General features: G+C 73.0%; 49 protein-coding genes (2 of these 49 cut by a window edge). 34 read left to right on the top strand and 15 right to left on the bottom strand.

All coding sequences use genetic code 11. The features are described from left to right. Nucleotides 1-1,013, bottom strand: the 5' portion of a protein-coding gene (locus DOO78_RS12110; RefSeq protein ID WP_128080044.1) for a DUF4384 domain-containing protein. The gene continues 517 nt to the left of window position 1, outside the view; 1,013 of the gene's 1,530 nt are visible here — the first part of the coding sequence; the start codon lies at nt 1,011-1,013; the stop codon falls past the left edge of the window. 337 nt (nt 1,014-1,350) lie between these two features. On the opposite strand from DOO78_RS12110, the gene DOO78_RS12105 reads away from it, so the two are divergent. The 9 genes from DOO78_RS12105 to DOO78_RS12065 all read left to right on the top strand — a co-directional run bounded on the left by DOO78_RS12105 (nt 1,351) and on the right by DOO78_RS12065 (nt 11,521). Then, complete coding sequence (locus tag DOO78_RS12105; protein ID WP_111470020.1) at nt 1,351-1,968, top strand: hypothetical protein; 618 nt, start codon at nt 1,351-1,353, stop codon at nt 1,966-1,968. 68 nt (nt 1,969-2,036) lie between these two features. Next, nucleotides 2,037-2,471, top strand: a complete 435-nt coding sequence (locus DOO78_RS12100) for a hypothetical protein (RefSeq protein ID WP_111470019.1) — start codon at nt 2,037-2,039, stop codon at nt 2,469-2,471. Between the two features lie 291 nt (nt 2,472-2,762). After that, nucleotides 2,763-3,110 (top strand): hypothetical protein, encoded by a 348-nt coding sequence (locus DOO78_RS12095; protein WP_111470018.1) that lies wholly within the window; start codon nt 2,763-2,765, stop codon nt 3,108-3,110. Between the two features lie 83 nt (nt 3,111-3,193). Beyond that, complete coding sequence (locus DOO78_RS12090) at nt 3,194-3,766, top strand: hypothetical protein (RefSeq protein WP_111470017.1); 573 nt, start codon at nt 3,194-3,196, stop codon at nt 3,764-3,766. Between the two features lie 505 nt (nt 3,767-4,271). Next, nucleotides 4,272-4,514, top strand: coding sequence for a hypothetical protein (locus DOO78_RS12085; protein WP_111470016.1), 243 nt, complete (start codon nt 4,272-4,274; stop codon nt 4,512-4,514). 61 nt (nt 4,515-4,575) lie between these two features. Further along, on the top strand, nt 4,576-7,266 hold the full coding sequence (locus tag DOO78_RS12080) for a histidine kinase dimerization/phosphoacceptor domain -containing protein (protein ID WP_111470127.1): 2,691 nt from the start codon (nt 4,576-4,578) through the stop codon (nt 7,264-7,266). A gap of 79 nt (nt 7,267-7,345) precedes the next feature. After that, on the top strand, nt 7,346-9,619 hold the full coding sequence (locus tag DOO78_RS12075; RefSeq protein ID WP_111470014.1) for an ATP-binding protein: 2,274 nt from the start codon (nt 7,346-7,348) through the stop codon (nt 9,617-9,619). 1 nt (nt 9,620) lies between these two features. Continuing rightward, nucleotides 9,621-10,091, top strand: coding sequence for a response regulator (locus DOO78_RS12070; protein ID WP_111470013.1), 471 nt, complete (start codon nt 9,621-9,623; stop codon nt 10,089-10,091). 8 nt (nt 10,092-10,099) lie between these two features. Then, nucleotides 10,100-11,521 carry an HWE histidine kinase domain-containing protein gene (locus DOO78_RS12065; RefSeq protein WP_165838858.1) on the top strand — a complete coding sequence of 474 codons (1,422 nt, stop codon included), beginning with the start codon at nt 10,100-10,102 and terminating at the stop codon, nt 11,519-11,521. A gap of 16 nt (nt 11,522-11,537) precedes the next feature. Here DOO78_RS12065 and DOO78_RS12060 read toward each other — a convergent pair whose 3' ends face one another. Genes DOO78_RS12060 through DOO78_RS12050 form a run of 3 tightly spaced genes read right to left on the bottom strand, consistent with a single transcriptional unit; the run spans nt 11,538 to nt 16,222 of the window. Beyond that, on the bottom strand, nt 11,538-11,819 hold the full coding sequence (locus DOO78_RS12060; RefSeq protein WP_111470011.1) for a hypothetical protein: 282 nt from the start codon (nt 11,817-11,819) through the stop codon (nt 11,538-11,540). Between the two features lie 3 nt (nt 11,820-11,822). Beyond that, on the bottom strand, nt 11,823-15,008 hold the full coding sequence (locus DOO78_RS12055; protein ID WP_279387801.1) for an efflux RND transporter permease subunit: 3,186 nt from the start codon (nt 15,006-15,008) through the stop codon (nt 11,823-11,825). After that, complete coding sequence (locus DOO78_RS12050; protein ID WP_111470010.1) at nt 15,005-16,222, bottom strand: efflux RND transporter periplasmic adaptor subunit; 1,218 nt, start codon at nt 16,220-16,222, stop codon at nt 15,005-15,007. The genes DOO78_RS12055 and DOO78_RS12050 overlap by 4 nt, the downstream gene beginning before the upstream one ends. A 191-nt stretch (nt 16,223-16,413) precedes the next feature. On the opposite strand from DOO78_RS12050, the gene DOO78_RS12045 reads away from it, so the two are divergent. The 10 genes from DOO78_RS12045 (at nt 16,414) to DOO78_RS12005 (ending at nt 25,068) form a co-directional block, all read left to right on the top strand. Then, entirely contained in the window at nt 16,414-16,758 is a 345-nt protein-coding gene (locus DOO78_RS12045; RefSeq protein WP_111470009.1) for an SWIB/MDM2 domain-containing protein, read from the top strand. A gap of 257 nt (nt 16,759-17,015) precedes the next feature. Beyond that, nucleotides 17,016-17,957 carry an HpcH/HpaI aldolase/citrate lyase family protein gene (locus tag DOO78_RS12040; protein ID WP_111470125.1) on the top strand — a complete coding sequence of 314 codons (942 nt, stop codon included), beginning with the start codon at nt 17,016-17,018 and terminating at the stop codon, nt 17,955-17,957. Next, the gene (locus tag DOO78_RS12035) at nt 17,954-19,171 is read left to right on the top strand and encodes a CaiB/BaiF CoA transferase family protein (protein WP_111470008.1); all 1,218 of its coding nucleotides are present in this window, start codon (nt 17,954-17,956) and stop codon (nt 19,169-19,171) included. Before DOO78_RS12040 ends, DOO78_RS12035 begins: the two co-directional genes overlap by 4 nt. A 40-nt stretch (nt 19,172-19,211) precedes the next feature. Further along, nucleotides 19,212-20,021, top strand: a complete 810-nt coding sequence (locus DOO78_RS27480; protein ID WP_165838857.1) for an alpha/beta hydrolase — start codon at nt 19,212-19,214, stop codon at nt 20,019-20,021. Between the two features lie 45 nt (nt 20,022-20,066). Next, a complete protein-coding gene (locus DOO78_RS27475) occupies nt 20,067-21,248 on the top strand; it encodes an ABC transporter substrate-binding protein (RefSeq protein ID WP_165838856.1) in 1,182 nt (393 codons plus the stop codon). Between the two features lie 10 nt (nt 21,249-21,258). Continuing rightward, nucleotides 21,259-22,182, top strand: a complete 924-nt coding sequence (locus DOO78_RS12025) for a branched-chain amino acid ABC transporter permease (protein ID WP_111470007.1) — start codon at nt 21,259-21,261, stop codon at nt 22,180-22,182. 3 nt (nt 22,183-22,185) lie between these two features. Then, nucleotides 22,186-23,136 (top strand): branched-chain amino acid ABC transporter permease, encoded by a 951-nt coding sequence (locus DOO78_RS12020; RefSeq protein WP_243634518.1) that lies wholly within the window; start codon nt 22,186-22,188, stop codon nt 23,134-23,136. Beyond that, nucleotides 23,129-23,884: an ABC transporter ATP-binding protein gene (locus DOO78_RS12015; protein WP_111470006.1), complete on the top strand. Its 756-nt coding sequence runs from the start codon at nt 23,129-23,131 to the stop codon at nt 23,882-23,884. Before DOO78_RS12020 ends, DOO78_RS12015 begins: the two co-directional genes overlap by 8 nt. Then, a complete protein-coding gene (locus tag DOO78_RS12010; RefSeq protein WP_111470005.1) occupies nt 23,884-24,600 on the top strand; it encodes an ABC transporter ATP-binding protein in 717 nt (238 codons plus the stop codon). Before DOO78_RS12015 ends, DOO78_RS12010 begins: the two co-directional genes overlap by 1 nt. A gap of 15 nt (nt 24,601-24,615) precedes the next feature. Then, nucleotides 24,616-25,068, top strand: coding sequence for a cupin domain-containing protein (locus DOO78_RS12005; protein ID WP_111470004.1), 453 nt, complete (start codon nt 24,616-24,618; stop codon nt 25,066-25,068). A 10-nt stretch (nt 25,069-25,078) separates the two neighbouring features. On the opposite strand, the gene DOO78_RS12000 is transcribed toward DOO78_RS12005, so the two are convergent. Together DOO78_RS12000 and DOO78_RS11995 are read right to left on the bottom strand one after the other, a co-directional pair. Further along, nucleotides 25,079-26,299, bottom strand: a complete 1,221-nt coding sequence (locus DOO78_RS12000) for a flavin-dependent oxidoreductase (protein ID WP_111470003.1) — start codon at nt 26,297-26,299, stop codon at nt 25,079-25,081. 65 nt (nt 26,300-26,364) lie between these two features. After that, a complete protein-coding gene (locus tag DOO78_RS11995) occupies nt 26,365-28,683 on the bottom strand; it encodes a bifunctional salicylyl-CoA 5-hydroxylase/oxidoreductase (protein WP_111470002.1) in 2,319 nt (772 codons plus the stop codon). Between the two features lie 116 nt (nt 28,684-28,799). Between DOO78_RS11995 and DOO78_RS11990 the strand changes: the two genes are divergently transcribed. From DOO78_RS11990 to DOO78_RS11970, 5 genes are read left to right on the top strand one after another with little or no spacing between them, the layout of a single operon-like run. Further along, nucleotides 28,800-29,570, top strand: a complete 771-nt coding sequence (locus tag DOO78_RS11990) for an SDR family NAD(P)-dependent oxidoreductase (RefSeq protein ID WP_111470001.1) — start codon at nt 28,800-28,802, stop codon at nt 29,568-29,570. Further along, entirely contained in the window at nt 29,570-30,082 is a 513-nt protein-coding gene (locus DOO78_RS11985; RefSeq protein ID WP_111470000.1) for a MarR family winged helix-turn-helix transcriptional regulator, read from the top strand. The genes DOO78_RS11990 and DOO78_RS11985 overlap by 1 nt, the downstream gene beginning before the upstream one ends. After that, nucleotides 30,079-30,888 carry an enoyl-CoA hydratase family protein gene (locus DOO78_RS11980; RefSeq protein ID WP_111469999.1) on the top strand — a complete coding sequence of 270 codons (810 nt, stop codon included), beginning with the start codon at nt 30,079-30,081 and terminating at the stop codon, nt 30,886-30,888. Before DOO78_RS11985 ends, DOO78_RS11980 begins: the two co-directional genes overlap by 4 nt. A 57-nt stretch (nt 30,889-30,945) precedes the next feature. After that, nucleotides 30,946-32,601 carry an AMP-binding protein gene (locus DOO78_RS11975; RefSeq protein WP_111469998.1) on the top strand — a complete coding sequence of 552 codons (1,656 nt, stop codon included), beginning with the start codon at nt 30,946-30,948 and terminating at the stop codon, nt 32,599-32,601. Next, nucleotides 32,598-32,993 carry a RidA family protein gene (locus tag DOO78_RS11970; protein ID WP_111469997.1) on the top strand — a complete coding sequence of 132 codons (396 nt, stop codon included), beginning with the start codon at nt 32,598-32,600 and terminating at the stop codon, nt 32,991-32,993. The genes DOO78_RS11975 and DOO78_RS11970 overlap by 4 nt, the downstream gene beginning before the upstream one ends. Before the next feature lie 6 nt (nt 32,994-32,999). Here the strand turns inward: DOO78_RS11970 and DOO78_RS11965 are convergent, their stop codons facing one another. After that, a complete protein-coding gene (locus DOO78_RS11965; RefSeq protein ID WP_111469996.1) occupies nt 33,000-33,827 on the bottom strand; it encodes a tryptophan 2,3-dioxygenase in 828 nt (275 codons plus the stop codon). A gap of 57 nt (nt 33,828-33,884) precedes the next feature. Between DOO78_RS11965 and DOO78_RS11960 the strand changes: the two genes are divergently transcribed. Beyond that, nucleotides 33,885-35,030 (top strand): aminotransferase class V-fold PLP-dependent enzyme, encoded by a 1,146-nt coding sequence (locus DOO78_RS11960; protein WP_111469994.1) that lies wholly within the window; start codon nt 33,885-33,887, stop codon nt 35,028-35,030. 63 nt (nt 35,031-35,093) lie between these two features. Next, nucleotides 35,094-35,993: an LLM class F420-dependent oxidoreductase gene (locus DOO78_RS11955; RefSeq protein WP_111469993.1), complete on the top strand. Its 900-nt coding sequence runs from the start codon at nt 35,094-35,096 to the stop codon at nt 35,991-35,993. 142 nt (nt 35,994-36,135) lie between these two features. Here the strand turns inward: DOO78_RS11955 and DOO78_RS11950 are convergent, their stop codons facing one another. From DOO78_RS11950 to DOO78_RS11940, 3 genes are read right to left on the bottom strand one after another with little or no spacing between them, the layout of a single operon-like run. After that, the gene (locus DOO78_RS11950; RefSeq protein WP_165838855.1) at nt 36,136-37,110 is read right to left on the bottom strand and encodes a Bug family tripartite tricarboxylate transporter substrate binding protein; all 975 of its coding nucleotides are present in this window, start codon (nt 37,108-37,110) and stop codon (nt 36,136-36,138) included. Nucleotides 37,111-37,161: 51 nt separating this feature from the next. Further along, nucleotides 37,162-38,331, bottom strand: a complete 1,170-nt coding sequence (locus DOO78_RS11945) for a serine hydrolase domain-containing protein (protein WP_111469991.1) — start codon at nt 38,329-38,331, stop codon at nt 37,162-37,164. A 10-nt stretch (nt 38,332-38,341) separates the two neighbouring features. Then, on the bottom strand, nt 38,342-39,979 hold the full coding sequence (locus DOO78_RS11940; RefSeq protein ID WP_111469990.1) for a flavin-containing monooxygenase: 1,638 nt from the start codon (nt 39,977-39,979) through the stop codon (nt 38,342-38,344). 279 nt (nt 39,980-40,258) lie between these two features. Here DOO78_RS11940 and DOO78_RS11935 point away from each other — a divergent pair, with 279 nt between their 5' ends. The 4 genes from DOO78_RS11935 (at nt 40,259) to DOO78_RS11920 (ending at nt 44,772) form a co-directional block, all read left to right on the top strand. Next, nucleotides 40,259-41,494 (top strand): MFS transporter, encoded by a 1,236-nt coding sequence (locus DOO78_RS11935; protein ID WP_165838854.1) that lies wholly within the window; start codon nt 40,259-40,261, stop codon nt 41,492-41,494. 233 nt (nt 41,495-41,727) lie between these two features. After that, nucleotides 41,728-42,684, top strand: a complete 957-nt coding sequence (locus DOO78_RS11930) for a D-2-hydroxyacid dehydrogenase (RefSeq protein ID WP_111469988.1) — start codon at nt 41,728-41,730, stop codon at nt 42,682-42,684. Further along, nucleotides 42,684-43,076, top strand: a complete 393-nt coding sequence (locus tag DOO78_RS11925) for a hypothetical protein (protein WP_111469987.1) — start codon at nt 42,684-42,686, stop codon at nt 43,074-43,076. Before DOO78_RS11930 ends, DOO78_RS11925 begins: the two co-directional genes overlap by 1 nt. 76 nt (nt 43,077-43,152) lie before the next feature. After that, nucleotides 43,153-44,772 (top strand): GMC family oxidoreductase, encoded by a 1,620-nt coding sequence (locus DOO78_RS11920; protein ID WP_111469986.1) that lies wholly within the window; start codon nt 43,153-43,155, stop codon nt 44,770-44,772. A 13-nt stretch (nt 44,773-44,785) separates the two neighbouring features. On the opposite strand, the gene DOO78_RS11915 is transcribed toward DOO78_RS11920, so the two are convergent. Then, nucleotides 44,786-47,077: an FdhF/YdeP family oxidoreductase gene (locus tag DOO78_RS11915; RefSeq protein ID WP_111469985.1), complete on the bottom strand. Its 2,292-nt coding sequence runs from the start codon at nt 47,075-47,077 to the stop codon at nt 44,786-44,788. A 43-nt stretch (nt 47,078-47,120) separates the two neighbouring features. After that, nucleotides 47,121-48,206: a catalase family protein gene (locus tag DOO78_RS11910; protein WP_111470123.1), complete on the bottom strand. Its 1,086-nt coding sequence runs from the start codon at nt 48,204-48,206 to the stop codon at nt 47,121-47,123. A 184-nt stretch (nt 48,207-48,390) separates the two neighbouring features. Here DOO78_RS11910 and DOO78_RS11905 point away from each other — a divergent pair, with 184 nt between their 5' ends. Continuing rightward, a complete protein-coding gene (locus DOO78_RS11905) occupies nt 48,391-49,185 on the top strand; it encodes an SDR family NAD(P)-dependent oxidoreductase (protein ID WP_111469984.1) in 795 nt (264 codons plus the stop codon). Between the two features lie 104 nt (nt 49,186-49,289). Next, nucleotides 49,290-49,673 carry a RidA family protein gene (locus DOO78_RS11900; RefSeq protein WP_111469983.1) on the top strand — a complete coding sequence of 128 codons (384 nt, stop codon included), beginning with the start codon at nt 49,290-49,292 and terminating at the stop codon, nt 49,671-49,673. A gap of 33 nt (nt 49,674-49,706) precedes the next feature. On the opposite strand, the gene folE is transcribed toward DOO78_RS11900, so the two are convergent. Further along, nucleotides 49,707-50,345 carry a GTP cyclohydrolase I FolE gene (gene folE / locus DOO78_RS11895; RefSeq protein ID WP_111470122.1) on the bottom strand — a complete coding sequence of 213 codons (639 nt, stop codon included), beginning with the start codon at nt 50,343-50,345 and terminating at the stop codon, nt 49,707-49,709. A gap of 350 nt (nt 50,346-50,695) precedes the next feature. Next, the gene (locus DOO78_RS11890) at nt 50,696-51,931 is read right to left on the bottom strand and encodes a multidrug effflux MFS transporter (protein ID WP_111469982.1); all 1,236 of its coding nucleotides are present in this window, start codon (nt 51,929-51,931) and stop codon (nt 50,696-50,698) included. A gap of 288 nt (nt 51,932-52,219) precedes the next feature. Here DOO78_RS11890 and DOO78_RS11885 point away from each other — a divergent pair, with 288 nt between their 5' ends. Continuing rightward, a complete protein-coding gene (locus DOO78_RS11885) occupies nt 52,220-54,367 on the top strand; it encodes a methyl-accepting chemotaxis protein (RefSeq protein ID WP_128080043.1) in 2,148 nt (715 codons plus the stop codon). A 91-nt stretch (nt 54,368-54,458) separates the two neighbouring features. Beyond that, a complete protein-coding gene (locus tag DOO78_RS11880) occupies nt 54,459-54,875 on the top strand; it encodes a hypothetical protein (RefSeq protein ID WP_128080042.1) in 417 nt (138 codons plus the stop codon). Nucleotides 54,876-55,015: 140 nt separating this feature from the next. Here DOO78_RS11880 and DOO78_RS11875 read toward each other — a convergent pair whose 3' ends face one another. Beyond that, a protein-coding gene (locus DOO78_RS11875; protein WP_111469979.1) for a penicillin acylase family protein crosses the window boundary here: on the bottom strand, nt 55,016-55,866 show its final stretch. 1,468 nt of this gene lie beyond the right edge of the window; 851 of the gene's 2,319 nt are visible here — the last part of the coding sequence; the start codon falls outside the window, past its right edge; it ends in the stop codon at nt 55,016-55,018.

The raw sequence follows: 55,866 nt of genomic DNA, 5'->3' as shown, positions 1-55,866 counted from the left end.
GCCCGGCCGGGATCGCTGGCGAGCAGCCGGTAGTACAACTCGAAATCCATCCGCCCGCTCGGCACCAGGTCGTTGTCCGCCTGGTAGCGGGCGATCGCCGGCGAGAGGTCGCCGCCCCCCGGGGCGTAGCCGGCGCGGACCAGCGCCGCCTCGACGAAGCGCTGGCGCTCGGCCGGCCCCATCAGGTCGAACCACTGTCGCGCCTCGGTGCGGAAGGCCGGGTTGGTCGGCTCGATCGCCAGGCATTCCCAGTAGGGCACGCGGGCGAGCTTGCCGAGCACCTCGATGGCGGAGAGCTCGACCAGGTTGCGCACCGCCTGGGCGAAGCCCTCGGACTTGTCGAGCGAGACGCTGAAGGAGAGGCCCGCCTTGCCGATCAGGCCGCCGACATCGGCGCCGCGGCCGGAGCGCACCACGGCGATGGAGTTGTTGGCCGAGATGCCGGGCAGGATCTGCCGCGTCGTCAGCTTGGCGACGTTGAGGTCCATCGAGATGACGGAGACCACCTGGTCGCTGGAGACGCCGAGATCGAGCCGGGCGAGGGAGAGGCCGGCGCTCTTCGAGGAGGCGAGGACGTTGCTGTCGAGCTGGGTGATGGCGCCGCGCACATAGTAGCTGGGGGCGACGAAATCCTGGTTCAGCCCGACCAGCTCGGAGAGGATCTGCACGTCGAGCTGGGTGATGTCGTAATCGACGAAGCGGAAGGCGCCGCTCTTCGCCGACATGCGCGAGACCGCGCTGATGAACATCTCCTTGGTGCCGGCCGCGATCAGCCCGGTCGCGTCCGGGATGCCGGCGGTGGTGATGTAGATGTCGCGCTTGCCCTGCGCGGCGAAGAGATCGTCCATGCAGCGCAGCGATTCGGTGAAGCTGCCGATGTTGCGCACCGCGGCCGTGCGCGGCTGCTGCGCGTCGAAGCCGGTCTCCGGGCGCGGATGGCAGGCGCCGAGCAGCGCGGCCAGGGCCAAGCCTCGCCATCGTCTGCCCATCGGGTTGCGTCGTATCCGCGCCATGGCTCGCTCCTGCTCCTCCCGGCGGCCAGCCGCGTCGCCTCCGGAACCGATAGCAGAAAGGACCAGGGGAGGGGTGCCGCGCTGTGCACTGCGTCGCAGCCTGAACGCAATTCTCGTTGAGCGGAATGGCCACATGGAACACGCCGCGGAACGTGGCGCGGGGTTGAGCAGCACGGGCCGAAAAGCGCCTGGATGGCTTGGAACGGAAAGAGGGGTTGGGTGTGGTGTGTTTCACAGAGGTTGGTTGGGTTGGTTTGTAGGGTCTGGGTGTCGAGAGCGACCGCTGGTTCCTGGAGGGGCTGGCGCCCTGGAGAGAGACGAGAGAAGGAGTTTTGAGATGCGCAAGATGATCCTCCCTGCTGCCCTGGCGCTGCTGTCGGGTCTTGGTGCGTTTGCCGGTTCGGCGCAGGCCGAGGGGCTGCAGAGCGGCGGGGTGAGCATCACCCGGGGCGGCGGCAACACGAATGCGGCGGTGGGGCGGGACAGCTTCGCCGGGCAGAGCGCGACGACGATCGGTGGCATGGCGCGTGCTGGCGGCCGGGTGATGACGCAGGGCGGCGGCAACGGCAACCTGGCGCTCGGGCGTGGCAGCGCGGCGCTGCAGGACAGCACCACGGTGGGCGGCACGGCGATCGGGCGGGGTGCCTCGAGCTACGTGCTGGGCGGCAACAACGCCAACCTGGCCCGTGGCCAGAACAGCCTGGCCGGGCAGTCGGTGACGACGCTGGGCGGCACGGCGGTCGGGCGCGGGGCGCAGAGCTCGGTGCTGGGCGGGCAGAACCTGAACGCCGCCTATGGCCGCAACAGCACCGCGCAGCAGCAGGTGCTGACCATGGGCGGCAGCGCGATCGGCCGCGGCAGCCTCGACAAGGTCTATGGCGGCAGCAACCGCAACGCCGCCATCGGCAAGGGATCCTTCGCAGACCAGCAGGTCGTCACCATCGGCGGACAGTGAGCCGCGCCGGTCCCGGCCCTGACCCCAGGCGCCGGGACCGTGAAAGGCACAGCCAGGAGATTCGCACCATGATGCGTGTCACGCTTGCCGCCGCGGCGCTCGCCCTCTGCGCCGTGCTGCCCGCCCGGGCGCAGGACTACGGCGGCGTCCGGCTGCGGGGCCAGGATGCGGTGCTCGACCGGGTCGAGAGCTTCGACCGGAGCGGCTGCCGCCTGTCCCAGACCAGCGTCACCGTCGGGGTGAACCGCGCCGTCGGTGCGGGATCGCAGGCCCGGCAGCAGCTCGGCACCGATGCCAGCGGCGGCTGCAAGCCGCTGGTCAGCACCCAGGCGACGGTCGGGGTCAACCTCTCCGTCGGCTCCCGCGCCCGCGCCGAGCAGTCGATCGAGACCGCCGGCACGCGCGGGGTGCTGGCCACCACCACCCTGGCCCGCGGCGTCAACCTCGCTGCCGGCCGCAACAGCCAGGCCGGGCAGCGGATCCTCGCCCAGACGGGACGCTGAGGCGGGGGCCGTCCGGCGGCGCCGGGCTTCCCTGGGGCGGGTCCGCCGGGCGGGGAGTTATCTCCCTTTGGGGGTATCCTCCCCGGCCCGTGCGGCCCGCTCCGGGCGAGGCGCCCATCGCAGGTGGCGCGCCGCGAGGATTGCGGCAGGCGGCCACGCGCCGGCGGATGCCGCCGGAGCAGATCCCGTCCGGGCGGAAACGCGCGGCGGTCAGGATGCCCGGAAACCAAGGGACTGGTGCATGGTCACGCGGCACGGCCGGCCTGACCATGGTCCAGCGAGGAGCCCATCATGCATCGCGCCCTCCGCCTTGCCTCCCTCCTGCTGCTCGGTGCCGGCCCGCTCTGCCAGCCGGCGATGGCCGAGACCCTGCAATGCCACTCGGTCAACGGGAATGTCACCTGTTCCGGCTCCGGCGGCACGAGCTGCCAGACCGTCGATGGCCGCACCGTCTGCGTCTCGGGCAAGGGCGATGTCGTCCAGGAATTCGGCAACCGGGCGCCGGATCAGGCCGGGCAGCCCGCGGCCCGCCGCCTCTGGCTGGAGCGGCAGGGCGCGGCCGGGCGGCTGCAGCTCGATCGCGAGGCCGGCAAGCTGCGGCTGCGCACCGAGCGGCTGGATCTCGATCTCGAGGACTGAATGCGCCCGCCTGTGGCCCGCGCCACAGCGGCGGCCGTGTCGCCAGGGCAGCCTGCCGGCAGTGCCGAGAAAGGAGTCTCCCGATGCGTCCCGTCATCCCCGCGCTGGCGCTGCTCGCCGCCTTTGCCGCCGCAACGCCGGGTCTGGCGCAGGACAGCGGCGGCCTCAGCCTCTCGCCGCAGGCCCTTGCCGCCGGCGGTCCCCGGGGCCTGGCGCGGCCGCTGCCCTTCACCTTCCCCGGCATCACCGCGAGTGACCTGCAGGTGACGCCGACGCCAGCCGAGCGGCGGCAGCGCCACCAGGAGATGATCGCCAAGCTGCGCGGCGACGGGGGCTATCTTGAGGGCTTCGGCTTCGGCCAGGCGCGCGCCGCCAGCCGCCAGCCGCCGCCCCCTCCGGCGCCGGACCCGGTCTTCACCCAGATCATCCTCGACCAGCGGACCCGGGTGGTGAACCGCTTCGAGGCGCCGGTCGCGGTGACCAATGGCAGCAACAACCTCGTGCAGCTCCAGGGCGCCGGGGCGGCGGGCGGCCCGACCGCGCAGCAGCAGGTGGCGACCATCGGCGGGCGCTCGATGCGCAATGGCGGCGGGGCGGTGAACGTCGTCGACGGAGATGGCAATATCGTCCAGAGCAGCCCTGGCCGCGGCCGGTGACGCAGGGAGAGTGGTGACGGGGTTTCGACCGGCACGGGACGCCGCGAGGTTGTAGTCCGCCGCCCGGTTCTCGTGGCGGCAAACTTTACCCGAGCGGCAGCGTTAACCCTTCGAATCGCGCCCTGGTCGGGCGTGCATGCGTTGGCGGAGGGCTGCCGCATGGCCATATCCACTGCGCCTTGCGGGCTGATCCGGCATCACGGCCGCGCAATGCCCGTCATCATGGGACCTCATGTCGGAAGCAGATCGCGTTTTCTCCGGTTGGGATGCACAGGCAGGTCCGGAGCCGTCCAGCGAACGGCGCCACACCCGCGGCAGGGCGCCACGGCGCGGCACCGGCGCCGGGCAGGACAGGATCGTCGAGGTCGTCCATCTCCGCCGATCCGGCCGGGAGCCGGCGCCCGAGCCTGCGGGCCCGGCAACGGGCAGGCTCCGGGCCGAGAGCTGGCCCGATGGCTTCCGCGCCCGGTCGGCGCCACCGCCACCGGCCTCCGTTCCGCCAGCCGTGCCGCCGCCGGCCCCGGAGCAGCCCACCATCCATGCCCGGCTCGCCTGGACGCCATCCGCGCCGCCCGCCCCACCGGCGCGGCGCGGCAGCCGCCGGGAGGGCATCGGGGAGGAGAGGGGGCAGGATTTCGCCGATCCCTTCGAGGCGACGGACGAGGGCGCGAACTGCCTGCGGTGCGGCTACCGGGTCGAGCCGGCACGGGAGGCGCTCGGGCTGACGACCTGCCGCGCATGTGGCTGAGGGCTCCGCGCCGCCGCGGCGGCGCGCCCGGCTGCCCGACCGCAACCCGGCCGCCCCGCGCATGAGGCCCGCCGGCGGGCAGGACCCCGTGCCGAAGGCCGGGCCCGATCCGACGCTGGCGGCGGTCCTGGCAGGTCTCGATTCCTTGAGCCCGGCGGAGCTCGATGCGCTGCCCTTCGGGGTGATCCAGCTCGACGGCGCCGGCCGGGTCCTGGTCTGCAACGCGGTGGAAAGCCGTCTGTCGGGTCGCCCCGTCGCGGCGATGCTCGGGCGCGACTTCTTCCGCGAGATCGCCTCGTGCACCGACCTGCCGGGATATCGTGGCCGCTTCCTGGAGGGCGTCCGGTCCGGACGGCTGGACGAGCAATTCCGCTTCACCTTCGGCTTCGAGCCGCAGCCGCTGCACGTCCAGGTGCATCTGCGCCGGGCGAGCCAGCCCGACCGCTACTGGATCGTGCATCGCCCGCTCGGCCTCCTCCCGCCGAGCCGGCAGCGGCTGGCCGCCGATGCGGCGCTCGATGCCGTTGGCCGGCGCGCCCGGGCCGAGCCGGTCGATCCCGATATCTGCGCGCGGGAGCCGATCCATCTGGTCGGCGCCGTGCAGCCGCATGCCGCGATGCTGGCCTGCGATCCGGCGACGGACGCGCTGGTGGTGCGCGCCTGCAGCGACAGCCTGGAGGATCTGCTCGAGGGCGTCGGCCCCGATCAGGCCATCGGGCAAGCGCTTGCCGCGCTGCTGCCGGCCGAGGTGGTGGCCGGGATCCGCCAGGCGCTCGAGACCGGCGCGCTCCAGGATCCGGCGCGCCCGCTGCGCTGCCGGCTGCACCTCGGTGGGCGCGAGGTGGCCTGCCTGGCGACGGCGCATCTGCATGACGGGCGGCTGGTGATCGAGCTGGAGCGTCTGCCGGAGCGGCCGCTCGATTTCCACGAGGCCAGCGCCATGCAGGCCCAGGCGGCGATCGTCCGGCTGCGGGAGGCGCATGGCTTGCTGCAGGCCGCGGCCGCCGCCGCGCGCGAGTTGCGGGCCATGACCGGGTTCGAGCGGGTGCTGGTCTACCGCTTCGATCCGGACTGGAACGGCGAGGCGATCGCCGAGGACAAGGCCGCCGACTGGGACCATTCCCTGCAGGGGCTGCGCTTCCCGGCCTCTGACATCCCGGCGCAGGCGCGCGCGCTCTATGCCCGCGGCCCGGCCCGCTTCGTCGTCGACCGCGACGCCGTGCCCTCGACGGTGCGGGCGGAGACGAGGCCGGCGAACGAGACGATCGACCTCAGCTTCGCCCAGGCCCGGGCCCTGTCGCCGATCCATCTCGAATACCAGCGCAACCTCGGCGTGAACGGCTCCATGTCGCTCTCGATCCTCGTCGATGGGCGGCTCTGGGGCCTCGTCATCGGGCATCACCGGCGGCCGCACTACATCACACCGGAGACGCGGGCGCTGGCTGGCCTGGTCGCCGATGCCTTCGCGCTCCGCATCCAGGAGCTCGAGAGCCGTGCGGCCTGGCGCGAGCAGGAGGCCTCGCTCGAGCTGCGCAACGCCCTGGTCAAGCGCATGGCGGCCTCGGACGATTTCGTCGCGGCGCTGACCGACGGCGCGGCCGCGGGCGAGGTCAGCCTGGTCGATCTCTTCGGGGCCACCGGGGCCGCGGTGGTGGCGGAGGGGCGCGCGGCGATCCTCGGCCAGACGCCGCCCGTCGGGATGCTGCTCGCCCTGATGGAGCATCTCCGCCGGACGCTGCCCGCCGGCCAGCGCGTCTTCGTCACCGATCAGCTGGCGGCGCAGTTTCCCCCCGTCGCGCCCTGGCGGGCCATGGCGAGCGGCCTGCTGGCGGTCTTCCTCGGCCCGGAGGCGGGGCGCGACAACCTGTTGCTCTGGTTCCGGCCGGAACTGGTCTCGACCGTGGTCTGGGGCGGGGACCCGCGCAAGCCGGTGCTGACCGATGGCGCGACGCAGACGGTGCTGCCGCGGCGCTCCTTCGAGCGCTGGGTCGAGGAGCGCCGCGGCCGATCCGCGCCCTGGTCATCCTGGCAGGTCGACATGGCCGACACCTTCGCGGCCGGCATCACCGGCGTGGTGCTGCGCCAGGGCCGTCGCATCGCCGAGCTGACCGCCAAGCAGGAGGTGCTGGCCCGGGCGCTGGAGCAGAAGGAGGTGCTGGCCCGGGAGGTGGACCACCGGGTCAAGAACTCCCTGCAGATCGTGGCCAGTGTCATGCGGCTGCAAGCCAGGCGGGTGAACGACCCGCAGGCGGCCGCGGCCTTCAACGACACCTATGCCCGCGTGATGAGCGTGGCGCGCGTGCATGACAGCCTGCAGCAATCCGAGGATATCGAGAATGTCGATTTCGGCGAGACGCTGCGCCGGCTCTGCGACGACCTCGCGGTGGGCGTGGCGGGGGCGGAGCAGCGCCTCGACGTCACGGCCGAGTCGGGGGTGATGGTGCCGAGCCGCACCGCGGTCGCCCTGTCGCTCGTGGCGGCCGAGCTGGTCACGAACGCCCTGAAATACGCCTATGCGCCGGAGGAGCCCGGCCGGGTCGAGGTGCGCGTGCGGTCCCGCGCGGTCGGCGGCGTGGAGCTCCGCGTCTGCGATTTCGGCCGCGGCCTGCCGATCGACTGGGACAGCCGCGTGCGCACCGATGGCGGCGGCCTCGGGATGCGCCTGGTCCGGGCGATGCTCGAGCGCGTCGGCGCGGCGATGGAGGTGACGACGCTCGGCACGCCGGGCACCTGCTTCACGGTCGCGGCGTGACGGGACCCGCCAGCGGCCGGGCCGGGGCCGCGCCTCGCCACGGCGCCGCACCAGGCCCGGCCCTTCGGACGGGCCCGGCATGACGCCGCTCGACGAGGCGGCGCAGCCTGCCGACCCGACCATCGGCTGCGAGCGCGAGCCGATCCATCATCCCGGCAGCATCCAGCCGCATGGCCATCTCCTCGCATTCGAGGGCAAGGCGCTGCGGCTCAGCCATGCCAGCGCCGGCGCGGCCGCGATACTCGCGGCCGGGCTGCCCACCGCCTTCGGTCAGCCGGCCGCCAGGATCCTCCATGGCCCGACCCTTGGCGCACTGGTGGACGGGCTGCGGGGCCTGCCGGAACTCGGCCAGGTGCAACTCGGACGATGCCAGGACGCCGCGGGCCAGGCCTATCAGGCGATCGGGCACCGGTCGCCGGACGGGCATGTGATCCTCGAACTCGAGACCGAGGTCGAGGCGGTGGGGCCGCAGGGCGAGGCGACGCTGGAGGTCCTCTATCCGGGCATACGCGACGCCTTCACCCGGCTCGGCCGCGCGGCGACCCTCGAGGAGCTGGCCGGCATGGCCGCCGCCACGGTGCGCCGCATCACCGGCTTCGACCGCGTCCTGATCTATCGCTTCGAGGAGAATTGGGACGGCGTCGTGCTCGCCGAGGACGGCAGCGGGCGTTTGCCCGCCTATCTGGGACTGCGCTTTCCCGCCTCCGACATCCCGGCCCAGGCCCGACGGCTCTACGAGGCCAACCCGCAGCGCCTGATCGCCGACGTGGATTATACCCCTGTGTCGATCCACCCCGCGCGCGAGGGGCCGCCGCTCGACCTGACCCAGGCCGGGCTGCGCAGCGTTTCGCCCGTGCACCGCGAATACATGCGCAACATGGGCACGCCGGCGTCGATGTCGGTCTCCGTGCTGCGGGGCGACGGCCGCCTCTGGGGCCTCATTTCCTGCCATCACGCCGAGCCCCGGCAGCCCACCGTCGCGGCCCGGAATATCTGCGACCTGATCGGGCAGATCTTCGCCGTGCGCGTCGCCGCGCGCGAGGAGACGGCGCATGCCGAGGCCCGGGCCCGGCTGCGGGAGCTGGAGGGGCGGCTGCTGGCGCGCATGGCCACGGCGACGCATATCGCCGAGGGGCTGCTCGCCGATCCGGACGACCTGCTTGGCCTGGCCTCGGCCAGCGGCGCCGCCGTCCTCGCCGATCAGGGCTGCACCCTGGTGGGCCGGACGCCGACCGAGGCGGAGGTGCGACGGATCGGGGCCTGGATCGCGGGGCGCGGGCAGGAGGAGGTCTTCGCCACCGCGGCCCTGGGCACCATGCTGCCGGGCGCCGAGGCCTTCGCCGACACCGCCAGCGGCGTGCTGGCGGTGTCGATCTCCCGGCTGCATCCGAGCTTCGTGCTGTGGTTCCGGCCCGAGGTGGTCAGCACGGTCCAGTGGGGCGGCGATCCCCGCAAGCCGCAGCAGCCCCAGCCCCAGCCGGAGCGGCTGCACCCGCGCCGGTCCTTCGCCGCCTGGGTGGAGACCGTGCGCGGCCGCTCGGCGGCCTGGACGCGATCGGAGATCGAGGCGGCGCGCGATCTCCGCGGCGCCATTCTCGGCGTGGTGCTGCGGGCCGCCGAGGAGCGGGCGGCGCTCGCCGGGCGGCTGGAGCAGGTGAACCGCGAGCTGGCGGCCTTCTCCTACTCGGTCTCGCACGACCTGCGCGCCCCCTTCCGCCATATCGTCGGCTTCACCGAGCTGCTGCGCGAACAGGAGGGCGACCGGCTCGGCGACCGTGGCCGGCGCTATCTGGGGACGATCTCGCAAGCCGCGGAGACCGCGGGCCATCTAGTGGATGCGCTGCTCGCCTTCTCGCAGATGGGGCGCTCCGCCCTGATGCCGCTGGAGTTCGACAGCGCGCTACTGGTGCGGGAGGTGATCCAGTCCCTCGAGCTCGAGCAGGCCGGCCGAACGGTCGAGTGGCGGATCGGTCCGCTGCCGAGCATCCGGGCGGATCCGGCCATGCTGCGGCAGGTTTTCCACAATCTCCTGTCGAATGCGCTCAAATACACGCGGGGGCGGGATCCCGCGGTGATCGGGCTCGGTTGCAGAATCGAGAGGGAAGAATACATCTACAGCGTGTGCGACAACGGGGCCGGCTTCGACATGGCCTATGCGCACAAGCTGTTCGGCGTCTTCCAGAGGCTCCATCGCCCGGAGGAATTCGAGGGCGTCGGCATCGGCCTGGCCAATGTGCGGCGCATCGTCGAACGCCATGGTGGCCGCGTCTGGGCGGAGGGCCGGCTCGGCGAAGGGGCTGTCTTTCACTTCAGCTTGCCGGCGCGCGGCGCGCCGTCGAAGGAGACGACGTGACATGTCGCAGTTGCGGCCGATCCTGCTGGTGGAAGACAGTCCGAACGATATCGAGTTGACCCTCCTGGCGCTCGAGCGCTCCCGCTTGGCCAATCCGGTGGTCGTCGCCCGCGACGGGGTGGAGGCGCTCGACATCCTGCAGCGCCGCGGCAACCTTCCGAGCGAGGGCGAGGTGCAACTCCCCGCCGTGGTGCTGCTCGATATCAAGCTGCCTCGCGTGGACGGGCTGGAGGTGCTGGAGCAGATCCGGGGCGATGCCCGGATCCGGCACGTGCCGGTGGTGATGCTGACCTCCTCGCGCGAGGAGCAGGACTTGGTGCGCAGCTACGGCCTCGGCGTCAACGCCTTCGTGGTCAAGCCCGTCGGCCACCGCGAATTCTTCGAGGCGATCCGCGATATCGGCGCCTTCTGGGCGGTGCTGAACGAGTTGCCCCTGGGGCATCCCGGCGCGGAGGCCGGCCTGGGCGCATGATGCTGCCGATGGGCGCCGAGCCGGTGGCGGACCAGCGGCTCCGCATCCTGCATCTCGAGGACAGCGCGATCGATGCCGCGCTGGTCGCCGAGCATCTCAGCCGCTCGGACCTGGCCTGCGAGATCCGGCTGGTGTCGGCGCGCGCGTCCTATGCCGAGGCGCTCGCGGCGGACAGCTACGACGTCATCCTCGCCGATTACGCCGTGCCCGGCTTCGATGGGCTCGCGGCGCTCGACATGGCGCGCACGCTCGCGCCCGGCACCCCCTTCATCTTCGTCTCCGGCACCCTGGGCGAGGAGGCGGCGGTCGAGGCCGTCCGGCGTGGCGCCACCGATTACGTGGTCAAGCATCGCCTGGGCCGCCTGGCGATCGTGGTGCAGCGGGCGATGGCCGAGGCGCTTGCGCATGCCGGCCAGCGCGCGGCGCAGGCGGCGCTCCGCGAGAGCGAGGCCCGGCTGCGGCTGGCGCTCGATGCCGGCCGCCTCGGCGCCTGGGAGCTCGACCTCCGCAGCGACCGCCTGAACGCCTCGCCGACCTGCCGGGCGGATTTCGGCCAATCGCCGGACGCGGCCCTGACCGCGGCCGATCTGCGCAGCGCCGTCCACCCCGAGGACCGCGAGCGGATGCGGGAGGTGATGGCCAGCGCGATCGCGCAGAGCGCGGATTACGATGTCGAGTACCGGGTGGTCCAGCCTGGCGGCGAGGTCCGCTGGGTGCAGGTGCGCGGCCGGCCGACCTATGCCACCGATGGCACGCCGCTCGGCATGGCCGGCGTCTCCCTCGACGTGACCGAGCGGAAGCTGGCCGAGGAGAGGCTGGTGCTGCTGATGCGCGAGGTGAACCACCGGGCGAAGAATGCGCTCGCCGTGGTGCAGTCGGCGCTGCGCCTGACCCGGGCGGCGGACCTGCCGAGCTATGCCCAGATGGTCGAGGGCCGGGTGGCGGCGCTCGCGCGCGTGCAGACGCTGCTGGCCGCGGATGCCTGGACCGGCGCCGACCTGCGCACCCTGCTGGAAGGCGAGCTGGCCCCTTTCCTCGGCGATGGGCGCCGCGCGGCGATGTCGGGGCCGGAGGTGTCGCTGCCGGCCACCGTCACCCAGCCGCTGGCCATGGCGATGCATGAGCTGGCGACCAATGCCGTGAAATACGGCGCCCTGTCCACGACGGAAGGGAGCGTCGCCGTCGCCTGGGCGGTCGAGCAGCCGGAGGAGGGCTGCGCGCGGCTGCGGCTGCGCTGGACGGAAGTCGGTGGCCCGGCGGTGGCCGGCACCCCGGCGCGGCGCGGCTTCGGCGGCCGGGTCCTCGACGGCACGGTGCGCATGCAACTCGGCGGCCGGGTCTCGCTCGACTGGCAGCCGACCGGCCTGGTCTGCGAGCTGGACGTGCCCCTGGCCGCGTCCGGCGACGAGCGGATGGGGCGGGTGGTCTGACCAGGAGGGCGGGCGATCAGCCCCCGGCCTCGGCGGGCGGCTCCTCCTCCGACATCTCGACCAGCTCCTGCGTGCTGAGCAGCAGCAGGCGGCGTGGGTCGAGGATCTGCGGCGCCTGGTGCTGCAGGCTCTCCCAGCGGGCTTCCACCGCATCCAACGCCGCGTCCAGCGTGTCGAAGCGCTCCTCCTCCGGTGCCGGACGTCCGGCGCGCCAGCGCAGATAGACGGGCCCCACCACGGTCATCGCTCCTGCCTCCCCTGTGCGGATCGGCGGCCCATAGAGCAGATCCCGCGCCATGGCTCAATCCGCCTGGCCGAGCGTGGCCGCGGCGGCGCGCGGCCTGGCGCGCCGTTCGGTCAGCCGATGCAGCGCGATGTAGACGACCGGCGTGGTGAAGAGGGTCAGGGCCTGGCTGACCAGCAGCCCGCCGATCATGGCGCAGCCGAGCGGCTGGCGCAGCTCCGCCCCGGTCCCGAGGCCAAGCGCGAGGGGCACCGCCCCGAGCACCGCCGCCATGGTCGTCATCATGATGGGCCGGAAGCGCTTCAGGCAGGCCTCGCGGATCGCCTGCACCGCCTCGGCGCCGCCCTGCCGCTCGGCCTGCAGCGCGAAATCCACGAGGATGATGCCGTTCTTCTTCACGATGCCGATGAGCAGGATGATCCCGATCAGCCCCATCACGTCGAGGCCGAAGCCGAGGAGCCAGAGCGTGACGAGGGCGCCGAGCCCGGCCGAGGGGAGGGTCGAGAGGATGGTCAGCGGGTGGATGGTGCTCTCGTAGAGCATGCCGAGGATGATGTAGACCGCGACCACCGCCGCCGCGATCAGATAGGGCTGGTTCGCCAGCGCCGCGCCGAAGGCCTGGGCATTGCCCTGGAAGATGCCCTGTACCGAGCCGGGCGCGCCCAGCTCGGCGCGCGCCTGCTCGATGGCCGCCGTCGCCTCGCCGAGGGACAGGCCGGGCGCGAGGTTGAAGGAGAGCGTGACTGCCGGAAACTGGTTCAGGTGGCTGATCGAGAGATAGGCGGTGCCGGAGGTGTCGACGGTGACCAGGGCCGCGAGCGGCACCCGGCTGCCGGTGGTCGGCGATTGCAGCCAGATCCGCCGCAGCGCCGCCTCGGGATCGGCCTGCAAGGCCGGATCGACCTCCATCACCACATGGTAGTAGCTGAGCTGGGTGAACCACTGGGCGATCACCCGCTGGCCGAAGGCATCGGCCAGGGTGTCGTCGATCAGCCGTGGTTGGACGCCGAAGCGCGCCGCCTGCTCGCGGTTGATGACAAGACGCGCGGTGGGACCGCCGGGCTGCTGGTCGGTCGCCACATCGGTCAATTGCGGCAGGCTGCGCAACCGCTCCAGCATCCGGCCGGCCCAGCTGTTCAGCTCGTCGAGATCGGCGTCGCGCAGCACGTACTGGTACTGCGTGCGGGAGCCGCGGGCGGAGAGGTTGATGTCCTGCGCCGCCTGCAGATAGAGCGTGACGCCGGGCACCGCCTGCAGCCTGCGGCGCAGCCGGGCGATCACCTCGCCGGCGCTCGCATCCCGCTCGGCCTGCGGCTTCAGGTCGATGAAGAAGCGGCCGGTATTCGAGGTCTGGGTGCCGCCCGTCGCGCCCGCGGTGGCGAGGACGTTCGCCACCGCCGGATCCTCGCGGATCAGCCGCATCAGCGCCTGCTGCTTCTCCGACATGGCGGCGAAGGAGGTATCGGGCGCCGCCTCCGCCGTGCCCACGACGAAGCCGGTATCCTGCTGCGGGAAGAAACCCTTCGGGATGAGGATGTAGAGCGCGGCCGTCGCGGCGAGGGTGGCGCCGAAGACCAGCAGCGTCAGGCGCTGGTGGCCGAGGACGCGGTCGAGCGCCGCTTCATAGGCCCGCTCCACCGCGGTGAAGCCGCGCTCGAGCCCATGGTCGATTCGCCGCACCAGGCCAGGCCGCGCCTGCTCCGCCTCGGCGTCCCGCCGGCGCAGCAGCCGTGCCGCCAGGGTGGGGACCAGGGTGAGGGAGACGAAGACCGAGAGCAGGATCGTGCCGGTGACGACCAGCGCGAATTCGCGAAACAGCCGCCCGATCACCGAGCCCATGAAGAGCAGCGGGATGAACACCGCGACGAGGGAGAGGCTGATGGCGAGGACGGTGAAGCCGATCTCGCCCGAGCCGCGCAGGGCGGCCTCCGCCGGCGCCTCGCCCTCCTCGATGCGGCGATAGATGTTCTCCAGCACCACGATGCCGTCATCGACCACGAAGCCGACCGCGATCACCAGCGCCATCAGGGAAAGGTTGTCGAGGCTGAAGCCGGCGGCATACATGCCCGCGACGGCGCCGACGACCGCGACCAGCACCACCAGCGCCGGGGGCACCGTCGCGCGCCAGTCGCGGAGGAAGACGAAGACCACGAGGACGACCAGGAGGAAGGTGAGGGCCAGCGTCGCCTCGACATCCGAGACCGAGGCTCGGATGGTGGTCGTCCGATCGCTGACCACCTGCACGTCGACCGCGGGCGGCACCGCGGCCCGCAGCGCCGGCAGTGCCTCGCGGATGCGCCCGACCACCTCCACCACATTGGCGCCGGGCTGCTTGAACACCACCAGCGCCACGCCGCGGCGGCCATTCTGCCAGGCGCCGATCAGCCGGTTCTCCGGCGCCTCCACCGCCTCCCCGATATCGCCGAGCCGGACCGGCGCGCCGTTGCGATAGGCGACGACCACGTCTTCCCATCGCTTCGCACCGAGCACCTGGTCGTTGGCCAGCACCGCGAAGGCCTGCCGGGGCCCGTCGAAGCTGCCCTTGGGCCGGTCGACCGTGGCGTTGTTCACCACGGCGCGCACGTCCTCGAGCCCGAGGCCCAGGGCCGCCACCCGTTCGGGATCGAGCCGGATGCGCATGGAGGGTTTCTGCTCGCCGGTGACGTTCACCTGGCCGACGCCGGAGATCTGCGAGAGCTGCTGGGCGATGCGGGTATCGGCATAGTCGTCCACCCGGTCGATCGGGTAGACCTCCGACTGCACCGCGATGATGACGATGGGCGGATCGGCCGGGTTGAGCTTGCGGTAGAGCGGTGGCTGCGGCAGGTCGGTCGGCAACTGGCCGCCCGCCTGGTTGATCGCCGTCTGGATGTCCTGTGCCGCGGCATCGATGCTGCGGGAGAGGACGAATTGCACGGCGATGCTGGTATTCCCGAGCGCGCTGGTCGAGACGATCTGGCTGACGCCGGGGATCTGCGCGAACTGCCGCTCCAGCGGCGTGGCGACGGCGCTCGCCATGGTCTCCGGGCTGGCGCCCGGATAGGTGACCGTCACCTGGATGGTCGGGAATTCCACCTGCGGCAGGGGCGCGACCGGCAGCAGCGGGTAGCAGACGGCGCCGAGCAACAGGATCGCCAGCATCAGCAGGGCGGTGGCGACGGGCCGCCGGACGAAGGGGGCGGAGATGCCGGCCGGGATGGGCCCCGCGCCCGGGCCCGGATCGGCCTCCGGCGCCTGCCTCACGCGGCCGGGCTCGCCGGCTGCGCGGGGGCCGGCGCCACGCGCGCGCCGGGGCGCAGGCGGTGGATCCCGTCCGTCACCACCTGCTCGCCGGCCGCGATGCCGGATTCGATGAGCGCCAGCCCCTCGGCGATCGGCCCCAGGCGAAGCTGGCGCAGGGCGACGGTCCGGTCCGGCTGCAGCACATAGGCGAAGGGCCCGTCGCGGCCGCGCTGCACCGCCGCCGCGGGCACCGTCACCGCGCCGCGCCGCGTCTCGAGCAACAGCCGCGCCCCGACGAGTTGGCCCGGCCAGAGGGCGTCGTCCGCGTTGGGAAAGGCGGCCTTGAGCTGGATCGTGCCGCTGGCCGGGTCGATGCGGTTGTCGGCCAGCAGCAGGCTGCCCTCGGCCAGCACCCGGCCGTCCTGGGCCAGGGCCTGTACGGGAAGACCCCCAGGGGGCGGCTCCCCCGGCGCGGTCCCGTCCCCGGGCTTCACCTGCGCCAGCGCCCTGTCGCCAAGGGCCTCGCGCTGCCGCCGCAGCACCGCCGCCAGGTCGTCCTGCGGCAGGGTGAGGAGGAGGGCGATCGGATGGATCTGGGCGATGACGACGAGGCCGGTGGTGTCGCCCGCATGCACGATGTTGCCCGGATCGACCAGCCGCACGCCGAGCCGGCCGGAGAGCGGCGCCGTGATGCGGGTGTAATCGAGCTGGGTGCGGGCACTGTCGAGATTCGCCGCATCCGCCTGCACCGTCGCCTCGAGTTGCGCCACCTGCGCCCGCTGGGTGTCGAGCTGCTGCTTCGAGGCGCCCTCGCTGCGCGACAAGGTCTGGTAGCGCTGCAGGTCGAGCCGGGCATTCGCAAGTTGCGCCTCGTCGCGCGCCTGCTGCGCCGCCGCCTGGTCGAGCGCCGCCCGGTAGGGGCGTGGGTCGATCTGCGCCAGGAGGTCGCCCTGCCGCACATCCTGCCCCTCGGTGAAGGCCACGCGCTCGAGCTGCCCGTCCACGCGGCTGCGGATGGTGACGGTCTGGAAGGCCTGGACATTGCCGAGGCCGCCCCGCCAGATCGGCAGATCGCGCTGCTCGGCCGTGGCGAGCGTGACGGCGACGGGGGCCTCGGCCGCGGCCTGTGGCTGCGCGTCCGCGCCGCGCCCGGTCAGCAGGCGCCAGGCCCCGAAGCCGGCGGCGATCAGGCCAAGGACAAGGAGGGCGCCGGCGCGGGCGCGTCCGCTCTGCATGATGTCTTGAGGTCCCGCGGAGGGAACGCCGGCGATGCCGGCCGGTTAGCCCCACCGTCTCTTCCTTGCACATTTGTCACGCGGCACGATCCTGCCGGAACCGGACGTGAACCGAAGCCGCATCGGCCGCGTTCGTGCCGCGATGGGCGGGTAGGCCGCCCTGACATCGGACGAGCAAGCTGGAGGACAAGATGGCGGGCAGCCAGCCGAAGGCTCCGAAGAAGGCGGGCTCGAAGGCCGCAGCCAAGACCGGAGCCGAAAACAAGACCGGAGCCGAAAAAGCGCCGCGCAAGACGCCGAGCGCCCTGCAACAGCCCCTGACCCCCTCTCCCGAACTGGCTGCCGTGGTCGGCGAGGGACCACTGCCGCGGGCCGAGGTCGTCAGCAAGGTCTGGACCTACATCAAGGCCCACAACCTGCAAAACCCCGACGACCGCCGGGAGATCCTGGCCGATGACACCCTGCGCAAGGTGTTCGGCAAGGACAAGGTGACGATGTTCGAAATGAACAAGCACATTGCCCAGCACCTGAAGTAGAAGCAGGCCGCCGGAGGGCCCGGCGCGAGGGGGCGTTCGGGCGTTTCCCCTCGGCGCCGGGGCGCGGCAACGGCTTCGGCGTCTGGTTTCTGCAGGCATCTTCAGCCGGTCAGGGTGGTCCGTCCTGAGGCCCGGGACTCGTCTGGCCTTGCCGGAGCGCGCGGCAGGGGCTTCGATCCCTCCTGACCGCCGCAAGGCGGCAGGGGAGGATGACGCATGATGGATCGGCGCCGGCCTGGCCGGCAGCGAGGGCCGGCATGATCCTGGCCACCCGCCCCCAGCGCAGCGAGCTCTCGGTCCCCGCGAGCTCCGGGCGCTTCTTCGCCAAGGCCGCGGCGAGCGCGGCGGACGCCGTGGTGATCGACCTCGAGGACGGGGTGGCGGCGGAACGGAAGGACGCCGCCCGCGCCGAGGCCATCGCCGCGATCAACGGCCTGGATTGGGGCGGGCGGATCCTCTCGGTGCGCGTCAACGGCATCGGCACGCCCTGGTGCCACCGCGACATCGTGGAGGTGGCGAGCGCCTGCCCGCGCCTCGACCGCATCGTGCTGCCCAAGGCGGAGGATGCCTTCGACATCCGCTTCCTCGCCGCCCTGCTCGATGGCATCGAGGCGGCGCGCGGCCCCGGCCGGCGCATCGGCATCGCCGCGCTGGTCGAGACGCCGCGCGGTATCGGCCATGCCGAGGCCATCGCCGCCGCGCATCCGCGCCTGGAGACGATGATCTTCGGCCTCGGCGACTACATGGCGGCGATGCGGACGCCGGATGCCACGGTCGGGCGCCCCAACCCGGACTACGCCATGCCCGGTGCCGCGCCGGGCGCGCCGCCGGTGGTGCTCGACCAATGGCATTACGCGCTGGCCCGCCTCGCCAATGCCTGCCGCGCCGAGGGGCTGCTGCCGATCGACGCGGTCTATGCGGATTATCGCGACCTGGCCGGCCTGCGCGCCGCCGCGCTGCGCGGCCGCGCCCTTGGCTATGCCGGCAAATGGGCGATCCATCCGGACCAGGTCGCGGTGATCAACGAGGTGCATGGGCCCGATGCCGCACGCGTCGAATGGGCGCGGCGGGCGCTGGCGCTGCTGGCGCAGGCCGAGGCGTCGGGCGCCGGCGCGGCCGGGGAGGGGGGTGTGATGCTGGATGCGGTGCATGCGCGCATGGCGCGCGAGATCCTGCAGCAGGCGGGCGAGACGGCATGAGCGCCGGGGAGGCGGCCGCGCCGCTGCCGCTGGCCGGCGTCACGGTGCTCGACATCGCCACCTTCCTCGCCGCGCCCTTCGCCGGCACCATCCTCGCCGATTTCGGGGCGACGGTCGTGAAGATCGAGCATCCGCGGCTCGGCGACCCGATGCGCGCCTTCGGCACCCCGACGGAATGCGGCGACACCCTCGCCTGGCTGAGCGAGGCGCGGAACAAGCAATGCATGACGCTCGACCTGCGGCATCCGGACGGGGCGGCGCTGTTCCGCCGGCTGGTCGCGCAGGTCGATGTGGTGCTGGAGAATTTCCGCCCCGGCACGCTGGAGAGATGGGGCCTTGCGCCGGACAGCCTGCGGGAGATCAACCCGCGCCTCGTCGTGCTGAGGGTCAGCGCCTATGGCCAGACCGGGCCGAAGCGCGGATTGCCCGGCTTCGCCCGGGTGGCGCATGGCTTCGGCGGGCTGAGCTACCTGGCGGGCGAGCCGGACGGCAAGCCGGTGGTGCCCGGCTCGACCTCCCTCGCCGACTACCTCTCCGGCCTCTGGGGCGCGCTCGGGGTCATGCTGGCGCTGCGCGTGGCCGAGCGCAGCGGCCGGGGCCAGGATGTCGATATCGGCCTCTACGAAGCCGTCTTCCGCCTGCTCGACGAGACCGCCCCCGCCTATGCCCGGCATGGCGTGGTGCGCGAGAGGATGGGGGCGGATGTGCCGACCGTGGTGCCGCATGGCCATTGGCAGACCGCGGAGGGCCGCTGGGTCGCCATCGCCTGCACCAGCGACAAGATTTTTGCGAGATTGGCCGAGGCGATGGGCAAGCCGGACCTCGCCGGGCCGGAGCGCTTCGCCACCACGGCGCAGCGCATCGCCGCCCGCGGCGAGGTGAACGGCCTGGTCGCCGACTGGGCGGCGGGGCTGAGCATGGAGGAACTCGGCGCCGCCTGCGACGCGGCCGGCGTGCCCTGGGGGCCGATCAACAGCATCGCCGATATCTTCGCCGATCCGCATGTCGCCGCCCGCGGCAACCTGCTGCGGCTGCTCGATCCGCGTGTCGGGGAGCTGGTGCTGCCGGCGCCGGTGCCGCGCCTGACCGCGACGCCCGCCACACTGCGCCATGCCGGCCGGGCCCGGGGCGCGGATACCGAGGCAGTGCTGCGGGACCGACTCGGTCTCGCGGCCGAGGCGATCGCCGCCCTGCGCCGGGACGGTGCGATCTGAACGGCTTGCCGGCACGGCGCCCCGGCGCTGCAATGGCGCGATGGACGCACAGGTGGAATACGACAACCGGGCGCGGGTGCCGGAGCATCCGGCGATCATCGCGGGCTGGCAGCGCGACGCCGTCGCCTTCCGCGCGCAATGGCCGGAGGCCGAGCTCGGCCTGTCCTATGGCCCGGGGGAGCGGGAGCGGCTCGACCTCTTCCGCCCCGGCCCCGGCGAGGACTGGCCCATCGCCCTCTTCATCCATGGTGGCTACTGGCAGTCGCTGGACCGCGGCTTCTTCTCGCATCTGGCGCGAGGGGTGCTGACGCAGGGCGTGGCGCTCGCCATTCCCTCCTACGACCTCTGCCCGCAGGTGACGCTTTCCACCATCCTCGAGCAGATGCGCGCGGCGGCGCTGCTGCTGCATCGCCGCAGCGGGCGGCGCCTGCTGGCGAGCGGCCATTCCGCCGGCGGCCATCTGACGGCGATGCTGATGGCGACGGACTGGCGCGCGCGCGATCCCCGGCTGCCGCCCGATCTCGTTCCCGCCGGAGTGCCGATCTCGGGCGTCTTCGAGCTGGAGCCGCTGCTGCCGACGACGATCGCCGCCGCGCTGCGCCTGACGCCGGAGGAGGCGCGCCGGCTCTCGCCGCGCTTCCTGCCGCCCCCTGGCGGCGCGTTGCATGCCGTGGTCGGCGGCGCGGAGAGCGGCGAGTTCCGCCGGCAGACGCGCGACTTCGCCGCCGCCTGGGGCGGGACCTCGGAGGAATTGCCGGCGCGCGATCATTTCACCGTCATCGCGCCGCTCGCCGAGCCGGAAAGCGGCCTCTCGCGCCGCCTGGGCGCCATGGCCCTTGCGGTCCGGTGACACTTGAAGCCTAAACTAATCGTCACGCGGACGGAGGGGATGGGCATGGCGATCGGCAGGCGCGCAGTGCTGGGCGTTGCGGCGGCGGGACCCCTGGCGCTGCCGGCGATCCGCGCCCGGGCCCAGGCCGCGGGCGTGAAGATCGGCCTCGTCGCGGTGCAGACCGGGCCGCAGGCGGCGCTCGGCACGCAGCTTCGGGACGGCTTCCTGCAGGGGCTGAAGCACACCGGGGGCAAGCTCGGCGGCCTGCCGGCCGAGGTGGTGATGATCGATGACGAGCTGCGGCCGGAGGTCGCCGTCACCAAGGTGCGGGCGGCGCTGGAGCGCGACAAGGTCGATATCGTCGCCGGCGTCGTCTTCTCCAACATCCTGGCCGCCATCATGCGGCCGGTGACCGAGACGAACACCTTCCTCATCTCGACCAATGCCGGGCCCTCGACCTTCGCCGGGCGCGGCTGCAACCCGTATTTCTTCACCACCTCCTACAACAACGACCAGGTCCATTCCGTCATGGGCCAAGCGGCGACCGACAGCAAATACGGCCGCGTCTTCGTCATGACGCCGAACTACCAGGCCGGGCGCGACGCCGCGGCGGGCTTCAAGAGCCGCTTCAAGGGCGAGGTGGTGGACGAGGTCTATGTGCCGCTCAACCAGCTCGATTTCTCCGCCGAGCTGGCGAAGATCGCGGCGTCGAAGCCGGATGCCATCTTCACCTTCATGCCGGGCGGGCTCGGGGTGAACCTGGTGCGGCAGTACCGCCAGGCCGGTCTCGCCAGCATCCCCTTCCTCTCGACCTTCACGGTGGACGAGGCGACTCTGCCGGCGCAGGGCGAGGCGGCGGTCGGCTTCTATTCCGCCGCGCCCTGGGCGCCGAACATGGACAATGCCGCCAACCGTCGCTTCGTCGCGGATTTCGAGGCCGCCTACGGCTACGTGCCCGGCAGCTATGCGGCGCAGAGCTACGATGCGGTCCTGCTGCTCGACAGCGCCATCCGCAAGACCGGCGGCAGTCTCGCCGACAAGGATGGCCTGCGCGCGGCGATTCGCGCCGCCGAGTTCCAATCGGTCCGCGGCAACTTCAAATTCGGCGCCAACCACTACCCGGTGCAGGATTTCTGGCTCTGCCAGGTGGCGAAGCGGCCGGATGGCAAGTTCCAGACCGAGACGGTGCGCAAGGTGCTGGAGAACGACACCGATCCCTGGGCCGCCGAGTGCCGCATGCGCTGACGGCCGCGGCATGACGGCGCAGCTTCTGCTGGTGCAGGCGCTGAACGGCCTGCAATTCGGCATCCTCCTCTTCCTCGTCGCGGCCGGCCTCACCCTGGTCTTCGGGGTGATGGATGTCATCAACCTCGCGCATGGCGTGCAGTACATGCTGGGCGCCTATCTCGGCGCCAGCCTCGCCGCGGCGACGGGCAGCTTCTGGCTCGGCCTGCTGCTCGCCCTGCCGGCGACGCTCGCCTGTGGCCTGCTGCTGGAACTCCTCGTCTTCCGGCATCTCTACGACCGCGACCACCTGGCGCAGGTGCTGGCCACCTTCGGCGTCATCCTCACCCTGAACGAGGCGGTGACGCTGCTCTGGGGCAGCGCACCGCTGCAGGTCGCAACCCCGGCGCTGCTGGAGGGCGGCGTCACGCTGATGCCGGGGCTGCAATACCCGCTCTACCGCCTGGCGATCCTCGCCGCCGGCCTCGCCACGGCCGGGCTGCTCTGGCTGCTGGTCGAGCATACAAGGGCCGGCGCGCTGCTGCGGGCCGGCGCCAGCAACCGGCCGATGCTGGCGGCGCTCGGCGTCGATACCGGGCGGCTCTTCCTGCTGGTCTTCGGCCTCGGCGCCATGCTGGCCGGCTTCGCCGGGGCGATGGCGGCGCCCATCCTCTCGGTCGAGCCGGGCATGGGCGATTCGGTGCTGATCCTCGCCTTCGTCGTCATCGTCATCGGCGGCATCGGCAGCGTGCGCGGGGCTTTCCTTGCGGCGCTGCTGGTCGGGCTGGTGGAGGTGCTGGGCCGCTCGCTGCTGCCGGACCTGATGCGGCTGGTCCTCGCGCCCTCGCCGGCGCGGCAGGCCGGGGCCTCGATCGGCTCCATGCTGGTCTACATCGCCATGGCGCTGATCCTCGCGGTGCGGCCGCGCGGTCTGTTCCCGGCCCGGGCGGGTTGAGGCGTGCCGGCATCGCGGCGCGCCGCCACCCTGCCGCTCCTGCTCTTCGCCCTGCTGGCGGCCGCGCCCTTCCTAGGCCTCGGCGAGGGCTGGATGATGACCCTGCTGGCGCGCGGCATGATCCTCGGCCTCGCCGCCCTCTCGCTCTGGCTGGTGGTGGGCGGTGCCGGGCTGGTCAGCCTCGGCCATGCCGCCATGCTCGGCATCGGCGCCTATGCGGTGGTGGCGCTGGACGAGGCGCGGATCACCGAGGCCTTGGTGGTCGCGCCGGCGGCGATCGGCGCCGCGGCGCTCTTCGCGCTGCTCACCGGCGCGGTCGCGCTGCGCACCGCCGGCGTGCCCTTCATCATGATCACCCTCGCCTTCGGGCAGATGGCTTTCTTCACCGCCGCCTCCCTCGCCTTCTATGGCGGCGATGACGGCTACACGCTCTACGCCCGCAGCACCCTGGCCGGCGGGCGCTGGCTGGAGAACCGGCTGGGCTTCCATTACCTCTGCCTCGCCCTGCTGGCCGGCGCCTTCCTGTTCTGCCACCTGCTGCTGGCCTCGCGCTTCGGGCGGGTGCTGCGGGCGGCGCGGGAGAACCCGCTGCGCGTGCAGGCGGTGGGCTTCTCCCCCTATCCCTACCGTCTCCTCGCCTATGGCATCGCCGGCGGCATGGCCGGGCTCGCCGGCTTCCTGCTGGCCAATGCGACCGAGTTCGTCGCCCCCTCCTTCCTCGCCTGGCAGCGCTCGGGCGAGCTGCTGTTCATGGTCATCCTCGGCGGCCTCGGCAGCCCCTTCGGGGCGGTGCTCGGCGCGCTCGCCCTGCTGCTGCTGGAGGAAGGGCTCGGGCATCTGACACCGCATTGGCGGCTGCTGCTCGGCCCGCTGCTGGTGCTCGCCGTACTGTTCCTGCGCGGCGGGCTGGTCGGCCTGCCGGCGCAGCTTGCCGGGACGCGCCGCCATGGTTGAGCCGGTGCTGCGCCTCGATGGGCTGCGCAAGCGCTTCGGTGGGCTGACGGTGACCGATGCCGTCTCGCTCGCCGTCGCGCCGGGCGAGATCCACGCCGTCATCGGCCCGAACGGCGCCGGCAAGACGACGCTGATCCACCAGGTAAGCGGCACGCTGCGGCCGGATGCCGGCCGCGTGCTCTTCGCCGGCCAGGATGTCACCGGGCTGCCGCTGGCGCGCCGGGCGCGGCTCGGCCTGGCGCGCAGCTTCCAGATCACCTCCGTGCTGCCCGGCTTCTCGGCCCTCGAGAATGTCGCGCTCGCGGTGCAGGGGCGCAGCGGCTCCTCCTTCCGCTTCCTCCGGCCGGCGGCGGCCGAGGCAATGCTCAACGAGGCCGCCATGGCGGCGCTGGCGCAGACCGGCCTCGCCGGTCGCGCCGCGGTGCCGGCCGCGGCGCTCTCGCATGGCGAGCGGCGGCAGCTCGAGCTCGCCATCGCCCTGGCCATGCAACCACGGCTGCTGCTGCTCGACGAGCCGCTCGCCGGCACCGGGCCGGAGGAGGCCGAGCGCCTCGTCGCCCTGCTGCAGGGGTTGCGCGGGCGCTACGCCATCCTGCTGGTGGAGCACGACATGGCCGCCGTCTTCGCCCTCGCCGACCGCGTCTCGGTGCTGGTGCAAGGGCGGCTGCTGGCGAGCGGCGCGCCGGCGGCGATCCGGGCCGATCCGGCGGTCCGCGTCGCCTATCTCGGCGAGGACGAGGCGGCTTGATGCTGCGGGTCGAGGATCTCCGCGCCGGCTATGGCAGCAGCCAGGTGCTGGCGGGAATCGGCTTCGCCATCGGCGCCGGCGAGGTGGTCACGCTGCTCGGCCGCAACGGCATGGGCAAGACGACGACGGTGCGCGCCATCATGGGATTGCTGCCGGCCTGCGGCGGGCAGTTGCGGGGCGGGCGCGTGCTGTTCGCGGGGCAGGATCTCGCCGGCCAGCCGCCGCATCGCGTGGCGCGGCAGGGCATCGGCCTGGTGCCGGAGGGGCGGCAGGTCTTCCCGACGCTGAGCGTCGAGGAGAACCTGACCGCGACGGCCGCCAACCGCGCCGGCGGCGCGCCGCGCTGGACCCTGCCGGAGGTCTATCGCCTCTTCCCCCGGCTGGCGGAGCGGCGGCGCAACCTCGGCGCGCAGCTCTCGGGCGGCGAGCAGCAGATGCTGGCGATCGGCCGGGCGCTGATGACCAATCCACGCCTCCTCGTCCTCGACGAGGCGACGGAGGGGCTGGCGCCGCTGATCCGGGCCGAGATCTGGGCGGTGCTGGCGCGGCTGCGGCAGGAGGGCCAGGCGATCCTGCTGATCGACAAGACGCTCTCGGCCGTCATGCGCCTGGCCGACCGGCATGTGGTGATCGAGAAGGGGCGTGTCGCCTGGAGCGGCAGCACCGAGGCCCTGGCGGCGGCCCCGGAGCTGCGCGAGACTTACCTGCATGTCTGAGGAAGGGGCAGCACCATGACAGCGGAGATCCCGGGCATCACCCGCGCCGGCACCGGCTTCGACGGCGCCGAGGGCACGGTCTGGAACATCCTCGGCCAGACCTACTACCCGAAGCAATCGACCGGCGACAGCTTCGCCTTCGAGGCGGTGAGCCCGCCCGGCACCTTCGTGCCGCCGCACATCCATCCCACGCAGGACGAATACATCCTGATGCTGGAAGGGACCTGGAAGCTGATCCTCGACGGGCAGACGCACCACGCCTCGGCCGGCGACCTGGTGCGCATGCCGCGCGGCATCATGCATGGCTATTTCAACGAGAGCGGGGCGCCGGCCCGCGCCTTCTTCTGGGTGACCCCGGCCCGCAAGCTGCACGACCTGTTCCGGTCGCTGCACGACCTCACCGATGTGGAGGAGGTGGTGCGGCTCTCCAAGGCGCATGAGGTGGACTTCCTCCCCCCACCGGGGTGAGGAGGAGGCGTCACCGCGACAGGGCGAAGCCGGCGAGCTGGGCATAACCGCGGACGATGGCCGCGACATCCTCGGGCGGGATCACCTCCTCGATCCGCCCGAAGCCCTCCGGCGCCAGCTCGCCGAAGACGTCGATCACCCGTTCCGGCCCGCCCTGGCGGTTGCTGGCGCAGATCGCCGCGGTCTTCGGCAGCCGCTCGGCTTCGTAGGCCTTCAGCGCCTGCGCCGCGGGCTGCGCCGCCAGCGCATCGGCCAGCGCCCGCGCATCCAGCACCGCCTGCGAGGCGCCGTTGGAGCCGACCGGGTACATCGCATGCGCCGCGTCGCCGAGCAGCGTCACCCGCCCCTCGCTCCACCAGGGCAGCGGGTCGCGGTCGCACATCGGATATTCCAGCCGCTGCGGCGAGGCGCGGACCAGCGCCTCCACATCGAGGAAGGGCAACTTCAGCCGCTGCGCCAGCGGCAGCACATCCTCGAGCCGGCCGGGCCGCGACCAGTCCTCGCGCTGCGGCGGCGGCCTCTCGCCCGTCGCCAGGCGGGAATAGACGACCCAGTTGGTCAGCCGGCGCTCCGGCGTGCTGCCGGGGCCGACGGGATAGAAGACGAGCTTGGTCTTCAGGTCGCCGGCGATGAACATGACGTCGCCGGTCTCATAGGCGGGCCAGTCCAGCGCCCCGCGCCACATCATCACGCCCTGCCAGCGGATGCCGGCATCGGCCGGGTGCAGCATCGCCCGCAGCGCCGAATGGATGCCGTCGGCACCGACCAGCACCTCGCCGCGCAGCACCTCATGGCCCGTCCCCGTGGCGAAGCGTGCGGTGACGCCCGTGGCATCCTGCTCGACCGCGGCGAGGCGGTGCCCGGTGCGCAGCGCCCCCGCCGGCAGCCGCGCCTCGGCGGCGCGCCAGAGCATGCCGTGCAGCCGACCGCGATGGGTGGAGAATTGCGGCAGCGCATGCCCGGCATGCAGGCCGCGGGGCTCCTGCCACAGGATCTGGCCGAGATGGTTCAGGTAGCGCAGCTCGCGCGTGCGGATGGCGATGCGGTCGAGCTCCGGCAGCAGGCCGAGCGCCTCCCACTCCGCGACGCAATGCGGCAGGGTGTTGATGCCCACGCCGAGCTCCCGCACCTCCGGCGCCGCCTCCAGCACCGTGCAGGCGATGCCGCGCTGCTGCAGCATCAGGGCGAGGGTAAGGCCGCCGATCCCGCCGCCGACGATCAGGACATGCATGCGCATCCTCCCCAGACCGGGTGCCCGCCGGGACCCACGGACGCCCGGCAGCCCCGATCCTGCCCCTATTCGGCGGCGCGCGGGAGAGGGGGGAGCGGGGCATGGCGGCGCGGCCGCGCCTTCAGCCGCAGCTCGCGCAGCTCCTCCTGCTCCTTCGCGGCGTTGCGCAGCAGCGCATCCTTGCCCCAGCGATACTGCACCGGGCAGGCGATGTCGGCGACGCCGTACTGCGCCGCGGCGCGCAGCGTGAAGGCCGGGTCGGTCAGGTGCGGCCGGGCCAGCGCCACCAGATCGGCGCGGCCGGCGGCGAGGATGGTGTTCACCTGGTCGGCGCTGGTGATGTTGCCGACGCACATCGTGGCGATGCCCGCCTCCTGCCGGATCATGTCGGACCAGGGCACCTGGAACATGCGGCCATAGACCGGCGCGGCATCCTGCACGGTCTGGCCGGTCGAGACATCGATCAGGTCGCAGCCGGCAGCGGCGAAGGCGCGGGCGATGGCGAGCGTATCGGCATCCGAGATGCCGCCATCCGCCCAGTCGGTCGCGGAAAGGCGCACCGACATGGGCCGTTCCGCCGGCCAGGCATCGCGGAGGGCACGGAAGACCTCGAGGGGGAAGCGCAGCCGGTTCTCCACCGGCCCGCCATACGCGTCCCGGCGGCGATTGGTCAGCGGCGAGAGGAAGCTCGCCAGCAGGTAGCCATGGGCGCAGTGCAGCTCCAGCATGTCGAAGCCGGCGCGGGCGCCGCGCCTGGCGGCGGCGACGAAATCCGCGATGACCGCATCCATGTCGGCGCGGCTCATCTCGCGCGGCACCTGGCTGTCCGGGTAGTAGGGCAGGGGGCTGGCGGAGAGCAAAGGCCAGGCGCCCTCGGGCAGTGGCCGGTCCATGCCCTCCCACATCAACCGCGTCGCGCCCTTGCGGCCGGCATGGCCGAGCTGCAGCGCCATCCGCGCCGGCCCCTGCGCATGCACCAGCCACAGGATGCGCGCCCAGGCCACCTCCTGCGCATCCGTCCAGAGGCCGGCACAGCCCGGGGTGATGCGGGCGGTGGGCGAGACGCAGGTCATCTCGGTGAAGATCAGCCCGGCGCCGCCGGCGGCGCGGGCGCCGTAATGCATCAGGTGGAAATCGCCCGGCAGGCCCTCCTCGGCCGAATACAGGCACATGGGCGAGACGACGACACGGTTGGCGAGCTCCAGGCCGCGCAGCCGCAAGGGCTGGAACATTGGCGGCTTCGCCGGGTCGCCGCCCGCTTCCGCCGCATAGGCCGCCCTGGTCTCGGCGACGAAATCCGGGGCGCGCAGCGCCAAGTTGTCCCAGGTGATCGCCTTGCTGCGGGTCATCAGGCCGAAGGCGAAGCGCACCGGCGGCATGCGCCAAAAGCGCCGGACATGCTCGAACCAGACGAGGGAGACATCGGCGGCGTGCTGCGTCTTCTCCACCTCCTCGCGCCGCTCCGCCTCGAAGCGGGCGAGGCTCTCTGCCACGCCGCCCCCGTCGCGGAAGGCGTGGTGCAGCGCGATCGCATCCTCCATGGCGAGCTTGGTGCCGCTGCCGATGGAGAAATGCGCGCTGGCCTTGGCGTCGCCGAGCAGCACGAGGTTGCCGCGTACCCAGCGGGTGCAGCGGATCTGCGGGAATTGCCGCCAGTGCGAGCGGTTGGTCAGCAGGCGGTGGCCCTGCAATTCCTCGGCGAAGACCCCTTCCAGAAAGCGGGCGCTCGCCGCCTCGTCCATGGCATCGAGCCCGGCCCGGGCGAAGGTCTCGGGGTCCGTCTCCAGCACCCAGGTGCTGGCGCCCGGGGCGTACTGGTAGCAATGGGCGATGAAGATGCCCTCCGGCCGCTCCTTGAAGAAGAAGGTGAAGGCGTCGAAGGGGCGGGTCGAGCCCATCCAGGCGAAGCGGTTGGGACGAAGGCTGGTCTCCGGCCGGAAGTCACCGGCGAAGCGTCCGCGGATCGGGCTGTTGATGCCATCCGCCGCGACGACGAGGTCGGCCTCGGGGAAGTCCTCCGGCTGCGCCTCCATCCCGAAGCGGAGCTCGACGCCAAGGCCGCGGGCGCGGTCCTGCAGCAGCCGCAGCAGCGTGGTGCGGGCGCAGCCGCAGAAGCCGTTGCCGCCGATCCGGTGCACCGCGCCGCGGGCATGGATCTCGATATCGTCCCAATAGGCGAAGCTCTCGGTGATGGCGCGGTAGCTCGGCGGATCGGCGGCGGCGAAGGCATCGAGCGTCGCATCGCTGAACACCACGCCGAAGCCGAAGCTGTCATCGGGCTGGTTCCGCTCGATGACGGTGATGCGCGCGTCCGGGTGGTCGCGCTGCATGAGGATGGCGAAATAGAGTCCGGCGGGTCCGCCGCCGATGATGGCAATGCGCATCGCGCCGCCTCCTGCCTGCTAAATAGTTTAGGTTTCAAGCATTCGTGCGGCAACCGGAATCCGGCATTGCGGAGGGCGCGCGGAATGCTTTAGGCTTCAAGCATCGAGGAGGGGGCATGGACGCCTTGCCGCATGCCGGGGCTGCATCGCCAGGGGGATCGCCTCTCGCCGGCCGGCGCGCGCTCGTCACCGGCGGCGGCAGCGGCATCGGCCTCGCCTGCGCCCGGGCGCTGACCGAGGCCGGCGCCGCGGTGACGCTGCTCGGCCGGCGCGAGGCGGCGCTGCGGGAGGCGGTGGACAAGGGCGCGGCGCGGCAGGCCATCGCCGCCGACATCACCGGCCTGCTGCCGGACCTGCCGCCCTGCGACATCCTGCTGCACGCCGCCGGCGCCGCCGAGAGCGCGCCCTTCCTGAAGAGCGACGATGCGCTCTGGCAGCGCATGCTCTCGGTCAACCTGCTCGGCGCCGCCGCCGTCATGCGCGCCGTCCTGCCTGGCATGCTGGAAGCCGGCGAGGGACGCATCATCGCCATCGCCTCCACCGCGGCGCTGAAGGGCTATCCCTATGTCGCGGCCTATGCTGCGGCGAAGCACGGGCTGCTCGGCCTGGTGCGGGCGCTGGCGCTGGAAGTCGCGGGGCGCGGCGTGACGGTGAATGCGCTCTGCCCCAGCTTCACCGAGACGCCGCTGCTGGAGGGGAGCATCGCCACCATCACCCGCCGGACCGGCCGCGATGCGGCGGCGGCGCGTGCCAGCCTCGCCCGGCACAATCCGCAGGGGCGGCTGGTGCGGCCGGAGGAGGTGGCGGCGGCCGCGCTCTTCCTCTGCCTGCCCGGCGCCGCGGCGGTGAACGGCGCCGCCATCCCGATCGCCGGGGGCGAGGTCTGATGCCCGACGACCTCACCCGGCATGTCGATGCCGAGACGGCGCTGGCCGGCGCCCCGCCCGGCCACAAGGACGAGCTTCGGCTCTGGCTGCGGCTGCTGACCTGCACGACGCTGGTCGAGGCGGAGATCCGCCGCCGGTTGCGGCGCGAGTTCGACACCACCCTGCCGCGCTTCGACCTGCTGGCGCAGCTCGAGCGGGCGCCGGCCGGGCTGACGCTCGGCGAGGTCTCGCGCCGGATGATGGTCAGCAACGGCAATGTCACCGGCCTTGCCGCGCGGCTGGAGGAGGAAGGGCTGATCGAGCGGCGGGTGAGCCCGACCGACCGCCGCGCCCAGACCCTGCGCCTGACCGCGCGCGGCCGCCGCGAATTCGCCCGGCAGTCGCGGGCGCATGAGGGCTGGATCGCCGAGCTGATGGCCGGCCTCGCGCCGGCGGAGCGCGCCGCGCTGCACGCCCTGCTCGGCCGCGCCAAGGCGAGCGTGCGGGCCGGGTTGGAGGGAGGGGAGGCATGAGCATCGCCGGTCACCGCGCCGAGCATTTCCGGCTCAGCGTCGAGGGCGCGGTCGCGGCCATCACCCTGGATCGGCCGGAGCGCAAGAACCCGCTGACCTTCGAGAGCTATGCCGAGCTCGCCGGGCTGTTCCGCGGGGCGGCGCAGGACGAGGCGGTGCGGGTCTTCACCATCGCCGGGGCGGGCGGGAATTTCTGCTCGGGCGGCGACGTGCATGAGATCATCGGCCCGCTGCTCGAGCGGGATACCAAGGGGTTGATGCAGTTCACCGCCATGACCGGCGAACTGGTCAAGGCGATGCGCGCCTGTCCGCAGCCGATCATCGCCGCGGTGGATGGCGTCGCGGCCGGGGCGGGCGCCATCATCGCCATGGCGGCGGATCTGCGGCTGGCGACGCCGCGGGCGAGGACCGCCTTCCTCTTCAACCGCGTCGGCCTCGCCGGCTGCGACATGGGGGCCTGCGCCATCCTGCCGCGGATCATTGGCCAGGGCCGGGCGAGCGAGCTGCTCTATCTCGGCCGGGCGATGAGCGCCGAGGAGGGGCTGGCCTGGGGCTTCTTCAACGCGCTGCACGCGCCAGACGCGCTGGCCGGCGCCGCGGCGGCGCTGGCGCGGGAGCTGGCCGAGGGCCCCGGCTTCGCCCATGCCATGACCAAGCGGATGCTGCAGATGGAATGGGCGATGTCGGTCGAGCAGGCGATCGAGGCCGAGGCGGTGGCCCAGGCGCTCTGCATGACGACGGGGGATTTCCGCCGCGCCTATGAGGGGTTCGTGGCCAGGCGGCGGCCGGAATTCAAGGGCGATTAGGAACGCCCTGCGGGGGAGGGGAAGCAGGTCACGCGGCGCAACCGGCTGGAGGCGGCGATGGATGGCATGGGCTTCGATACCGGGGTGCCGAGCGCGCATCTCGACAGCTTCGCGCGCGACAACCTGCCGCCGCGCGAGCAATGGCCGGCGCTGCGCTTCACCTTGCCGCAGCTTCGCTACCCGGCGCGGCTGAACTGCGCGACCGAGCTGCTGGACCGCAACCTGGCCGCGCGCGGCGAGCATCCGGCCGTGGTCACGCCCGCCGAGACGCTCACCTATCGCCAGCTCGCCGAGCGGGTGAACCGCATCGCGCATGTGCTGGTGCACCGGCAGGGCCTGGTGCCCGGCAACCGCGTGCTGCTGCGCGGCGCCAACACCGCCTGGATGGTCGCCGCCTATTTCGCCGTGCTGAAGGCGGGCGGCGTGGTGGTCGCCACCATGCCGCTGCTGCGGGCGAAGGAGATCGGCCAGATGCTGCGCAAGGCGCGCATCAGCCACGCCCTCTGCGATGCCCGGCTGCTGGAGGAGCTGCAACGGGCGGCGGCGGAGGCGCCGGATCTGCGCCACCTCACCTGCTGGGGGGATGGCGCGCTGGAATCCCTCTGCGCCGCGGCGCCGGAGGAATTCCCGGCCTGCGACACCGCGGCCGAGGATGTCTGCCTGATCGGCTTCACCTCCGGCACCACCGGCGAGCCGAAGGGCACCATGCATTTTCACCGCGACATGCTCGCGGTCTGCGACAGCTACGGGCAGGAGGTGCTGCGGCCGCGGCCGGAGGGCATCTTCATCGGCTCGCCGCCGCTCGCCTTCACCTTCGGCCTCGGCGGGCTGGTGCTGTTTCCCTTCCGCGTCGGCGCCACCACGGTGCTGCTGGAGCGGGCGGGGCCGGAGGAGCTGTTGCCGGCCATCGCCCGCTATCGCGCCACGGTCTGCTTCACCGCGCCCACCGCCTGGCGCGCCATGGCGCCGGCCGCGGCGGCGCATGACCTTCGTTCGCTGCGGCGCTGCGTCTCGGCCGGGGAGGCGCTGCCGAAGCCGGTCTTCGAGGCCTGGCAGCGCGCGACGGGCCTCTCGATCATGGAGGGCATCGGCGCGACGGAGATGCTGCACATCTTCATCGGCGCCCCGGAGGAGGCGCTGCGGCCCGGCGCCACCGGCCTGCCGGTGCCGGGCTACGAGGCCAAGGTGATCGGCCCGGAGGGCGAGGAAGTGCCGCGCGGCACGCCCGGCCGGCTGGCGGTGCGCGGCCCGACCGGCTGTCGCTACCTCGCCGATCCGCGGCAGGCGCAGTATGTCGAGCGCGGCTGGAACATCACCGGCGATACCTACATCCAGGACGAGGACGGCTATTTCTGGTACCAGGCGCGCAGCGACGACATGATCGTCTCGGCCGGCTACAACATCGCCGGGCCGGAGGTGGAGGCGGCGCTGCTCGCGCATCCGGCGGTGCGGGAATGCGGCGTGGTCGGCGCGCCGGATGCCGAGCGCGGGATGATCGTGAAGGCCTATGTGGTGCTGCAGCCGGGCCTGGCCGGCGATGCCGCCCTCGTCCGCGCCTTGCAGGAGCATGTGAAAGCGGTGATCGCGCCCTACAAATATCCCCGTGCCGTGGAGTTCGTCGCCGCCCTGCCGCGCACCGGCACCGGCAAGCTGCAACGCTTCGCCCTGCGCGCCCAGGCAACGGGGATTGCGGCGGCGGAGGGCGCGGCATGACTCTCCGCCGGTTGCAGCCGCCGGGCTGGCCCGTGCCGAAGGGCTATGCCAACGGCATGGTGGGGCAGGGCCGCGTGGTGCTGGTCGGCGGCCAGGTCGGATGGGATGCGGAGGGGCGCTTCCCTGCCGGCCTCGTCGCCCAGGTGGAGCAGGCGCTGCGCAACATCCTCGCCGTGCTGGCCGAGGCGGGCGGCGGGCCGGAGCATATCGGCCGCCTCACCTGGTACGTGACCGACATCGCCGAGTACCGCGACAGCCTTGCCGCCCTCGGCCCGGCCTATCGCGGCGTGATGGGCCGGCATTTCCCGGCCATGACGCTGGTGCAGGTGGCGGCGCTGGTCGAGCCGGAGGCGCGGGTCGAGATCGAGGCGACGGCGATCCTGCCGGATTAAACCGCTTCAACCCGGTGCCTTGATCTGCGTGCGCACGGACCAGAGCTCGGGGAAGAAGCGCCGTTCCGGCGCCGCCGCCAGATAGGCGACGCCGCTCGATCCGCCGGTGCCGGGGCGGCGGCCGATGATGCGCTCCACCACCTGCCGGTGGCGGAAGCGCCAGGTCTGGAAGGCGTCGTCGAGATCGACCAGCTCCTCGGCCAGCTCGTAAAGATCGAAATGCGCCTCGGCGCCCTCGTAGACCGCGGCCCAGGCGGCGGCGACGCCGGCATCGGGCGCATGCGGCTGCGTCACGTCGCGCGCCAGCACCGCTTGCGGCAGCGGCAGGCCGCGGCGGGCCAGCAGGCGCAGCGCCTCATCATAGAGGGAGGGGGCGTTCAGCGCGGCCTCGAGCGGCGCCAGCAGCTCCGGCCGGTGGCGATGCGGCCGCAGCATGAAGGGATCGCGCGCGCCCAGCCGCAGCTCCAGCAGCCGGTATTGCCAGGACTGGAAGCCGGAGGAGCTGCCGAGGCTGTCGCGGAAGGCCAGGTAGTCATGCGGCGTCATCGTGGTCAGCACGTCCCAGGCGCCGATGAGCTGCGCCTGCACCCGGGCGATGCGGGCGAAGGCCTTGAAGGCCGGGCGCAGCGCATCCTGCCGCAGGCAGTCCATCACCAGATCCAGCTCATGGCCGAAGAGCTTCATCCACAGCTCCTGCACCTGGTGGATGATGATGAACAGCGTCTCGTCATGCCGGCCGGAGAGGGGCGCCTGGGCGGCGAGCAGCCGGTCGAGCTGCAGGTAATCGCCATAGCTCATGCGGCGGCTGAAATCGGTCTCGACGCCTTCGACCATGGCAGCCTCCTTGCCGGCCCATGGTTCAAGCCTAAACTAAACCGCGAGGGGAAAACCATGCTGGACCTGCGCGCGCATTTCTCGCATTTCCTCGGCGCCGAGCCGGAGCGGCTGCATGTCGCGGCGCATAGCCACCATCCCTGGCCGGACGTGACGCGCGCCGCCCAGCTTGCCGCCTGGGAGGATGCGGCCCGCTGGCAGGACGGCAAGTGGGAGCATGTGCTCGGCCCGGTCTGGCAGGCGGCGCAGCGCCATGTCGCGCGGCATCTGGCGCTGCCCGATCTGGCCACCCTCGTCTTCGCCCCGAACACGCATGAATTCGTGGTGCGGCTCCTCTCCTGCCTGCCGCGGCACCGCCGGCCGCGCCTGCTGACCACGGATGGCGAATTCCACAGCCTGGCCCGGCAGCTCGCGCGGCTGGAGGAGGAAGGGCTGGTCGCCGTCACCCGCATCCCGAGCGAGCCGGGGCCGGACTGCCTGCCGCGCCTGGTCGAGGCGGCGCGGCAGGGCTTCGACCTGATCTGGACCAGCGAGGTGTTCTTCCACAGCGGCTATGCCCAGGCGGGGCTGGAGGCGCTGGCCGCGGCGGCGGGGGAGGCGGTGCTGGTCATCGATGGCTATCACGCCTTCCTGGCCCGGCCGGTCGATCTCTCGCGCCTCGCCGACCGGGCCTTCTACCTCGCCGGCGGCTACAAATACGCCATGGCGGGGGAGGGCGCCTGTTTCCTGCACGCCCCGCCCGGCTGGCTGCCGAGGCCGCGCGCCACCGGCTGGTTCGCCGGCTTCGGCGCCCTGGCGGAGGGCGGTGAGGGCGTCGGCTATGCGGCGGATGGCTGGCGCTTCATGGGATCGACCTTCGACCCGTCCGGCCTGTACCGCCTGAACGCCGCCATGGACTGGCTGGCCGGGCTTGGCCTCGATGCCGTCGCCATCCATGCCCATAGCCTGGCGCTGCAAACCCGCTTCGTCGCCGGGCTGCCCGGCACCGGGCTCGATCCGGCGCGGCTGGCGGTGCCGCTGGCCGAGCCGCGGCGCGGCAATTTCCTGGCCTTCGACCTGGAAGATGCCGAGGCCTGGCAGGCGCGCTTGGCGGCTGCCGGCATCGTCACCGACCGGCGGGGCCGCCGCCTGCGCTTCGGCTTCGGCCTCTATCACACCGAAGCGGAGATCGACCGCCTGCTCGCCCGGCTGCACGCCCTATAGACGCTGGACCCTGGCGCCGGGACGGCCCAGCCTGCGTCCCGGATCGGAAAAGGGGAGGGTCGCATGCGTCTCGGTGTCATGCTGCCGCTGGTCGATATCGGCGGCGCGCCCGGCGCGGTCCGCGACCTCGCCGGGGCGGCGGAGGAGCTCGGCTACACCAATCTCGGCCTGCCGGACCATGTGCTCGGGGTGAATGCCGCCTCGCGGCCAGATTGGGGCGACCGCAACACCTCGGCCGACCTGTTCCACGACCCCTTCGTCTGCTTCGGCTTCCTCGCCGGGCTCTGCCGCGAGACGACCGAATTCTCCACCCAGGTGCTGATCCTGGCGCAGCGCCAGGCGGTGCTCGTCGCCAAGCAGGCGGCGAGCCTCGACGTGCTGTGCGGCGGGCGGTTCCGCCTTGGTGTCGGGGTGGGGTGGAACCCGGTGGAGTTCACCGGTCTGAACGAGAATTTCGCCAATCGCGGCCGCCGCTCGGCCGAGCAGGTGGAGGTGATGCAGCGCCTCTGGGCGGCGCCGCATGTGGATTTCACCGGACGCTGGCACCGCATCGAGGATGCCGGCATCAACCCGCTGCCGGTGCATCGCCGCATCCCGGTCTGGTTCGGCGGCCATGTCGAGCAGACCCTGGAGCGCATCGCCCGGCTCGGTGATGGATGGATCATGAATGCCTACCCACCCGGCGCCGCGATCGAGGACGAACTCGCCCGGCTGCGCGGCCTGACCGAGGCGGCGGGGCGCGACCCGGCGGCGATCGGGCTCGAGGTCTGGATCTCCGCCGGCACCGGCGATGCGGCCGCCTGGCGCGAGGAGGCGCGCTATTGGAAGCGCCTCGGCGCGACGCATCTGACGCTGACCACCACCTTCAACCGTCGCCACCACCGCCGCATCCCCGGCCGCGACGCCGCCGCGCATCTGGCGGCGATGCGGCAATTCCGCGACGCGGTGGCGGACGCCCTGTGACGGCGGCGCCGCCCGCGCCGCGCCTGACGCCGGCCCGATCCTGTCGCCGCCCGTTGTCCTGCCGCGGCTTCGCCGCGGCAGGCTGTGCCGCGCCCGGGGCCTGAGAGGAACACCGGGGCCCCCACGACGTCGCGGGGATGCATTACCCGGGCTGCGCGCCGGAGCGGGCGATCAGCCCGGCGACGCGCGGCAGCTCCTCGGCCAGGAAGCGGCGCAGCGCCAGGGCGTCCATCTCCGACCACAGCACCGTCGCCGTGCCGTCGAAGAACTCCTGCACCCGCGGCTCGGCCATCGCCGCCCGCAGCGCCGCGGCGATGCGGGCGATCGCCCCCTCCGGGCTGCGGCCGGCGACGAAGAGCGCCGCCCAGGGCAGCGCCTCGGCCCCCGGCAGCCCGGCCTCGGCGACCGTCGGCACCTCCGGCGCCAGCCGCACCCGCTGCGCATCGGTCACGGCAAGCGCCTGCAGCCGCCCCTCCCGGACATGCGCGAGGCTGGTCAGCGGATAATCCCACATCACCTCGACCCGGCCGCTGATGACGTCGTTCAGCGCCTGGGTGCCGTTGGCGTAGGGCGCATGCACCAGGCGGGTGCCGGTCGCCTGCATCAGCACCTCGGCGGCGAGATGCGGCGAGGTGCCGACGCCGGGGGAGGCATAGGTCAGCCCCTCCGGCCGGGCCCGCGCCGCCGCCACCAGCTCCATCAGGTTGCGCCAGGGCTGCTGCGGCGCGCTGACGATGAGGTGCGGCGAGGCGCCGAGCCCATGCACCGGGGTGAGGTCGCGCAGCGGATCGTAGCGAAGGTTGCGCAGCATGGCCGGCGCCGCCGCAATCGGCCCCTGGCTGCCATAGAGCAAGGTGTAGCCGTCCGGCGCGCTGCGGGCGACCGCTTCGGCGCCGATGGTGCCGCCGGCGCCGGGCCGGTTCTCCACCACCACCGGCTGGCCGAGATGCGCCCCCATGCGCTGCGCCAGCATCCGGGCGGTGGTGTCGGTGATGCCGCCGGCGGCGAAGGGGACGATCCAGGTCAGCGGTCGGGTGGGAAAGCCCGTCTCGGCCCGGGCGGCGCCGGCGAGCAGGGCGGGCATGGCGAGCAGGCGGCGGCGCGTGGCTCCGGGCATGGCGGCCTCCCTCGGCATCCTGGCGTCAGCGGTGCATCGGCGTCCTGGCCGTCATGCCGCGACCTGGTAGACGGCCGTCTCGAAGCCAGCGAAGAGGTCCAGCACCGCGGGATCGGCGAAGGGCAGGATCTGGGTCAGCAGCAGCCCGGCGATGCCGCGCCGTGGATCGATCCAGAACCAGGTGTTGCCGAGCCCCGCCCAGGCCAGGCTGCCGGCGGTGCGGCGGCCGGGGATATCGGCCTCGTTGATGAGGAAGCCGAGGCCCCAACGGCAGGGGGTGCCGGGGAAAGGGTCGCAGTCGCCGGAGATCGCCGGCAGCACGCTGCGCAGCGGCTGGAAGGCGAGGCCGCCGATCTGGTTGCGGCCCATCTCGGCGACCGTCTCCGGCCGCAGCACCCGCGCGCCGTCCAGCCTGCCGCCGCCGAGCAGCATGCGCAGGAAGCGGAGATAATCCGGCCCGGTCGAGAGCAGCCCGCCGCCGCCGCCGAAGAACTCCGGGGCCTCGGGCAGGGCGAAGTCGATCGGCGCGAGGCGGCCATCCGCGCCGCGCTGGTGCATCCCGGCGCGGCGGGCGCGCTGGGCCGGGCCGGGGACGAAGCCGCTATCGGCCATGCCGAGCGGCTCGAGGATGCGGGCGAAGACGTAGCGCTCCAGCCGCTCGCCGCTCGCCGCCTCCACCGCGCGGCCGACCCAGTCGGTGGCGATGCTGTATTCCCAGCGCTCGCCCGGCTCGCGCACCAGCGGCGCCGCCAGCGAGGCGAGCTTGCCGCTGCGGGGCGCCGGCAGGCCGGTCGCCTGCATGTAACGGCCGATATCGGCGTTCCAGGTGTTGTAGGCGAAGCCGGCGGTGTGGGTGAGCAGGTGGCGGAGCGTGATGGGGCGCTGCGCCGGCCGCAGGCGCGGCGTGCCGTCGGCCGCGAAACCCTCCAGCACCTGCGGCGCGGCGAGGCCGGGCAGCAGCGGGCCGAGCGGCGCGTCGAGCGCGAGCCGCCCCTCCTCGACGAGCTGCATGGCGGCGACCGAGGTCACCGCCTTGGTCATGGAGGCGATCCAGAACACCGTGTCCGGCGTCATCGGCGCCGCGGCATCGAGGCTGCGGCGGCCGAAGGCGCCTTCGTAGATCGGGCCGTCGCGGTCGGCGGCGAGGGCGACGACGCCCGGCACCGCGCCGCGCTCCACGGCCTCGCGCAGCACCTGGTCGATCGCGGCGGTCGCGGTCATCGGCGCCGCCTCAGGCGAGACGGAGATCGGGATAGCCCTTGTCGGCGACCGCGTCGCACCAGGCGCGGTATTCCGGCGCGCTACCGCTGTAGCGGGCGATGATGCGGGTCTGCTTGCCCTCGACATTGCTGTTGATGCCGGTCATCCAGCTATCCACCTCGCTCGAGAGCAGGCCGGCGCCGACCAGCTTCACATGGTCGGTCCAGGCCCGCACCGCCTCCGGCCGCGCCTCGGCCAGGGTCAGGCCCTTCTCCTGCAGGTGGCGCAGCAGCCGCGTCACCCAGTCCACGTTGTACTCGATGCTGCGCGGGATGTTGCCGAGGGCGGTGTGCGGGCCCATCAGCATGAGCATGTTGGGGAAGCCCTCGACCATCATGCCCATGAAGGTCTCGGGGCCATGCGCCCATCGCTCCTTCAGCGGCGTCCCGTCGCGGCCGCGGATGTCGATGCGGTCGAAGGCGCCGGTGATGGCGTCGAAGCCGGTGGCGTAGATGATGATGTCGAAGGCGTACTCGGCCTCGCTGGTCTTGATGCCGGTCGGGGTGATGCGCTCGATCGGCGTCGCCTTGCTGTCCACCAGCGTGACGTTCGGCTGGTTGTAGACCTCGTAGTAGCGGGTCTCGAGCGGCACGCGGCGGGTGCCGAAGCCGTGGTTCTTCGGGATCAGCATCTCCGCCACCTTCGGGTCCTTCACCCGCTGGCGGATCTTGCCCGCGACGAAGTCGGAGATCTCCTTGTTCGCCGCGCGGTCGGTCAGCATGTCGCGGAAATTGCCGACCCAGATGCCGAAGCCGGGGGAGGCGTAGAGCGTCTCGTAGAAGGCCTCCCGCTCCTCCTTCGACACCTCGAAGGTGGCGCGCGGGTCGGGCGTGTGCATGAAGCAGGAGAAGGTTTCCTGGCAACGCCGGAAGATCTCGGGATAGCCCGCCTTGATCTCCTGCTGCTCCGCCTCGCTGATCGGCCGGTTGTGCAGCGGCGCGCACCAATTGGGCGTCCGCTGGAACACCGTGAGATGTCCGGCGGTCTTCGCCACCTCCTGGATGGTCTGCACCCCGGTCGCGCCGGTGCCGATGACGGCGACGCGCTTGCCGCGGAACTCCACCGCCTCATGCGGCCAGCGGGCGGTGTGGAAGGACTGGCCCTGGAAGGTGTCGATGCCCTCGAAGCGCGGCAGGGTGGGGGCGGAGAGCACGCCGATCGCGGTGATGAGGAAGCGCGCCGTGTGGCGGCTGCCATCCTCGAGCGCCACCGCCCAGTGGCGGCCTTCCTCCTGCCAGTAGGCCGAGGCGACGCGGGCCTTGAACTGGATGTCGCGGCGCAGGTCGAACTTGTCGGCGACGAAATTGAGGTAGCGCTGCGTCTCCGGCTGCGGCGCGAAATGCTCCGACCAGCTCCATTCCTCCAGCAGCTCCTTCGAGAAGGAATAGCCGTAGGAATAGCTCTCGGAATCGAAGCGGGCGCCGGGGTAGCGGTTCCAGTACCAGGTGCCGCCGACGCCGGTGCCGGCCTCGAAGACCCGGACCCGGAGGCCGAGCTCGCGCAGCCGCAGCAGCTGATACAGGCCCGACATGCCCGCGCCGATGATGATGGCATCGAAGTCGAGCGCCTGGGCGGCGGCCGGGGCGGTTGCTTCGAGGGTGGCGGACATGGTGCGGCATTCCTCCGTGCGGCGATGCGGGACCGGGATGCGCCGCATGCGGCGGACGGCCGGCGCGATGCGGCGCGGCGCCTCTGCTGGCGTTCCTTCCCTGGGTGCCGGCCTTGGGGACCGGTCATGCGCCAGCGTAGACCCTGCCCGCCCGCCTCTGCAAACCACCCGGCCGGGCCGGCGCGCCGGATCATGCCAAGGGGTGGGCCGAGGAGCGGGCCAAGGGGTGGGCTAAGGGGTGGGTTGGACTCGCCGCGCGGCCCGCACCTACCATGGACCATGCCCGCACCGCCCGAGTCCCCGCCGCCCCCGCCGGGCCGGGCCTGGCTGACCCTCGCCGCCGCCTTCCTCGCCTTCACGGTCGGCGCCAGCGTCATGCATTCCTACACCGTCTTCCTGCTCGCCTTCGTCGCCGATTTCGGCTGGTCGCGCGCCGAGAGCTCGGTCGCCTATTCGGTCGGGCAGCTCGTCGGCGGCCTCAGCTCGCCGCTGATCGGCACCATGGTGGATGCGCTCGGCGCCCGGCGGATGGTGCTGCTCGGCGGGACGCTGCTGGTGGTCGGCCTGATCGGCAGCGCCCATGCCGAGGCGCTCTGGCAGATGGTGTTCCTCTACGGCGTGGTGATCACCTTCGGGGCCAATTGCATCGGGCTGCTGGTCTTCGTGCCGCTGGTCTCGCGCCTCTTCGCCCGCCGGCGCGGCATGGCGATCTCGGTGCTGCAATCGGCCAACGCCTTCGGCCGGGCCGCCTCGGCGCCGGCGAGCCAGGTGACGATCGAGGCGCTCGGCTGGCGCGGCGCCTATCTCGCGGCGGCGGCCGTCGCGGCGGCGGTGCTGCTGCCGCTCGCCGCCCTGTTCGGCGGCCGCCGGGCCGAGGCGGCGCGGGCCGCGGCGGGCGGCGGCGGGGCGGTGGAGCGGCCCTGGACGCTCGCCGAGGCGATCCGCACGCCGCAATTCTGGCTGCTCTTCCTGGTCTACATGCTGACCAGCATCGGCAGCTTCCTGGTCTCGCTGCACCAGATCGCCTTCGCCGTCGATGTCGGCTTCGACCCGCTCTATGCCGCCGGCGTGCTCGGCATGGGCAGCTTCCTCGCCATGCCCGGCGTGGTCGCCACCGGCACCCTCTCCGACTATATCGGCCGGGAATACTCGGCGCTGCTGGCCTATGGCATCTCCATCATCGGGGTGTTCTGCGCCCTCGCCATCACCGGGCCGGGCGACCACCTGCTGCTCTGGCTGCATGCCTGCTTCTTCGGCCTGACCTGGGGCGCGCGCGGCCCGGCCATCACCGCCAAGACCGCCGATCTCTTCCCCGGGCCGCGGCTCGGCACCATCCTCGGCGTCATCACCATCGGCTCCGGCCTCGGCGCCGCCATCGGCTCCTGGGCGGCGGGCTTCATCTTCGACGTCTCGGGCAGCTACCGGGTCGCCTTCATCGGCTCGATCCTCGCCTATGCCCTCGGCTCGCTGGCCTTCTACATGCTGCGGCGGCCTCCCAGGCCGCGCGCGGGCTGATACGAACGGCCGTTGCTGGTGACCCATCACCGGCCCCCTCAGACGCCGGGCGCAAACCTCCGGTTTGCTTGGCTTGGCCGCATCGCGCTGACAGGCGCGCCTGACGGCGCGACCGGCGGCGCCCATTCGGGCGCTCGGCATGAATGACGCATTCATGCCGTTGGTATGAGTCGCGCAGGCTGGCTGGCCGCATGGGGCGGGGATAGGCTCGGCGCGACAGCGAGGACCGCCCGATGCCGAACCCCACCCGCCTGCTGATCTGGCACGACAATCCCGGCCCCTATCTCGAGGCCATCACCGCCGCCGGACTCGCCTCGCGCCTCGCCGTCGAGTGCCTGCCGCGCCAGGAGCGGCCGAACGAGGCGCAACTCGCCGGGACCGAGGCGCTGCTCGCCTGGGGCATGCCGGCCGGCCTGCTGCCGCGGATGCCGAAGCTGCGCTGGGCGCAATCCCTCACCGCCGGCGTCGAGGGCTGGCTGGCGCTGCCCGACCTGCCGCCGGGCCTGGTGCTCACCTGCGCCCGCGGCACCCATGGCGAGTCCATGCCGGAGAACATCCTCGGCGCCATCCTGCACATCGCCAAGCCCTATGCGGCAATCGCCGAGGCGCAGAAGCAGCGGCGCTGGAGCCGCCAGGTGGCGATGCCGCTCGGCGGCAAGGTGCTCGGCATCCTCGGCCTCGGCGCCATCGGGCAGGAGGTGGCGCGCCTCGCCGGCGCCTTCCGCATGCAGGTCATCGGCACCCGCCGCAACCCGACGCCGCTGCCGGGGGTCGAGGTGCTGCCGCCGGAAGCGGCCGACCGGGTGGTGGAGGCGGCGGATTTCCTGCTGCTGCTCCTGCCCGCGACGCCGGAGACCGAGGAGTTCATCCGGGCCGAGCGCCTCGCCCGCATGAAGCCCGGCGCCTGGCTGCTGAATTTCGGCCGCGGCAGCGCCATCCGCGATGCCGACCTGATCGCGGCGGTGACGGAGAAGCGCATCGCCGGCGCGGTGCTCGACGTCTTCCGCGAGGAACCGCTGCCCGAGAGCCACCCCTTCTGGACCACGCCCGGCATCCTGGTGGTGCCGCATATGGGCGGGCTGCACCCCGAGCGCGACCGGGCCGTGGCGCGGCTCTTCATCGAGAATTGCGCGCGGTTCCTGGAGGACCGGCCCTTGCTCCAGGTCGTGGACCGCGCGGTCGGCTACTGATGCGCCTGAACCACGCCGCCAACCGGCTCGATGCCCGGCATTTCGACACGGTGGTGGAGATGCTGCGCAGCCAGCTCGGCTTCGTCGAGCTGCGCCGGACCGCGCGGGCCGTCTGGCTGCGCCAGCCCGGCGCCAATGTGGACCTGCAATTCAGCCGCAGCGAGACGGTGGGGCGGGACGCCGACAAGCTGCGTTCGCAGGTCTCCTTCCTCGACGAGGCGCCGCGGGCGGCGCTGGAGCGGCTGGCGGATTGGGCGCGGGCGCATGGCCTCGCGGCCGAGATCGGCGCCTATTCCGACCGCGAGTTCTGGCTCGACCTGCCCGAGGCCTTCGTCGATTTCGTCATCGAGGCGATGCGGCCCGAGCTGGCGGATTATCCGGTGCAGGACTGATGCCGGGTGGCTTCCGCCGCCGCGCCCGGGGCTGATAGGCTGCCCGCCAAGAAAACAGGCTCGGGGTGGGAAGCGCATGGCCGACGTGGCGGAGGAATTCGACTTCATCGTCACCGGGGCGGGCTCGGCGGGCGCCGTGGTCGCGGCCCGGCTCTCCGAGGATGGCCGGCACCGCGTGCTGCTGCTGGAGGCCGGGCCGCCCGACCGCAACCCCTGGATCCACATCCCCCTCGGCTTCGCCCGCACCTATGTGAACCCGAAGGTGAACTGGAAATTCGAGAGCGCGCCGCAGGCGCAGCTCGGTGGCCGGCGGATCTACGTCCCGCGCGGCAAGACGCTCGGCGGCACCAGCTCGATCAACGGCATGGTCTATATGCGCGGCCACCCGCGCGACTATGATGGCTGGCGGCAGCGGGGCTGCACCGGCTGGGACTGGGATTCGGTGCTGCCCTATTTCCGCAAGGCGGAGAACCAGGAGCGCGGCGCCTGCGAATTCCACGGCACGGGCGGCCCGCTCACCGTCTCCGACCAGGCGGAGCGCTCCGAGCTGGCCGAGGCGATGATCGCCGCCGCCGAGCAGGCCGGCATCCCGCGCAACCCGGATTTCAACGGCGCCCGGCAGGAGGGCGCCGGCTACTACCAGTGCACCACCGGCGGCCGCCGCCGCTTCAGCACCGCCCGCGCCTATCTGCGCCCCGCCCGCGGCCGGCCGAACCTCGTCATCCGCACGCTGTGCCAGGCGACACGGGTGCTGATCGAGCAGGGCCGGGCGCGCGGCATCGAGTACCAGTCGCCGGCCGGGCGACGCACGGCGCGGGCGCGGCGGGAGGTGATCGTCTCCGGCGGCGCCTATGGCTCGCCGCAGCTCCTGCAGCTCTCGGGCCTCGGCCCGGCGGAGCACCTGCTGGCCTTGGGCATCGCAGTGGTGCGCGACATGCCGGCGGTCGGCGCCAACCTGCACGACCATTTCGCGCTCTACATGCAGTGGCGCTGCACGCGGCCGATCACCTTCAACGACCTGGAGCGGAGCTGGCCGCGCAAGATCGCCGCGGCCATGCGCTACGGCCTCGGCCGCGGCGGGCCGATGGCGGTGAACGGCATCCGCGCCGGCCTCTTCACCCGCACCGATCCGCGGCTGGAGCGGCCGGACCTGCAGATCAACCTGCTGGAATGGAGCACGCTGGAGCGCTCCGGCACCCGCGTGGTGGCGCATCCCTTCCCCGGCTTCACCCTCGGCCCGGTGCATCTCTCGCCCGATGGCCGCGGCACGGTGCGGCTGGCGAGCCCCGATCCGCTGGCCGCGCCCGAGATCACCTTCGGCTTCCTCGGCTCGGACTACGACATGCGGGCGATGGTGGCCGGCGCCCGGCTCGCCCGCCGCCTGGCGCAGCAGCCCGCCCTCGCGCCCTATGTGGCGGAGGAGCTCTTCCCCGGCCCCGGCTACGCGAGCGAGGCCGATCTCGAGCGCTATGTCCGGGAGTCGGGCGTGACCAACCACCACCCGGCCGGGAGCTGCGCCATGGGCACCGGCAGCAACAGCGTGGTCGATCCGCGGCTGCGCGTGCACGGCATCGGCGGGCTGCGGGTGGCCGATGCCTCCATCATGCCGGCGGTGGTCGCCGGCAACACCAACGCGCCCTCGATCATGATCGGCGAGAAGGCGGCGGCGATGATCCTGGAGGATGCCGCCGCCTGATAGGGAGCGACGCTCAGCCGGGCATCGGCCGGATGCGCACGGGCACCGACTTGGCGGCCGGCACCTTGCTCCGCTCCGCATGGTGCCAAAGCGGGATCAGCGGGTTGCATTCCGGATAGTAGGCGGCGCAACAGCCCGGCGGGATGTCGTAGGCGGTGACGCGGAAGCCTTCCACGCGGCGGCGGATGCCATCCTCCACCGCCGTCTCCAGCGCCACCAGGGCGCCCTCGGCGAGCCCGCGGCGCGCCGCGTCCTCGCGGTGGAGGAGCAGCACCATGCGGCTGCCGCGCACGCCGCGGAAGCGGTCGTCATAGCCGTAGATCGTGGTGTTGAACTGGTCGTTGGAGCGCAGCGTGATGAGCTGCAGCACCTCCGGCGGGCGCAGGTCGATATCGGGGTCCTCGTCCAGCGCCGGCGGGGTCAGGAAGCCCGCCTTGCCGCTCTGCGTCTTCCAGACGCGCTGCCGGGCCGGCAGCGGCCGATGGAAGCCGCGCTCGCGGGCGATCCGGGCGTTGAAGTCGTGGAAGGCCTCGGGATAGGTCGCGGCGATCGCATCCCGCACCCGGGCATAGTCGCCGACCCATTCGTCCCAGGGGAGGCGCGGGTTGGGCGGCAGCGTCGCCTTGGCGATGCCGGCGATGATCGCCGGCTCCGAGCGCAGCCGCGGCCCGGCCGGCGCGACCCGGCCATGGCTCGGGTGGATCTTCGTCATCGTGTCCTCGCAGGTGACGAATTGCGGCCCGCTCGCCTGCTCGTCCCGCTCGATCCGGCCGAGGCAGGGCAGCAGGAAGGCGACCTCGCCGTTGAAGAGGTGCCCGCGGTTCAGCTTGGTCGCCACCTGGACGGTGAGGCGCAGCCGCGGCCAGGCGGCCTCCATGGCGGCGGTCTCCGGCACCGCGCGGAGGAAATTGCCGCCGAGGCCGAGGAAGGCCCGCACCCGGCCGGCGATGATGCCCTCGCAAGCCTCGACCGTGTTCATCCCGGTCTCGCGCGGCGGCGCGAAGCCGTATTGCGCCGCCAGCCGGTCGAGCGGCACCAGCGCCGGCTTCTCGGTGATGCCGACGGTGCGCTGGCCCTGCACGTTGGAATGGCCGCGCACCGGCAGCACGCCGGCGCCGGGCTTGCCGACATTGCCGCGCAGCAGCAGCAGGTTCACCAGCATCCGCACGTTCTCGACGCCCTTGCGGTGCTGCGTCAGCCCCATGCCGTAGAGACCGATCGCGGCGCGGGAGCGGGCATAGATCGCCGCCGTCTCGGCCAGCGCCGCGCGGGCGAGGCCGGAGCGCGCCTCGAGCTCCGGCCAGGGCGCCGCCCTGGCGGCGGCGGCGAAGGCCTCGAACCCCTCGGTGTGCTCGGCGACGAAGCCGTGGTCGATCCAGGCCGGCCGCCCGGCGGCGCGGGCGGCGGCGTCGCCCTCCAGCAGCGCCTTGCAGAGGCCGAGGATCGCCGCGGAATCGCCACCCGCCCGCACCTGGTGGTAGCGCGAGGCGATGCGGGTCTCGGCCCCCGTCAGCATCTCGCGCGGCGATTGCGGGTTGGTGAAGCGCTCCCAGCCACGCTCGCGCAGCGGGTTGAAGGTGAGGATGGGCACGCCGCGCCGCGCCGCCTCCTGCAGCGGGTGCAGCATGCGCGGGCTGTTGCTGCCGACATTCTGGCCGAAGGCGAGGATGCAGTCGGTCCTGGCGAAATCCTCGAGGGTGATGGTGCCGACCGGCGCCCCGATCGCCTCGGGCAGCCCGACCGAGGTGCTCTCGTGGCACATGTTCGAGCTGTCCGGCAGGTTGTTGTGGCCATAGAGCCTGGCGAAGAGCCCCCACATGTAGGAGGCCTCCAGCGAGGCGCGGCCGGAGGCGTAGAAGACGGTGCTGCGCGGGTCGAGCGCGCGCAGCTCCCGCCCGATCTCGCGGAAGGCCTCCTCCCACTGGACCGGCACCCAACGGTCCGCCGCGTGGTCGAGCCGCATCGGCTGCAGCAGCCGGCCCTCGGCCTCCAGCGCCTGGTCCGTCCAGCCGCGCAGCGCGGCGATGGTGTGGCCGGCGAAGAAGGCGCGCGGCACGCGCTTGCGGGTGATCTCCCAGGCCGTCGCCTTGGCGCCGTTCTCGCAGTATTCGAAGGCGCGGGGCTCGGCCGGCTTGGCCCAGGAGCAGGAGACGCAGGAATAGCCCGCCGGCTTGTTCTGCCGCAGCAGCACCGCGTTGCCGCTGGCCAGGCGATGCTCCTCGAGCAGCCGCTCCTCGACCGAGCGCAGCGAGCCCCAGCCGCCCGCTGGCCCGGAATAGGGCGCGATCCTTGCCTTGTCCGTCATGTCGGGATCCTGCTGTCCCGGTGGATGGCGCCGGGAGAAGGGGTCAGATCGGCACGTCGCCGGCGTTGCGGGGTTCCAGCATCGGGCAGCCGCCATGGGCGGCGCGGAAGCCGGCGGACATCTCATAGGCCGGCCGGCGCGCCCGGTTGATCGCGCCGAGCGGCCGGTGCGCCGCCAGCCCGTGCCAGGGGCTGAACGCCATGCCGAGATCGACGGCGCGCGAGCGCGCCGCGTCCCAGGCGGGTTGCGGCGGCACGGTGATGCGCGCCACCGGCTGGTAGGGGCAGGCCTCCTCCGGCCATGGCACCGAGGGGTCCTCGATCGGCATGGTCTCGCGGTCGGTGCGGAGCTGCACGCGCAGCTCCCAGCAGCCCTCCTCGGCCTCGAAGTGGCGCGCCACCTCCTCGCGCAGCGCATCGGGCCGACCGGCGACCTCGATCGGCTTGCCGGCCAGGGCCCGCAGCCTCGGCGAGACCGGCGCGACCGAGAATTTCGCCGTGTAGGGGCCGTAGAGGAAGGGCGTCTGGCTGTAGAAGGTCTCGCCGAGGATATGCGTGTTGGGATGGCCGCCGAGCTGGGTGAGCAGGGCGCTCTTGCCGCCCACCGCCTCGATCGCCGCCTCGGTGCCGCGCAGCAGGGCGGAGAGCAGCTTCTTGGCCCCTGGCGCCCGGTCCGTGGTCCTGGCCAGCAGCCTGGCATTGCCGAGGAACTGCTTCGCCGTCGCGGCCGCGAAGGCCGGGCTGTTGACCAGGACGAAATCCTGCGTCGCCTGCCCCTCCGCGCCGGGCAGGCGCTCGCCCTCCACCCCCACCACCTTCACGGCGAGGCCGCGCGGGACGGAGACGCTGTCATCCAGCAGGTCGCCGGGATTGGTCGAGAAGCGCAGCACGACGGGGTAGGTGCCGGGCCGGGCGAAGAGCCCCTGCGCCAGGGTTCCGGGCAGGCCGTCCGGCACGGTCATCTCGCCCCTGAGCAGCCCATGGCTCTTCGCGTGCACGCTGCGGACGGGGGTGCCGTAATCGGCGAAGGTGGTCTCGGCGATGCCGCGCATGGTCTCGACCAGCGCCCCGGTGGTCTTCGCCTCCTCCGGCTCGGGATGCTCGTCGGCGGGGTCGTGGCGGAGCGGCATGGGGCAGGTGGCCTGCGGCATCGAGGGCCTTTCGCGGCAGGAGGGGCGCGGCGGGGACTGGCGGATGGCCGGGTGACAACGTGCCGGCGGGACGGCTGTTGCCGCGCCGGGCGCACACGGTCTCGCGTCACCGCCGCCGCTGGCGCACTCTGCCGCGACGCGCGGGATGCGCGGGGGAGGATGCATGCTCAGTCTGGCGGAGAAGGTGGTGTTCCTGACCGGCTGCGGCTCGGTCGGGCCCGGCTGGGGCAACGGCAAGTCGATCGCCGTGCTCTTCGCGCGGCAGGGGGCGCGGATCTTCGGCGTCGACCTGAACGAGGCGGCGGCGCGGGAGACCCAGGCGATCATCGAGGGCGAGGGCGGGTGCTGCGCCATCGCCAGCGGCGACGTCACCGACGAGCGCCAGGTGGAGGCGCTGGTCGCCGCCTGCCTCGCGCGCTTCGGGCGCATCGACATCCTGGTCAACAATGTCGGCAAGTCCGAGCCTGCCACGGCCGGCGAGATGGAGGTGGGGCTCTGGGACCGGCAGATGGCGGTGAACCTGCGCAGCGCCTTCCTCTGCTGCCGGGCGGTGCTGCCGGTGATGGAGCGGCAGGGGAAGGGCGCGGTGGTCAGCATCGCCTCCACCGCCGGCATCCGCTACACCGGCAAGCCGCAGGCGGCCTATTGCGCCGCCAAGGCCGGGCTGATCCATTTCAGCAAGACCACCGCCATCACCTATGCGCCGCGCGGCATCCGGCTGAACTGCGTGCTGCCCGGGCTGATGCACACGCCCCTGGTGACGAAGCTGGCGGAGGAGTTCGCCGGCGGCGACCTGGAGGGCTTCATCGCCAAGCGCAACGGGCAGGTGCCGATCGGCCATATGGGCGAGGGCTGGGACGTGGCGCATGCCGCGCTCTTCCTCGCCTCGGACGAGGCCAAGTACATCACCGGCACCGAGCTGGTGGTGGATGGCGGCCTGACCGCGGCGACGCGCTGAGGCCCGGCGCGCCGGCGGCGGGCGCGCGGTCCGCGGCGACAGCGGCGCGCGCCCCGCCTATCCTCGCCGCCCCGGTAGAGCCCGGGCCGCAGGGAGGAGACCGCATGCCGATCGAGACGTCCAACCCGCCCACGGTGCACAAGCCCGGCAGCTATGCCCATGCCGTGCTGGTGCGCGACGCGACCCGCCGCCTCGTCATCTCCGGCCAGGTCGGCACCGCGCCGGACGTCCGCATCGCCGAGGACGGCGAGGCGCAGATCGACCAGGCCCTGGCCAATCTCGGCGCCATCCTGGCGGCGCATGGCATGACGCCGGCCAATCTCGTGAAGATGACGGTGTTCCTGACCGATCCGGCGCTGATCGCCCCCTGGCGCGAGAGGCGGGGGGCCTGGATGGGCGAGCACCGCTCCGCCAGCACCCTGCTCATCGTCGCCGGCCTGGCGGACCCGCGCTTCCTGGTCGAGGTGGAGGCCGAGGCGGCGGCGTGACGCCGGGCGCGCCCGCCGCCGGGGCCGCTCGCCTCAGCCCACGGCTTCGGCGCGGCGGGCGGTGACCAGCGCCAGGAATTCGCGCCGCGTCGCCGCATCCTCGCGGAAGGCGCCGAGCATGCGGCTGGTCACCATGGTGGTGCCGGGCTGGTGGACGCCGCGCGTCGCCATGCACTGGTGCGAGGCCTCGATCACCACCGCGACGCCGCGCGGCCGCAGCACCTCGTCGATGCAATTGGCCACCTGCGCCGTCAGCTTCTCCTGGATCTGCAGCCGCTTGGCATAGATCTCCAGCACCCGCGCCAGCTTGCTGATGCCGACCACCCGGCCGGCCGGCAGATAGGCGATGTGCGCGCGGCCGATGATCGGCACCAGGTGGTGCTCGCAATGGCTCTCGACGCGGATGTCGCGCAGCACGACCATCTCGTCATAGCCCTCCGTCTCCTCGAAGGAGCGGGCCAGCACCTCGACCGGGTCGAGGTCGTAGCCGGCGAAGAACTCGCCATAGGCGCGGGCGACGCGGGCGGGGGTATCGGCCAGCCCCTCGCGCCCGGGGTCGTCGCCGGCCCAGCGCAGCAGGGTGCGCACCGCGGCCTCCGCCTCCGCCCGGCTCGGGCGCCCCTCCGGCGAGGTCTCGGCGGGGGCGATGCCGGCAGGGCGCGGGACATGGATGTTCACGGATGCGGATCCTCGGCTCGTCTCGGATGTCGCCGGCGCGGACCATCGGCCGGCGCGCCGGGCGCTTCGCTGCGAAGGTGGGTCGATCCGTGGATCGGTGCAACCGGCGCGGCGGAACCCGGGCTGCGGACAGCGCCGCCCCTCGGGACGGCGGCGGCGAGGATAGGCAAGCGCGCGCCCCGGCACAGCCCGCCGGCCCCTGCACCCTCCGCAGCCCAGCCCTGCTCCCGCCGGCCGTCACGTCTCGGTTGGCGCCCCGCCCGCCGGGATGCCTCGGGGGCGATGGAGGGCCGCACCGGCGGCGGCCCCGGCCGATATGGCCCCGGCCGATGTGGCAATGGGGCCTATCCCCCGGCGCGGCGCACCAGCAGCAGGCCGAGCTGCGCCCCGAGCGCCCCGGCCAGCATCCAGGCGCCGGTGGCGATGCCGGCGCCGCCCTCCGTCACCCCGGCGAGCACCGTGGCCAGCGCCCCGGCCCCCATCTGCAGGGCGCCGATCAACCCCGAGGCGGTGCCGGCCAGCATCGGCCGCACGCTGACCGCGGCGGCGATGGCGCTCGGCTGGGTCATGCCGTTGCCGAGCGCGACCAGCACCATGGGCAGGAAGAAGGAGAGGAGGGTCGGCGTCGCCAGCAAGGGCAGCGCGAGCGCCACCAGGCCGCCGGCGGTGGTGACCAGCGTGCCGATCCGCAGCATCCGTGCCGTGCCGAGCCGCGACACCAGCCGGGCCGCGGTGAAGGTGCCGCTGCTCCAACCCAGCGAGACCAGCATCATCGCCAGCGCGTAGCTGGTCGGGACATGGCCGAGCCCCTGCACCACCACCATCGGGCCGCCGGCGGCGAAGGAGAAGAACATCGAGGTGGCGCAGGCGGTGATGGCGCAGTAGCCGCGGAAGGCCGGGATGCGCAGGAGCTGGATATAGGCGCCGAGCATCCCGCCGAGCCCCGGCAGCGGCGCCGGCCGGGTCAGCGTCTCCGGCAGCCGCGCCCGCACCGCCAGCAGCAGCGGCAGGCCGAAGAGCAGGCAGGCCAGCATGGTGGCGCGCCAGCCGAGATACTGGTGCAGCAGGCTGCCGATGATGGGCGAGAGCATCGGCGCCACCGCCATGGCGGTGCTGACATAGCCGAGCACCACCGCCGCCCGCTCGCGCGGATAGCTGTCGCGGATCATGGCGCGGCCGAGGACGAGGCCGGCGCAGCCGCCCACCGCCTGGGCGATGCGCGCGGCGATCAGCCAGCCGGCGGTGGGGGCCAGCGCTGCGGCGACGCTGCCGGCGAGGTAGAGCACCAGCCCGCCGAGCAGGAGCGGCTTGCGCCCGTAGCGGTCCGAGAGCGGGCCATAGACGAGCTGCGCCAGGGCGACGCCGACGAGGTAGAGCGTCAGGGTGAGCTGGATGGTCGCATAGGGCACGGCGAGCGCCGTTGCCAGCATCGGCAGGCTCGGGATGAGGATCTGCATGGTGAAGGGGCCGAGGCCCGTCATCGCCACGAGGAGGAGGGTGGAGGGCTTCGGCCCGGCCGCCGTCGCGGCCTGGGGTGGGGCGAGGGGAGATTCGCCGTCCGGTAGGTCGCGCGGATTCACCCCGCCATCCTAGAGCGTGATCGCGCGAGGTGAAATCACCGAAAGGCGGGAATCACGCGATCAAACAAGGGGCTGGAGCCGGTCGCGGACGGGCGCGAAGGCCCGCAGGCGTGAAGCGGCCCTGCGGCCGGGGATCCCTGGCGGCGCGCCTGCGAAACGGGAGCAGGCCGCCCTGGATCGGCCTGCGGCCCCGAAGGCGATCCGCCGCGGGCGGCCGCCGCCTCTTCAGCATTGCTTCAGCGGCATCTGCGATGTGGGGACCCAGCCGATGGCAAGGAGCGGACCCCGATGCAGCAGACTGGCCTTCACGTGCTTTCCCGGCGGCGTTCCCTGGCGGTGCCGTTGCTCGGCGCCCTCGGCTGCCTCTCGGCGCTCGTGGCCGGCCTCGCCGCCTGGGGGCTCGCGGCCGATCTCGGCACGCTGCGCCGGGCCGACCACGCGGTCGCGGTCGCCGAGGCGGCGCGGCATGCCTTCGCCACCCTGGAGGACCATCGCGTGGAGCGGGGCCCGATCCGCGTCGCGCTGCACGCCGCGGCGCCGGCCGAGCCCGGCTTCCTCGCCCGCATGGCGCAGCAGCGCGAGCAGGCGGGGGCCGGCCTCGAGGCGGTCATCCGGGCCTGCGAGGCCGGCCTGCCCTGCGGCGCGCCGGGGGCAGCCGGCCGGCTGGCCGCCGCCCACCTGGCGCTGGCAGAGGCGCGCCGCGCCGCCGATGCGGCGCTGCGCCAGGCCGAGGCGGCGCGGCCCGCGGGGGCGGCGGAAGCCTGGACCCGCGCCGCCGGCGCCATGATCGATCAGCTCGAGGCGGTGACCGCCGCCCTCACCGACGGGCTGCGTGCCGGCAGCGCGCTCGGTGCGCGGCTGGCGCAGGTGAAGGACGCCGCCTATGTGGCGCGGGATGGCGCCGGCTTCGAGCGCGACGACCTCATCGCCGCGATGGCCGCCGGCCAGATCACGCCCGAGATGCGCCTCCGCATGGCGGCGTTGCGGTCCCGCGTCGAGACCGCCTGGGCCATCGCCCTGGCCGCGGCCGGCCGCGACGCGCCGCCGGTTCTCCAGGCTGCCGTCGCGGCGGCGCAATCCGCCTATTTCGAGCGCTTCGTCGTCCTTCGCGCGGCGGTGGAACGGGCGGTGGAGGAGGGGAAGGCGCCGCCCGCCACGCCCGCCGAGGTCAATGCGACGATCAATGCCGCGACCGGCCGGCTGGTGGCTGTGGCGATCGCCGCCTTCGAGGCCGCCGCCACGCAGGCGCATGCGGATGCGCAGGCGGCCGAGCGCGCCCTCCTCGCCCGTGCCGCGGTGGCGCTCGCCGCCCTCCTCATCGGCCTGGCTGCGGCGGCGATGGTGCGGCGGCGCGTCACCCGCCCGCTCGTCGCCATCGCCGGGGCCATGCGGCGCCTCGCCGCGGGCGAGGCGGCCGACCTGCCGCCGGGCCGCGGCCGGCGCGACGAGATCGGGATCATGGCCGAGGCGCTCGAGGTCTTTCGTGAGCAGGGCGAGGCGAAGCGGCGCCTGGAGGCCGCGGCCGCGGCGGAACGGGCGGCGCGGGATCGCCGCCATCAGGCGCTGGAGCGCCACACCCAGGCCTTCGGCGCCTCGGTCGCCGGCGTGATGGGCTCGCTCGGCACGGCGGCGGCGGCGATGCGCGGCGCGGCGGATGCCATGGCGCAGGCGGTCGAGCGGACGCGGGAGGATGCCTCCAGCAGCGCCGAGGGGGCGGATGAGAATGCACGCAACCTCGGCGCGGTGGCGGCGGCGACCGAGGAGCTGACCGCGAGCGTCGGCGAGATCGCGCGCCAGGTGGCGCAGGCGGCCGGCGCGGCGCAGGAGGCGGTCGGCCGCGCCCAGGCGACGGATGCGACGGTGCGGGGCCTGTCGGAGGCGGCGCAGCGGATCGGGGATGTGGTGCGGCTGATCGGCGACATCGCGGGGCAGACGAACCTGCTGGCGCTGAACGCGACGATCGAGGCGGCGCGGGCGGGGGAGGCGGGGAAGGGCTTCGCGGTGGTGGCGAGCGAGGTGAAGACGCTGGCGAGCCAGACGGCGCGGGCGACGGAGGAGATCGCGGCGCAGATCGCCGCCATCCAGGGTGCGACCGGCGAGGCGGTGGGCGCGGTGCGCGCGATGGACGAGTCGATCCGGCGCATGGATGAGGTGGCGTCCGCCATCGCCGCGGCGGTGGAGGAGCAGGGCGTGGCGACGCGCGAGATCGCGGCCAGCGTGCAGAAGGTGGCCGGGCAGAACGACGCCGCGACCGAGCGCATGCGCGAGCTTGCCCTGGTGGCGGACGGGGCCGGCGAGGCCAGCCGCTCGGTGCTGGCGACCGCGGCCGAGGTGACGCAGGCCTCCGGCCGGCTGCAGGCGGAGATCGACCTCTTCCTGTCCGCCATGCGGGCGGAGGAGGCGGCCACCGAGGGGGCGGCCCGACTCGCCGCCTGATCCTGCCGGGCCTGGCCGGGGCGGCCTGCCCTCGGCCGCTGGCGCGAATGCGACTGGCGGGCGGGGGTGAGTTCCTATTATGTTCCGGCACATGACCGCCAATGCGACGGCAGCCGAAACCCTGGCCGCGATGGGGGCCTTCGTCACCCGGACCCTGGCCGAGCATCCGGACCGGGGGCTCTCCCCCATCGCGCTCGTCGCCACCCTGCGCGATGTCGAGCGGGTGGAGGGGGACCTGCTCGAAGGGGCCGCGGTCGAGCTCGGGCGGCGGCTGGCGCGGCTGCACGGCCTGCCGGCGCCCGGCTTCCCCTGCGACTTCCATCTCGATTTCCGCGCGGCGGGCGACCGCGACCTGGCCCTGCACGCGCTGCGCCAGGCGCAGCGGCTGCAGGCCCTGGCCCGGCCGCACCCCTCGCGCGAGGCGCTGTTCCTGTTGCTCGGCGCCGCCCGGCTGCTGGCCGCCGACCCGCTGATCCGCCCGCCGCGCCCCGTCCTGGCGCTGCCCTGACCGGCGAAGCCTCCCGCCGCGGCCTGGGCCGGTGCGACGCCGCGGCGGGAGGAGGCTAGACCACGATCCGCTCTCCCGGATTCGCGGACCATGGTCCAGCGCGTTGTTTGGTTGTGTGATTCACACCCTATGCGTCCACCTCAGGCGCTCACGCCCTCATCCGGCAGCAGGCTCTGGCGCTGCGTCGCAACCGCCTCCAGCGCCGCCCAGTCGGCCCGCATCGGCAGCATCTCGCAGCGCGACCAGGCCGGGTTCTGGTCGGCGTAATGCGGGCTCGCGGGATGCCCGGAGGCGCCGAGGAAGACGCACCAGCGGCTGTTCTCGAAGGCCCCGACATCGAAGGCGTAGCGCGCGATGGCGCCATAGGCGGCGCGCGGGCCGAGCGGCGCCACCAACCCGTTCGCCTGCACCGTGTCGCCATCGCCGCCGACCGGCAGGGAGGGCGGGTCGAGCAGCGCCGCCGCCTCCGGGAACAGCGGCGAGAGCGGGTGCTGGAAGCGCGGCTGGTGCAGCGCGCCCCAGGGCTCGGCCGGCGGCGCGGCGGCCACCTCGGCCAGCGCCGCGCCCAGCAGCGCCGCCCAGCTCTCGCCGCGCAACAGGCTGGCGTCATCCGCCCGCAGCAGCGCCGGCAGCGCCCACCAGAGCTGGGTGAGCGGGGCCACGCCCGGCGGCGGCGAGAGCCAGTCCTGCCCGGCCAGGCCGGCGAGGCCGCTCGCCGCGCCCAGCCGCCGCACCAAGGCGAGGCGCAACGCGATGTAGCGCGCCGCCGCCACCGACTCGGCCGTCATCCGCCCGTCCCAGGCGAGCAATTCCTGGCGCAGCGCCTCGGCCTCCGGCGCCAGCCCGGCGAGCCGCGCCAGATGGCCCTGCATCTCCCGCGCCGGGGCGGAGAGCGTGTCGGCATGGATGCGGGCGGCGCCCTCGATGCCGCGCAGCGCCGGATCGGCCAGCAGCTCGGTGACCCGGCGGGAGCGATAGGGCGGGTGGCAAT

The organism is Roseicella frigidaeris (assembly GCF_003258945.1).
GTDB classification, from domain to species: Bacteria; Pseudomonadota; Alphaproteobacteria; order Acetobacterales; family Acetobacteraceae; genus Paracraurococcus; species Paracraurococcus frigidaeris.
This window is presented reverse-complemented; position numbering and strand designations above follow the sequence as displayed.

Excerpts from the sequence above, each read along its gene's own strand:
- DOO78_RS12105 (WP_111470020.1), top strand. The coding sequence starts at position 1,351 with ATGCGCAAGATGATCCTCCCTGCTGCCCTGGCGCTGCTGTCGGGTCTT.
- DOO78_RS12100 (WP_111470019.1), top strand. The coding sequence starts at position 2,037 with ATGATGCGTGTCACGCTTGCCGCCGCGGCGCTCGCCCTCTGCGCCGTG.
- DOO78_RS12095 (WP_111470018.1), top strand. The coding sequence starts at position 2,763 with ATGCATCGCGCCCTCCGCCTTGCCTCCCTCCTGCTGCTCGGTGCCGGC.
- DOO78_RS12090 (WP_111470017.1), top strand. The coding sequence starts at position 3,194 with ATGCGTCCCGTCATCCCCGCGCTGGCGCTGCTCGCCGCCTTTGCCGCC.
- DOO78_RS12080 (WP_111470127.1), top strand. The coding sequence starts at position 4,576 with ATGAGGCCCGCCGGCGGGCAGGACCCCGTGCCGAAGGCCGGGCCCGAT.
- DOO78_RS12075 (WP_111470014.1), top strand. The coding sequence starts at position 7,346 with ATGACGCCGCTCGACGAGGCGGCGCAGCCTGCCGACCCGACCATCGGC.
- DOO78_RS12070 (WP_111470013.1), top strand. The coding sequence starts at position 9,621 with ATGTCGCAGTTGCGGCCGATCCTGCTGGTGGAAGACAGTCCGAACGAT.
- DOO78_RS12065 (WP_165838858.1), top strand. The coding sequence starts at position 10,100 with ATGGGCGCCGAGCCGGTGGCGGACCAGCGGCTCCGCATCCTGCATCTC.
- DOO78_RS12060 (WP_111470011.1), bottom strand. The coding sequence starts at position 11,819 with ATGGCGCGGGATCTGCTCTATGGGCCGCCGATCCGCACAGGGGAGGCA.
- DOO78_RS12050 (WP_111470010.1), bottom strand. The coding sequence starts at position 16,222 with ATGCAGAGCGGACGCGCCCGCGCCGGCGCCCTCCTTGTCCTTGGCCTG.
- DOO78_RS12045 (WP_111470009.1), top strand. The coding sequence starts at position 16,414 with ATGGCGGGCAGCCAGCCGAAGGCTCCGAAGAAGGCGGGCTCGAAGGCC.
- DOO78_RS12040 (WP_111470125.1), top strand. The coding sequence starts at position 17,016 with ATGATCCTGGCCACCCGCCCCCAGCGCAGCGAGCTCTCGGTCCCCGCG.
- DOO78_RS12035 (WP_111470008.1), top strand. The coding sequence starts at position 17,954 with ATGAGCGCCGGGGAGGCGGCCGCGCCGCTGCCGCTGGCCGGCGTCACG.
- DOO78_RS27480 (WP_165838857.1), top strand. The coding sequence starts at position 19,212 with ATGGACGCACAGGTGGAATACGACAACCGGGCGCGGGTGCCGGAGCAT.
- DOO78_RS27475 (WP_165838856.1), top strand. The coding sequence starts at position 20,067 with ATGGCGATCGGCAGGCGCGCAGTGCTGGGCGTTGCGGCGGCGGGACCC.
- DOO78_RS12025 (WP_111470007.1), top strand. The coding sequence starts at position 21,259 with ATGACGGCGCAGCTTCTGCTGGTGCAGGCGCTGAACGGCCTGCAATTC.
- DOO78_RS12015 (WP_111470006.1), top strand. The coding sequence starts at position 23,129 with ATGGTTGAGCCGGTGCTGCGCCTCGATGGGCTGCGCAAGCGCTTCGGT.
- DOO78_RS12010 (WP_111470005.1), top strand. The coding sequence starts at position 23,884 with ATGCTGCGGGTCGAGGATCTCCGCGCCGGCTATGGCAGCAGCCAGGTG.
- DOO78_RS12005 (WP_111470004.1), top strand. The coding sequence starts at position 24,616 with ATGACAGCGGAGATCCCGGGCATCACCCGCGCCGGCACCGGCTTCGAC.
- DOO78_RS12000 (WP_111470003.1), bottom strand. The coding sequence starts at position 26,299 with ATGCATGTCCTGATCGTCGGCGGCGGGATCGGCGGCCTTACCCTCGCC.
- DOO78_RS11995 (WP_111470002.1), bottom strand. The coding sequence starts at position 28,683 with ATGCGCATTGCCATCATCGGCGGCGGACCCGCCGGACTCTATTTCGCC.
- DOO78_RS11990 (WP_111470001.1), top strand. The coding sequence starts at position 28,800 with ATGGACGCCTTGCCGCATGCCGGGGCTGCATCGCCAGGGGGATCGCCT.
- DOO78_RS11985 (WP_111470000.1), top strand. The coding sequence starts at position 29,570 with ATGCCCGACGACCTCACCCGGCATGTCGATGCCGAGACGGCGCTGGCC.
- DOO78_RS11980 (WP_111469999.1), top strand. The coding sequence starts at position 30,079 with ATGAGCATCGCCGGTCACCGCGCCGAGCATTTCCGGCTCAGCGTCGAG.
- DOO78_RS11975 (WP_111469998.1), top strand. The coding sequence starts at position 30,946 with ATGGATGGCATGGGCTTCGATACCGGGGTGCCGAGCGCGCATCTCGAC.
- DOO78_RS11970 (WP_111469997.1), top strand. The coding sequence starts at position 32,598 with ATGACTCTCCGCCGGTTGCAGCCGCCGGGCTGGCCCGTGCCGAAGGGC.
- DOO78_RS11965 (WP_111469996.1), bottom strand. The coding sequence starts at position 33,827 with ATGGTCGAAGGCGTCGAGACCGATTTCAGCCGCCGCATGAGCTATGGC.
- DOO78_RS11960 (WP_111469994.1), top strand. The coding sequence starts at position 33,885 with ATGCTGGACCTGCGCGCGCATTTCTCGCATTTCCTCGGCGCCGAGCCG.
- DOO78_RS11955 (WP_111469993.1), top strand. The coding sequence starts at position 35,094 with ATGCGTCTCGGTGTCATGCTGCCGCTGGTCGATATCGGCGGCGCGCCC.
- DOO78_RS11950 (WP_165838855.1), bottom strand. The coding sequence starts at position 37,110 with ATGCCCGGAGCCACGCGCCGCCGCCTGCTCGCCATGCCCGCCCTGCTC.
- DOO78_RS11945 (WP_111469991.1), bottom strand. The coding sequence starts at position 38,331 with ATGACCGCGACCGCCGCGATCGACCAGGTGCTGCGCGAGGCCGTGGAG.
- DOO78_RS11940 (WP_111469990.1), bottom strand. The coding sequence starts at position 39,979 with ATGTCCGCCACCCTCGAAGCAACCGCCCCGGCCGCCGCCCAGGCGCTC.
- DOO78_RS11935 (WP_165838854.1), top strand. The coding sequence starts at position 40,259 with ATGCCCGCACCGCCCGAGTCCCCGCCGCCCCCGCCGGGCCGGGCCTGG.
- DOO78_RS11930 (WP_111469988.1), top strand. The coding sequence starts at position 41,728 with ATGCCGAACCCCACCCGCCTGCTGATCTGGCACGACAATCCCGGCCCC.
- DOO78_RS11925 (WP_111469987.1), top strand. The coding sequence starts at position 42,684 with ATGCGCCTGAACCACGCCGCCAACCGGCTCGATGCCCGGCATTTCGAC.
- DOO78_RS11920 (WP_111469986.1), top strand. The coding sequence starts at position 43,153 with ATGGCCGACGTGGCGGAGGAATTCGACTTCATCGTCACCGGGGCGGGC.
- DOO78_RS11915 (WP_111469985.1), bottom strand. The coding sequence starts at position 47,077 with ATGACGGACAAGGCAAGGATCGCGCCCTATTCCGGGCCAGCGGGCGGC.
- DOO78_RS11910 (WP_111470123.1), bottom strand. The coding sequence starts at position 48,206 with ATGCCGCTCCGCCACGACCCCGCCGACGAGCATCCCGAGCCGGAGGAG.
- DOO78_RS11905 (WP_111469984.1), top strand. The coding sequence starts at position 48,391 with ATGCTCAGTCTGGCGGAGAAGGTGGTGTTCCTGACCGGCTGCGGCTCG.
- DOO78_RS11900 (WP_111469983.1), top strand. The coding sequence starts at position 49,290 with ATGCCGATCGAGACGTCCAACCCGCCCACGGTGCACAAGCCCGGCAGC.
- DOO78_RS11885 (WP_128080043.1), top strand. The coding sequence starts at position 52,220 with ATGCAGCAGACTGGCCTTCACGTGCTTTCCCGGCGGCGTTCCCTGGCG.
- DOO78_RS11880 (WP_128080042.1), top strand. The coding sequence starts at position 54,459 with ATGACCGCCAATGCGACGGCAGCCGAAACCCTGGCCGCGATGGGGGCC.